The 55,280-nt window shown below is 58.6% G+C and carries 60 protein-coding genes and 1 other RNA gene (1 of these 61 running past the window's edge); 44 read left to right on the top strand and 17 right to left on the bottom strand.

Annotation, left to right across the window (positions count from 1 at the left end; genetic code table 11):
• A protein-coding gene (locus G5179_RS18270; protein ID WP_421258857.1) for a dicarboxylate/amino acid:cation symporter crosses the window boundary here: on the bottom strand, nt 1-881 show its 5' portion. Its footprint begins 403 nt before the window's first position; only the first 881 of its 1,284 coding nucleotides appear in the window; the start codon lies at nt 879-881; the stop codon falls past the left edge of the window.
• A 209-nt stretch (nt 882-1,090) separates the two neighbouring features.
• On the opposite strand from G5179_RS18270, the gene G5179_RS18265 reads away from it, so the two are divergent.
• Both G5179_RS18265 and G5179_RS18260 read left to right on the top strand, forming a co-directional pair.
• Nucleotides 1,091-1,336, top strand: coding sequence for a YecH family metal-binding protein (locus G5179_RS18265; RefSeq protein ID WP_005357633.1), 246 nt, complete (start codon nt 1,091-1,093; stop codon nt 1,334-1,336).
• Nucleotides 1,337-1,435: 99 nt separating this feature from the next.
• The gene (locus G5179_RS18260) at nt 1,436-2,035 is read left to right on the top strand and encodes a YhgN family NAAT transporter (RefSeq protein ID WP_040069536.1); all 600 of its coding nucleotides are present in this window, start codon (nt 1,436-1,438) and stop codon (nt 2,033-2,035) included.
• A gap of 77 nt (nt 2,036-2,112) precedes the next feature.
• Here the strand turns inward: G5179_RS18260 and G5179_RS18255 are convergent, their stop codons facing one another.
• Nucleotides 2,113-3,081 (bottom strand): LysR substrate-binding domain-containing protein, encoded by a 969-nt coding sequence (locus G5179_RS18255; RefSeq protein WP_421258856.1) that lies wholly within the window; start codon nt 3,079-3,081, stop codon nt 2,113-2,115.
• Between the two features lie 276 nt (nt 3,082-3,357).
• Between G5179_RS18255 and tatA the strand changes: the two genes are divergently transcribed.
• The 3 genes from tatA to G5179_RS18240 all read left to right on the top strand — a co-directional run bounded on the left by tatA (nt 3,358) and on the right by G5179_RS18240 (nt 5,488).
• Nucleotides 3,358-3,519 (top strand): twin-arginine translocase TatA/TatE family subunit, encoded by a 162-nt coding sequence (gene tatA, locus G5179_RS18250; protein WP_005339944.1) that lies wholly within the window; start codon nt 3,358-3,360, stop codon nt 3,517-3,519.
• 16 nt (nt 3,520-3,535) lie between these two features.
• Complete coding sequence (locus G5179_RS18245) at nt 3,536-3,838, top strand: YfcZ/YiiS family protein (RefSeq protein WP_101531245.1); 303 nt, start codon at nt 3,536-3,538, stop codon at nt 3,836-3,838.
• Nucleotides 3,839-4,066: 228 nt separating this feature from the next.
• A complete protein-coding gene (locus G5179_RS18240) occupies nt 4,067-5,488 on the top strand; it encodes a lytic transglycosylase F (protein ID WP_216952226.1) in 1,422 nt (473 codons plus the stop codon).
• On the opposite strand, the gene G5179_RS18235 is transcribed toward G5179_RS18240, so the two are convergent.
• Nucleotides 5,466-5,642: a hypothetical protein gene (locus tag G5179_RS18235; protein ID WP_216952225.1), complete on the bottom strand. Its 177-nt coding sequence runs from the start codon at nt 5,640-5,642 to the stop codon at nt 5,466-5,468. The genes G5179_RS18240 and G5179_RS18235 overlap by 23 nt on opposite strands.
• Before the next feature lie 73 nt (nt 5,643-5,715).
• Here G5179_RS18235 and G5179_RS18230 point away from each other — a divergent pair, with 73 nt between their 5' ends.
• Nucleotides 5,716-6,969, top strand: coding sequence for a phospholipase D-like domain-containing protein (locus G5179_RS18230; protein WP_421258855.1), 1,254 nt, complete (start codon nt 5,716-5,718; stop codon nt 6,967-6,969).
• A gap of 578 nt (nt 6,970-7,547) precedes the next feature.
• Here the strand turns inward: G5179_RS18230 and murA are convergent.
• From murA to mlaF, 7 genes are read right to left on the bottom strand one after another with little or no spacing between them, the layout of a single operon-like run.
• Nucleotides 7,548-8,804 (bottom strand): UDP-N-acetylglucosamine 1-carboxyvinyltransferase, encoded by a 1,257-nt coding sequence (gene murA, locus G5179_RS18225; RefSeq protein ID WP_216979958.1) that lies wholly within the window; start codon nt 8,802-8,804, stop codon nt 7,548-7,550.
• 19 nt (nt 8,805-8,823) lie between these two features.
• On the bottom strand, nt 8,824-9,081 hold the full coding sequence (gene ibaG / locus G5179_RS18220; RefSeq protein WP_005306001.1) for a BolA family iron metabolism protein IbaG: 258 nt from the start codon (nt 9,079-9,081) through the stop codon (nt 8,824-8,826).
• Nucleotides 9,081-9,353 carry an STAS domain-containing protein gene (locus tag G5179_RS18215; protein WP_421258854.1) on the bottom strand — a complete coding sequence of 91 codons (273 nt, stop codon included), beginning with the start codon at nt 9,351-9,353 and terminating at the stop codon, nt 9,081-9,083. Before G5179_RS18215 ends, ibaG begins: the two co-directional genes overlap by 1 nt.
• On the bottom strand, nt 9,350-9,982 hold the full coding sequence (locus G5179_RS18210) for an MlaC/ttg2D family ABC transporter substrate-binding protein (RefSeq protein WP_005336350.1): 633 nt from the start codon (nt 9,980-9,982) through the stop codon (nt 9,350-9,352). The genes G5179_RS18215 and G5179_RS18210 overlap by 4 nt, the downstream gene beginning before the upstream one ends.
• Before the next feature lie 2 nt (nt 9,983-9,984).
• Entirely contained in the window at nt 9,985-10,482 is a 498-nt protein-coding gene (gene mlaD, locus G5179_RS18205) for an outer membrane lipid asymmetry maintenance protein MlaD (protein ID WP_019444849.1), read from the bottom strand.
• A gap of 7 nt (nt 10,483-10,489) precedes the next feature.
• Entirely contained in the window at nt 10,490-11,269 is a 780-nt protein-coding gene (gene mlaE / locus G5179_RS18200; RefSeq protein ID WP_005336345.1) for a lipid asymmetry maintenance ABC transporter permease subunit MlaE, read from the bottom strand.
• Nucleotides 11,269-12,069 carry a phospholipid ABC transporter ATP-binding protein MlaF gene (gene mlaF, locus G5179_RS18195; RefSeq protein WP_005336343.1) on the bottom strand — a complete coding sequence of 267 codons (801 nt, stop codon included), beginning with the start codon at nt 12,067-12,069 and terminating at the stop codon, nt 11,269-11,271. Before mlaF ends, mlaE begins: the two co-directional genes overlap by 1 nt.
• A 207-nt stretch (nt 12,070-12,276) precedes the next feature.
• On the opposite strand from mlaF, the gene G5179_RS18190 reads away from it, so the two are divergent.
• The 10 genes from G5179_RS18190 (at nt 12,277) to npr (ending at nt 19,093) form a co-directional block, all read left to right on the top strand.
• Complete coding sequence (locus G5179_RS18190) at nt 12,277-13,272, top strand: KpsF/GutQ family sugar-phosphate isomerase (RefSeq protein WP_421172518.1); 996 nt, start codon at nt 12,277-12,279, stop codon at nt 13,270-13,272.
• Complete coding sequence (gene kdsC, locus G5179_RS18185; RefSeq protein WP_199415645.1) at nt 13,272-13,826, top strand: 3-deoxy-manno-octulosonate-8-phosphatase KdsC; 555 nt, start codon at nt 13,272-13,274, stop codon at nt 13,824-13,826. Before G5179_RS18190 ends, kdsC begins: the two co-directional genes overlap by 1 nt.
• Nucleotides 13,823-14,383: an LPS export ABC transporter periplasmic protein LptC gene (gene lptC, locus G5179_RS18180; protein ID WP_005336338.1), complete on the top strand. Its 561-nt coding sequence runs from the start codon at nt 13,823-13,825 to the stop codon at nt 14,381-14,383. The genes kdsC and lptC overlap by 4 nt, the downstream gene beginning before the upstream one ends.
• Entirely contained in the window at nt 14,370-14,897 is a 528-nt protein-coding gene (lptA, locus tag G5179_RS18175; protein ID WP_040068817.1) for a lipopolysaccharide transport periplasmic protein LptA, read from the top strand. The genes lptC and lptA overlap by 14 nt, the downstream gene beginning before the upstream one ends.
• 3 nt (nt 14,898-14,900) lie before the next feature.
• Complete coding sequence (gene lptB, locus G5179_RS18170) at nt 14,901-15,626, top strand: LPS export ABC transporter ATP-binding protein (protein WP_005336333.1); 726 nt, start codon at nt 14,901-14,903, stop codon at nt 15,624-15,626.
• 65 nt (nt 15,627-15,691) lie between these two features.
• Nucleotides 15,692-17,131, top strand: coding sequence for an RNA polymerase factor sigma-54 (locus G5179_RS18165; protein ID WP_005336331.1), 1,440 nt, complete (start codon nt 15,692-15,694; stop codon nt 17,129-17,131).
• A gap of 20 nt (nt 17,132-17,151) precedes the next feature.
• Nucleotides 17,152-17,439 (top strand): ribosome hibernation promoting factor, encoded by a 288-nt coding sequence (gene hpf / locus G5179_RS18160; protein WP_005336323.1) that lies wholly within the window; start codon nt 17,152-17,154, stop codon nt 17,437-17,439.
• Nucleotides 17,440-17,441: 2 nt separating this feature from the next.
• Nucleotides 17,442-17,888, top strand: coding sequence for a PTS IIA-like nitrogen regulatory protein PtsN (ptsN, locus tag G5179_RS18155; protein ID WP_005336322.1), 447 nt, complete (start codon nt 17,442-17,444; stop codon nt 17,886-17,888).
• Between the two features lie 45 nt (nt 17,889-17,933).
• Complete coding sequence (rapZ, locus tag G5179_RS18150; RefSeq protein ID WP_421258853.1) at nt 17,934-18,800, top strand: RNase adapter RapZ; 867 nt, start codon at nt 17,934-17,936, stop codon at nt 18,798-18,800.
• Nucleotides 18,801-18,820: 20 nt separating this feature from the next.
• Nucleotides 18,821-19,093, top strand: a complete 273-nt coding sequence (npr, locus tag G5179_RS18145; protein WP_005336318.1) for a PTS phosphocarrier protein NPr — start codon at nt 18,821-18,823, stop codon at nt 19,091-19,093.
• A gap of 146 nt (nt 19,094-19,239) precedes the next feature.
• On the opposite strand, the gene degS is transcribed toward npr, so the two are convergent.
• The 3 genes from degS to G5179_RS18130 form a co-directional block, all read right to left on the bottom strand.
• On the bottom strand, nt 19,240-20,364 hold the full coding sequence (gene degS / locus G5179_RS18140) for an outer membrane-stress sensor serine endopeptidase DegS (RefSeq protein WP_421206659.1): 1,125 nt from the start codon (nt 20,362-20,364) through the stop codon (nt 19,240-19,242).
• Nucleotides 20,365-20,473: 109 nt separating this feature from the next.
• On the bottom strand, nt 20,474-21,835 hold the full coding sequence (locus G5179_RS18135; protein WP_005336295.1) for a Do family serine endopeptidase: 1,362 nt from the start codon (nt 21,833-21,835) through the stop codon (nt 20,474-20,476).
• 81 nt (nt 21,836-21,916) lie between these two features.
• The gene (locus G5179_RS18130) at nt 21,917-22,297 is read right to left on the bottom strand and encodes a YhcB family protein (protein ID WP_216952219.1); all 381 of its coding nucleotides are present in this window, start codon (nt 22,295-22,297) and stop codon (nt 21,917-21,919) included.
• A gap of 140 nt (nt 22,298-22,437) precedes the next feature.
• On the opposite strand from G5179_RS18130, the gene zapE reads away from it, so the two are divergent.
• The 8 genes from zapE (at nt 22,438) to G5179_RS18090 (ending at nt 28,611) form a co-directional block, all read left to right on the top strand.
• Nucleotides 22,438-23,532 carry a cell division protein ZapE gene (gene zapE / locus G5179_RS18125; RefSeq protein ID WP_421258852.1) on the top strand — a complete coding sequence of 365 codons (1,095 nt, stop codon included), beginning with the start codon at nt 22,438-22,440 and terminating at the stop codon, nt 23,530-23,532.
• A gap of 266 nt (nt 23,533-23,798) precedes the next feature.
• Nucleotides 23,799-24,227 (top strand): 50S ribosomal protein L13, encoded by a 429-nt coding sequence (gene rplM, locus G5179_RS18120; RefSeq protein ID WP_005341737.1) that lies wholly within the window; start codon nt 23,799-23,801, stop codon nt 24,225-24,227.
• A 15-nt stretch (nt 24,228-24,242) separates the two neighbouring features.
• Nucleotides 24,243-24,635: a 30S ribosomal protein S9 gene (gene rpsI, locus G5179_RS18115; protein WP_005336286.1), complete on the top strand. Its 393-nt coding sequence runs from the start codon at nt 24,243-24,245 to the stop codon at nt 24,633-24,635.
• Between the two features lie 295 nt (nt 24,636-24,930).
• Complete coding sequence (gene petA / locus G5179_RS18110) at nt 24,931-25,521, top strand: ubiquinol-cytochrome c reductase iron-sulfur subunit (protein ID WP_216952217.1); 591 nt, start codon at nt 24,931-24,933, stop codon at nt 25,519-25,521.
• A gap of 2 nt (nt 25,522-25,523) precedes the next feature.
• On the top strand, nt 25,524-26,741 hold the full coding sequence (locus G5179_RS18105) for a cytochrome b (protein WP_005341735.1): 1,218 nt from the start codon (nt 25,524-25,526) through the stop codon (nt 26,739-26,741).
• Nucleotides 26,738-27,472, top strand: a complete 735-nt coding sequence (locus tag G5179_RS18100; protein WP_201938939.1) for a cytochrome c1 — start codon at nt 26,738-26,740, stop codon at nt 27,470-27,472. The genes G5179_RS18105 and G5179_RS18100 overlap by 4 nt, the downstream gene beginning before the upstream one ends.
• Before the next feature lie 87 nt (nt 27,473-27,559).
• Entirely contained in the window at nt 27,560-28,189 is a 630-nt protein-coding gene (gene sspA / locus G5179_RS18095; RefSeq protein WP_005336279.1) for a stringent starvation protein SspA, read from the top strand.
• Entirely contained in the window at nt 28,186-28,611 is a 426-nt protein-coding gene (locus G5179_RS18090; protein ID WP_041234002.1) for a ClpXP protease specificity-enhancing factor, read from the top strand. Before sspA ends, G5179_RS18090 begins: the two co-directional genes overlap by 4 nt.
• Before the next feature lie 42 nt (nt 28,612-28,653).
• On the opposite strand, the gene dolP is transcribed toward G5179_RS18090, so the two are convergent.
• Genes dolP through G5179_RS18070 form a run of 4 tightly spaced genes read right to left on the bottom strand, consistent with a single transcriptional unit; the run spans nt 28,654 to nt 31,937 of the window.
• Nucleotides 28,654-29,232 (bottom strand): division/outer membrane stress-associated lipid-binding lipoprotein, encoded by a 579-nt coding sequence (gene dolP, locus G5179_RS18085; RefSeq protein ID WP_227341815.1) that lies wholly within the window; start codon nt 29,230-29,232, stop codon nt 28,654-28,656.
• Between the two features lie 4 nt (nt 29,233-29,236).
• Entirely contained in the window at nt 29,237-29,827 is a 591-nt protein-coding gene (locus G5179_RS18080) for a D-sedoheptulose-7-phosphate isomerase (protein WP_005341724.1), read from the bottom strand.
• 9 nt (nt 29,828-29,836) lie between these two features.
• Nucleotides 29,837-30,208, bottom strand: a complete 372-nt coding sequence (locus G5179_RS18075; protein WP_421258862.1) for a YraN family protein — start codon at nt 30,206-30,208, stop codon at nt 29,837-29,839.
• Nucleotides 30,150-31,937 carry a penicillin-binding protein activator gene (locus G5179_RS18070; protein WP_005356641.1) on the bottom strand — a complete coding sequence of 596 codons (1,788 nt, stop codon included), beginning with the start codon at nt 31,935-31,937 and terminating at the stop codon, nt 30,150-30,152. Before G5179_RS18070 ends, G5179_RS18075 begins: the two co-directional genes overlap by 59 nt.
• A 199-nt stretch (nt 31,938-32,136) precedes the next feature.
• Here G5179_RS18070 and rsmI point away from each other — a divergent pair, with 199 nt between their 5' ends.
• The 20 genes from rsmI to mutT all read left to right on the top strand — a co-directional run bounded on the left by rsmI (nt 32,137) and on the right by mutT (nt 55,148).
• Nucleotides 32,137-32,970 carry a 16S rRNA (cytidine(1402)-2'-O)-methyltransferase gene (gene rsmI / locus G5179_RS18065; protein WP_047438714.1) on the top strand — a complete coding sequence of 278 codons (834 nt, stop codon included), beginning with the start codon at nt 32,137-32,139 and terminating at the stop codon, nt 32,968-32,970.
• A 155-nt stretch (nt 32,971-33,125) separates the two neighbouring features.
• Nucleotides 33,126-33,512, top strand: an RNA gene (gene rnpB, locus G5179_RS18060) — RNase P RNA component class A.
• A 442-nt stretch (nt 33,513-33,954) separates the two neighbouring features.
• Nucleotides 33,955-34,413: a division/cell wall cluster transcriptional repressor MraZ gene (mraZ, locus tag G5179_RS18055; protein ID WP_013723406.1), complete on the top strand. Its 459-nt coding sequence runs from the start codon at nt 33,955-33,957 to the stop codon at nt 34,411-34,413.
• Nucleotides 34,414-35,352 (top strand): 16S rRNA (cytosine(1402)-N(4))-methyltransferase RsmH, encoded by a 939-nt coding sequence (gene rsmH / locus G5179_RS18050; protein ID WP_421206666.1) that lies wholly within the window; start codon nt 34,414-34,416, stop codon nt 35,350-35,352.
• A gap of 3 nt (nt 35,353-35,355) precedes the next feature.
• Complete coding sequence (gene ftsL, locus G5179_RS18045) at nt 35,356-35,670, top strand: cell division protein FtsL (RefSeq protein WP_216952213.1); 315 nt, start codon at nt 35,356-35,358, stop codon at nt 35,668-35,670.
• Complete coding sequence (locus tag G5179_RS18040; protein ID WP_216952212.1) at nt 35,667-37,421, top strand: penicillin-binding transpeptidase domain-containing protein; 1,755 nt, start codon at nt 35,667-35,669, stop codon at nt 37,419-37,421. Before ftsL ends, G5179_RS18040 begins: the two co-directional genes overlap by 4 nt.
• Complete coding sequence (gene murE, locus G5179_RS18035; RefSeq protein WP_421258851.1) at nt 37,354-38,886, top strand: UDP-N-acetylmuramoyl-L-alanyl-D-glutamate--2,6-diaminopimelate ligase; 1,533 nt, start codon at nt 37,354-37,356, stop codon at nt 38,884-38,886. Before G5179_RS18040 ends, murE begins: the two co-directional genes overlap by 68 nt.
• Entirely contained in the window at nt 38,883-40,238 is a 1,356-nt protein-coding gene (locus G5179_RS18030) for a UDP-N-acetylmuramoyl-tripeptide--D-alanyl-D-alanine ligase (RefSeq protein ID WP_421258850.1), read from the top strand. The genes murE and G5179_RS18030 overlap by 4 nt, the downstream gene beginning before the upstream one ends.
• Complete coding sequence (mraY, locus tag G5179_RS18025; RefSeq protein ID WP_421258849.1) at nt 40,232-41,314, top strand: phospho-N-acetylmuramoyl-pentapeptide-transferase; 1,083 nt, start codon at nt 40,232-40,234, stop codon at nt 41,312-41,314. Before G5179_RS18030 ends, mraY begins: the two co-directional genes overlap by 7 nt.
• A 4-nt stretch (nt 41,315-41,318) precedes the next feature.
• Complete coding sequence (gene murD / locus G5179_RS18020) at nt 41,319-42,602, top strand: UDP-N-acetylmuramoyl-L-alanine--D-glutamate ligase (RefSeq protein ID WP_421258848.1); 1,284 nt, start codon at nt 41,319-41,321, stop codon at nt 42,600-42,602.
• On the top strand, nt 42,599-43,780 hold the full coding sequence (gene ftsW, locus G5179_RS18015) for a cell division protein FtsW (protein WP_005341699.1): 1,182 nt from the start codon (nt 42,599-42,601) through the stop codon (nt 43,778-43,780). The genes murD and ftsW overlap by 4 nt, the downstream gene beginning before the upstream one ends.
• Entirely contained in the window at nt 43,780-44,862 is a 1,083-nt protein-coding gene (gene murG, locus G5179_RS18010; protein WP_421172508.1) for an undecaprenyldiphospho-muramoylpentapeptide beta-N-acetylglucosaminyltransferase, read from the top strand. The genes ftsW and murG overlap by 1 nt, the downstream gene beginning before the upstream one ends.
• Nucleotides 44,863-44,973: 111 nt before the next feature.
• A complete protein-coding gene (gene murC, locus G5179_RS18005; RefSeq protein ID WP_421258847.1) occupies nt 44,974-46,428 on the top strand; it encodes a UDP-N-acetylmuramate--L-alanine ligase in 1,455 nt (484 codons plus the stop codon).
• Between the two features lie 97 nt (nt 46,429-46,525).
• On the top strand, nt 46,526-47,278 hold the full coding sequence (locus G5179_RS18000; RefSeq protein ID WP_005336149.1) for a cell division protein FtsQ/DivIB: 753 nt from the start codon (nt 46,526-46,528) through the stop codon (nt 47,276-47,278).
• Nucleotides 47,259-48,518 (top strand): cell division protein FtsA, encoded by a 1,260-nt coding sequence (gene ftsA, locus G5179_RS17995; protein ID WP_005336148.1) that lies wholly within the window; start codon nt 47,259-47,261, stop codon nt 48,516-48,518. Before G5179_RS18000 ends, ftsA begins: the two co-directional genes overlap by 20 nt.
• Before the next feature lie 39 nt (nt 48,519-48,557).
• A complete protein-coding gene (gene ftsZ / locus G5179_RS17990) occupies nt 48,558-49,709 on the top strand; it encodes a cell division protein FtsZ (protein ID WP_005336147.1) in 1,152 nt (383 codons plus the stop codon).
• A 99-nt stretch (nt 49,710-49,808) separates the two neighbouring features.
• On the top strand, nt 49,809-50,732 hold the full coding sequence (gene lpxC, locus G5179_RS17985) for a UDP-3-O-acyl-N-acetylglucosamine deacetylase (RefSeq protein WP_005336146.1): 924 nt from the start codon (nt 49,809-49,811) through the stop codon (nt 50,730-50,732).
• Nucleotides 50,733-50,872: 140 nt separating this feature from the next.
• The gene (locus G5179_RS17980; protein ID WP_005355107.1) at nt 50,873-51,778 is read left to right on the top strand and encodes a M23 family metallopeptidase; all 906 of its coding nucleotides are present in this window, start codon (nt 50,873-50,875) and stop codon (nt 51,776-51,778) included.
• Between the two features lie 59 nt (nt 51,779-51,837).
• Nucleotides 51,838-54,558 (top strand): preprotein translocase subunit SecA, encoded by a 2,721-nt coding sequence (gene secA, locus G5179_RS17975; protein ID WP_421258846.1) that lies wholly within the window; start codon nt 51,838-51,840, stop codon nt 54,556-54,558.
• Nucleotides 54,559-54,743: 185 nt separating this feature from the next.
• Complete coding sequence (mutT, locus tag G5179_RS17970) at nt 54,744-55,148, top strand: 8-oxo-dGTP diphosphatase MutT (RefSeq protein WP_197927995.1); 405 nt, start codon at nt 54,744-54,746, stop codon at nt 55,146-55,148.
• Nucleotides 55,149-55,280 lie beyond the last annotated feature (132 nt).

The raw sequence follows: 55,280 nt of genomic DNA, 5'->3' as shown, positions 1-55,280 counted from the left end.
GTGATGGCGGGGGAGACTCCCAGCCGCTTCTCGGCGCAGGCCAGACTGATGGGCAGGGTGGAGTTGCTGGAGCTGCTGGTAAACGCAACCGCCTGGGCGTCAACGATGCTCTTGAAGTAGTGCAGCGGATTGAGCCGTGCCAGCAGGAGCAGCAGGGTGCTGTAGACCCCGAGCACGTGCAGCAGGCAGCCGAGGTAGACGGCGCCGATCACCTTGAGCAGTGGTAGCAGCAGGTCGAGGCCGTACTTGCCGGTCATCCAGGCCATCAGGGCGCAGACACCATAAGGGGCGAGAGCCATCACCATCTGGGTCAGCTTGAACATCCCCTCGGCCAGCGAGGTGAAGAAGAGGATGGCGGGGCGGCCACGGCGACCGCTGGCATTGAGGGCGACCGCCAGCGCCACCGCAAAGACGATCACTTGCAGGATCTTGCCATCCACCATCGCCTGTACCGGGTTACTCGGCACCAGATGGCTCAGCACGCTGGCCAGGGTGGGTGGTTCCGACATGCCGATCCGCTCATAGGGGCCCATGTCGGCGCCCATGCCGGGTTCCAGCAGCCAGCCCATCATCAGGCCGATGCAGATGGCGATGGCGGTGGAGCAGAAGTAGAGGCAGATCGCCTTGCTGCCGATGCGATCGAGGGCCTTGCCCTTGAGCAGCGAGGTGAGACCGGCGATGACCGAGCAGAAAATGAGGGGCACCATCAGCATCTGGATGGTGTTGACGAACAGGACGCCAAGGGGCTTGAGCAGCAGGGCTTGCTCTTCAAAGCCGACGCCCAGACCCACCCCTGTCAGCATGCCGATCAGGGTCTTGAGCCAGAGTGGTCGGCGGGTCCAGATCTGCCAGGGCTTGAGAGCCTCTCCATGGAACAGCATGACGCCAATATCCTTATACATTGTCTGCGATGGCCAAAAAGGGGCGCCAGTGTAGCGATCCCTGACGCGGGTTGCCACATTATCGACAAAGCAGTGGCGGTGACCACTCCCCTGACCAGGAAATGCGCAATTTATTGGCCTATATCAAGATCCCTCCGGGCGGGGAGATATTTAATTGGCATTAAATATGTTCATTATTGAGGTGAGAGATGTCGCAATCGGTTCATGGTCACGAAGTGATGGAGATGATGCTGGCGCAAGGGGGGCAATTTACCCGTGCCAGCCTGAAGCAGGCGATGGCCGAGCGGTTCGGTGCCGAGGCCCGTTTTCATACCTGCAGCGCCAGCGAGATGGATGCGGAAGCGCTGATCGACTTTCTGGCTGCCCGCGGCAAATTCATCGACTCGGCTGAGGGTTTCCAGACCCGCGCCGACAAGATCTGCAACCACGGTTAATCCCGCTGCGAGCGCATCATGGCGCTCGCTCAATTCTTCGCCCTTTGCTATATTTCGCCCCCTCTCTTTTCCCTATTCAGGGCGTAGCCCGGGCGTTGTATGGATACTTTCTCTGCCGCAGTCATGCTGTTTCTGATCATGGACCCGCTGGGCAACCTGCCGGTCTTCCTCTCTATCCTGCGTCATATCGATCCCAAGCGACGTCGCAAGGTGATGGTGCGCGAGCTGCTCTTCTCGCTGGCCATCATGATGCTGTTCCTGTTCGTCGGTCAGCAGATCCTCGGTTTCCTCAACCTGCGGCAGGAGGCGGTCAGCATTGCGGGGGGTATCATCCTGTTCCTGATCGCCATCAAGATGATCTTCCCGAGTGAGGGGGGCGTGACCGGGCTGGCGGCGGGCGAGGAGCCCTTCCTGGTGCCGATGGCGATCCCGATGATCGCCGGTCCCTCGATCCTCGCCTCCTTGATGCTGCTGGCCAATCAGGAGCCCAGCCGGATGGTGGACTGGTCGCTGGCGCTCTTTATGGCCTGGGCCGCCAGCGCGGTGATCCTGATGTTCTACGAGGTATTCAACAAGCTGCTGGGTGAGCGGGGACTCACTGCGGTGGAGCGGTTGATGGGTATGCTGTTGGTGATGATCTCGGTCCAGATGCTGCTGGACGGGGTACATCACTATCTGGCAGTGACCGGCCAAGGCTGAGCGGTTTACTTCTTGAAGTGAATGAAACGGGGCTACGCAGAGCCCCGTTCTTTTCTTCCTGCCGAGAGGGCGTGTCGTCACTCGTGAGTGGTCGCTGCGGGTTCCAGTTTGCTCATGATGAGGGAGAGCAGCAATTCCCGCAGCCAGCGGTGGCCCGGATCCTCGCTGTGACGCTGATGCCAGATGAGCAGATGGGAGATGCTGTCCAACCCGATGGGCAGCGGCAGCTGCAACAGCGGATAGACCTGGGTAGCGTGGCGAGCGTAGAGCCTGGAGAGGGTCACTATCATGTCGGAGTGCATCCCCATCCGCAGCGCCGCCTCGAAGGAGGGCACGGTTGCCTCGATACGCCGGTAGAGATCCTGCTCTGCCAGCTTGTGATCCAGCATCCAGCGGTCCCGTCCCTCGCAGTAAGTCTGCACATGGGGATAACTGAGGTAGTGTTCCAGATTCCAGTTGGGCTCTCGCAGCGCGGGGTGGTGCTGCTGCACCAGACAGGTGAGGTCATCGACCGCCAGCACTCGCTGACAGATGCTGTCGGGCAGGGTATCGAGCCGATAATCGGAGCTGATGCAGTTCTCCCGCACCGCGAAGGCGATGTCCACCTGTCCCTGACTCATCTCAGTCAGACTGTTCTCGGTCCACTCCTCGTAACGCAAGCGGATCCTTGGTGCCTGCCGCTTCAGCTCGCTCAGGTAGAGCGGGGCAAACAGGGTAAAGGCGCTGTCCATGCTGGCGATGACGAACTCTCGCTCCGATCTGGCGGGGTCGAACTCGGGCGGCTGGATCAGGTTATCCAGCGACAGCAGGATGGGTTGCAACTGCTGCTGCAGTGCAAGGGCACGGCCGGTGGGTTCCAGCCCGTAGGCAGATCGGATGAAGAGGGGATCATTGAAGGTATCGCGCAGACGGCCGAGGGCTTTACTGACCGCGGACTGGCTCAGATGAAGGCGGCGTGCCGCCTTGCTGCCGTTGCGCTCTTCCAGCAATACCTGCAGGATAATCAGCAAATTGAGGTCGATGCGACCCAGTTGTTCCAGCAGCATGATATGAATCCTCTTCAATTCTAAGATGAATTTATACCATTTGTTTTCATATCTTGGCGATCTTATCCTCGAATGGTCTCAGGTTCGCATGAACCACTGGTACAGGATGTAGCGGTTGAGGGGACATGTAGCACAATCAATATGGCGACCTTTGGGTCGCCCTATTTTTTGGCTATGATTTATTTGCTCACTTGCACCTGCCTTGATTTTGCCCAACAATCCCTGCGCTCTATTTTGATACAAGTAACAGATATCTCTTTGTGAGGGAGTATCCCTATGGGACTCGGTGGAATTCATATCTGGCATATGCTGATCCTCTTGCTGGTCGTTGTGCTGGTCTTCGGCAGCAAGCGTCTTGCCAGTGCAGGTGAGGATCTGGGTACCGCCATCAAAGATTTTCGCAAGGCGATGCGTGACGACGCAAATCATCCGAAATAAGCAGTAGGAGTAGAAAATGTCTGTAGACGAGAAAGTTGAACTGAACGAAACCTGTGACAGCTGTGGCTGTTTTGCCGAGATCGGCACCATCATCGGCGAAGGCGACGATGTGATGGAGCTGGTTATTGAAGCCGCGGCCGAGGCGGATGCCCGCGCCAAGCTGGCTGCCTATGAAGCACTGGCCAAACAGGTCACCGCCGAAGCTCAAGTGAGCAGCGAACTGACCCAGGGCGCCAACGGCGTGATCCTGAAAGCCCGCCTGCAATTCACCTGCACCGCCGAAAAACTGATTTTCGAAATGCGGGCCCGCTCTATCTGAGTTGTCTGATAACGCGGCAGGTTTGCCTGCCGTGTTGACCCTTCTGCTGTGGGTCGGCGTTCTATAGTTACTCTATCCCACAGACGTTTTGCCCGGCGCGAGTCGGCCAACAGAAGGCGTAAATATCATGACGCAGCGATGGATCTCTGCCCCCAATCCCACCCTCTATCGTGATCCGTGCTGCCAACAGGCAGCAGGCGTGACCTCAGCACAGGGGCAGCCATCGTGATGCGACGCTGGATTTGGGCTCTGCTGGCCCTCTGCTGTTTTTCCCTGCTGGCGGCTGAGCTCAAGCCGGTGCGTTTGCCCCAACCCGGGGACCTCGAAAGCATTCTGCAAAAGCGCGAACTCAGGGCTCTGGTGGTCTATGAGCGCGGTTTCTATTTTCTCGATCGCGGCACCCAGTACGGCATTCTGGTCAATCAGCTGCAAGGATTCGAGCGCTGGCTGAACAACACCTATCTCGCTAAAGAGAAGGTCAAACTCAAGGTGGTCTACATCCCGGTGCGGCAGGACAAGCTGCTGGACTATCTGACCGAGGGGCGTGGGGATCTGGTGGCGGCGACCATGACGGTGACCCCGACCCGGCGTGAACAGGTGGCCTTCTCCCGGCCGCTCATCTCTTCCATCGAGGAGTGGGTGGTTAGCCAGAACAGCCTGCCCGCCTTCAGCCGCATTACCCAGCTCTCTGGCAGGCGGGTCTGGGTGCGGGCCAGCTCCAGCTACTACGAGAGCTTGCGCCAGCTCAACTGGTTGTTTCGCGAGTTGGGGCTGCCCCCCGTCTATATCGAGACGGTGCCCGAATATCTACAGGATGGCGATCTGCTGGAGATGGTGGCCGCCGGCATTATTCCCCTGACGGTGACCGACAGCTACAAGGGGCGGATCTGGCTGAGTGGCATGATCTCCGGTCTCAAGGCTCACAAGTTGATCCCCCTGCGCAGCAACGGCACCAGTGGCTGGGCGCTGCGCAAGAACAGCCCCGAGCTGCTGAAAGCGGTCAATGGCTATCTGGCGAGCGTCAGCCGCAACAGCCTCTACAGCGACATGACCCTGCGCCGGTTGCTGGTTCACAGCGAGCAGATGAGCAATATCCTGGCGCCAGATCCCATGGGGCGCCTTGCGACCATTCGCAAAGTGCTGGAGAAGTACGCCAATCAATACGATCTCGACTGGCTGATGCTGGCGGCGCTCGGCTACAAGGAGTCCGGCCTCAATCCCAAGGCGCGTTCGCACAAGGGGGCCGTGGGCATCATGCAACTGCTGCCCAGCACGGGGCGGGAGGTCGGCATCAACGGCGCCAGACTCACCACGCTGGAGGGCAATGTGGAGGCCGCCTGCCGCTACATGCGGTTGATCCTCGATACCTACTTCAATGATCCCAAGCTGGATCGGCTCAACCGCCACCTGTTTGCCCTCGCCGCCTACAACGCCGGGCCAAACCGGGTGCAGGCGCTGCGAGGCAAGGCGGAGAAACTGGGGCTCGATCCCAACGTCTGGTTCGGCAACGTAGATCAGCTGGTGGCCAACGAAGTCGGACAGGGGCCGATCAACTATGTCGGCACCATCTACAAGTACTACGTAGCCTATCGTTTCAGCTTGCCCCAGATCGAGGGTAAGGCTGCCGCTATCGAAGCGGCTCAGCCCTGAGCCGGTTGACCGGCAGGGTCGCCTGCACGGTCGGCAATTGCCAGCCACCGTCCCTGTGTTGCAGGAACCAGTGGGTGGGGCCGGTGGCCGGGATGAGATCTGGCTGGCTGAGCTGGCCCAGATAGCGCAACATCGGGGTATCATGCAGTTCCATCAGCAACTCCTTTTGAATATGTGAAGAGGCTCGCCAGCGTTATGACACCCGGCCATGACAGCAGGATGACACCATGATCCCCGGATCCTTTGCCCTGATCGACGATCCCCAGCTGGCGCTCAAGGTGCGTTGTCACTGGATCCGCCATGCCCGCGAGCGGATCCAGGCGCAGTACTACAGCTGGGAAGAGGACAGCAGCGGCAAGCTGCTGCTGAGCGAGCTGCTCCACGCCGCTCGACGCGGCGTCAAGGTGCAGCTGCTGGTGGATGATCTCTATGCCGGTGACAACCGCTTTCTGGAGATGGTGGCTCACTACCCCGGGATCGAAGTGCGGCTGTTCAACCCCTTCTGGCTGCGGGGCTGGCGCCCGCTGGCACTGCTGCTGGAGGGGCTGCTCAGCTTTCGCCGCATCAACCACCGGATGCATAACAAACTGCTGCTGGTGGATGGCAAGCTGGCGCTGATCGGCGGGCGCAACATAGGCGATCGCTACTTCGGTCTGGATCCGCAAGCCCCCTTCGTGGATCTCGATCTCGCCTGTCAGGGGGGGCTGTGCCAGCAGATGGCGCAGGGGTTCGAGCAGTTCTGGCACAGCCGCTGGAGTCACCCCATCCGCCATCTGCTGCGCCGCGAGCTGCTGCCCGCCGAAATAGAGGTGGTCAACGACTTCCTGTTCACCATGACGGATCCGGCGGTGGCGACGGTCTATGATCTGCCCGCGGCGCTGTTTGACGAGAGCGATGTACCGCTGCAGTGGCACGAGGGGCGGGCAGAGGTGTGGTTCGACCGTCCCGGCAAGGGGCTCATCTCCCGTCCCACCACCGCCCGTCAGCTCTGGCGCCAGCTGGCTGACAATCCCGGCTCGCTGGGGTTGGTGACCCCTTACCTCATCCTTACTCGCGGGTCTCGGCACCGTCTGGCGCGGCTACGCCAGCAGGGGGTCGCCATCGACATTCTCACCAACTCGCTGGCCAGCACCGATGTGCCGCTGGTCTATGGCGCCTACCAACGTTACCTAGGCTGGTTGCTTCGGCGCGGGATCCGGGTCGCCGAGTTTGATCATGGTCACGGCAGCCTGCACGCCAAGCTGATCCTGCTGGGGGAGGAGCGGGCGCTGTTTGGCAGCCTCAACCTCGATCCCCGCTCGCTGTTTCTCAATACCGAGCTGATGCTGCATCTGCACTGTCCGCCGATCTGCGAGGCGCTGCGAATGTGGCTGGCTCGCTGGCAGGAGCAGGCGGGTGGATTGCCGCGCAAACCCGAAGGGTGGTCAAGGCGACTGATAGCCCGCCTGAGCGACTGGTTGCCACTGCGCCGTTGGCTGTGAGGCGGCCATTTTTTGTGCGAGATCTCGCAAAGGCGTGTAGGCCTTTGCCGATGCACATCGCGGGTGAATAGCCATGATAGAGTCTATCTAACTGTTTTATAACCAGTTAATGGTGGTGACAAGGCTGTTTTTTGTACTCCAATGTGAATGGAATTGGCATAAAAACGTTTTTTATTTTGTTTTTATGCGTAATATTTCAGTTGCAAGGACAAACACGGCGGCTTGTCTGCCGTGTGGACGAAGGTTGTAACGGGTAGCTGGTCGGTTGCATCGCTGCAATTGGCGCGCACTTCAGATGGGTCGCGAACTATCGGAAAGTGAAACAGAGACCCGGTGTGGCCGGACTCCAATATGGAACATGCTATTTGCGAGGGGGTGACATGGACATGTCACCCCACTTTTTTGGTTCTTTGGCGAGTCTCGAGCCAATGAACGTTGGCCGCTAGGGGGCTGGTAAATAGCCTGACACGATATGGACCACTCTCGACCGCATTGAATCTCGGCAGCCCAGGTTAATGTAAAAAGGCCCCCTTGCATTAGCGAGGGGGCCTTTTTATCGGCCAGCGATCAGGGAAATATCAGCCCTTGATGCGCTCGATGCGGCCACCCAGACCCTGCAGCTTCTGCTCGATGTTCTCGTAGCCACGGTCGATGTGGTAGATGCGGTCGACGATGGTGGAGCCTTCGGCGACGAAGCCGGCTAGCACCAGGCTGGCAGAGGCGCGCAGATCGGTCGCCATCACCTGAGCCCCCTTGAGCTGAGCAGTGTCGCGGCAGATGGCCACATTACCCTGCAACTCGATGTCTGCGCCCATCCGTACCAGCTCGGGAACGTGCATGAAGCGGTTCTCGAAGATGGTTTCGGTGATCATGCCGGTACCTTGTGCCACCGCGTTCAGTACGGTGAACTGTGCCTGCATGTCGGTCGGGAAGGCCGGGTAGGGGGCGGTCTTGATGGTGACCGGCTTGAGGGTGCGGCCAGTCATGTCGAGGGTGATCCAGTCTTCACCCTTCTCAATCAGTGCGCCAGCCTCTTCCAGCTTGACCAGTACCGCTTCCAGCAGGGTCGGGTCGGTCTTGCGGCAGGTGATCTTGCCGCCGGTGACCGCCGCGCCCACCAGGAAGGTTCCGGTTTCGATGCGGTCAGGCTGCACGCTGTAGTTGCCGCCGTGCAGGCGCTCGACACCATCGATGGTCAGGGTGTCGGTACCCGCCCCCTGGATCTTGGCACCCAGGGTATTGAGGAAGTTGGCCAGATCGACCACTTCCGGCTCGCGCGCGGCGTTTTCGATCACGGTGCGGCCATCAGCCAGGGTCGCAGCCATCATCAGGTTTTCGGTACCGGTCACGGAGACCATATCCATCAGGATGTGAGCGCCTTTCAGGCGGCCATCGACACGGGCCTTGATGTAACCATCTTCGATGGTGATCTTGGCACCCATCAGCTGCAGGCCGTGGACGTGCAGGTTGACCGGACGGGCACCGATGGCGCAACCGCCGGGCAGGGAGACATCAGCGGCGCCGAAACGGGCAGCCAGCGGGCCCAGCGCCAGAATGGAGGCGCGCATGGTCTTCACCAGCTCGTAGGGGGCGACGTGGTTGTTGACCGCACCGGTCAGCACGGTGACGTTGCCGTTGACTTTGGTGGTGGCGCCCAGCATCTCCAGCAGCTTGATGGTGGTGCCCACATCTTTCAGGCGCGGCACGTTGGAGAGGTGTACCTCTTCATCACAGAGCAGGGTTGCGAACAGGATCGGCAGCGCGGCGTTTTTGGCGCCGGAGATGGTCACTTCGCCGTTGAGAGTACAACGACCATCGATTTTGAATTTGTCCATTTTTTACTTCGTTACCAAATCAGGAGGGCAATAGGAATTTACGTTCGCGTTTCCACTCGGCGTCGGTGAACGCCTTGATGGAGAGGGCGTGAATGGCGTTGCTGGCGATCTTGTCCATCAGCGGGGCATAGATGGCCTGCTGCTTCTTGACCCGGCTCATGCCGTCAAACATGTCACCGACGGCGATCACTTGGTAGTGACTACCGTCCCCTTTGACATGGACTTCGGACAATGGCAGAGCCTCAAGGAGTATCGCTTCAATTTCAGAGACTTGCATTATGCGTCCTCAGTTGTGAGCGGGGTTGACTGAAACAGCCCGGCCACCCCGTAGAGGTTGGCCAGGGTATAGAAATCACTGGAGGCGCCCACCAGTTGCGGTGTGGAGCCTCGCGCTAATACGGCTTTGGCCCATTTGACCAGCAGGGCCAGTCCGGCAGAGTCGAGGGTGGTGACGCCGCCGAGCTCAAGCTGGTCGTCCTGCCACCATTCGGCGCGGCGTTGCCACAGGTCATTGACCTGTGGCGCCTGCAGATCACCGCTGAGGGTCATGGTTTGAGTACCAGCGGCTTGGCGTTGTGTTCGCGCAACTGGGCGATCACCGCATCGATGCCATTCTGGCGAATGAGGCCGCCCAGCTCGCTCTGTTTGGCGGAGAGCAGGCTGATCCCCTCGGCCACCATGTCGAAGGCTTTCCACTCGCCGGTCTTGTTGTTCTTGCGCAGTTTGAACTCGAGGAAGATGTCCGGCTTGCCGGCCTCTTTCACGCTGACGTTGACGGCGGTGATGTTGCCGCTGGGAGCTTTGCCCGGCTCGACCTTGACGGTCTGCTTGTCAAAATGGGCCAGCGCATCGGCGTAGGAGCTCACCATGTACTCGGTGAACACCTCGACGAAGGCATTGCGCTGCGCTTCGGTGGTCTCTTTAATCTGGTTGCCAAGCACCTTGTAGGCGGCGAAGCGGTTGTCCACATAGGGCAGCAGCTCTTCGCGGATGATCACCCGCAGGTGATCCGGATTGCTTTTCACCTGGGCCTGATCGGCCTTCAGGCGGGCAAAGGTCTGCTTGGCAGCCTGATCCACCAGCGCGTTGGGGTCGGTGGCATCGACTGCGGCCTGGGCAGACAGGGAAAAGAGCATGCTGGTCATCAGGCCCAGCAGCAGGGCGATTTTCTTGAACATGATTACTCCTTCTTGCTGTCTGATTTGCTGTCGGAGGATTGGCTGTAGAGGAACTTGCCAATCAGATCTTCCAGCACGATGGCGGATTTGGTGTCTTCAATCAGGTCGCCATCCTTGAGCATCTCGGTGCCCATCTCCTCATCGCTGAAGCCGGGGGCCAGACCGATGTACTGCTCGCCGAGCAGACCGGAGGTGAGGATGGAGAGGGAGCTGGTATCGGCAAACTGGCCAGCGCTCTTTTGCATCATCAGGGTCACTTCGGGCACCTGGGTTTTCGGGTCCAGTACGATGTCGCTGACCCGACCAACCACCACGCCGCCGACCTTGACCGGCGAACGGACTTTCAGGCCGCCGATATTATCGAAATGCGCGCGCAGGGTATAGGTTTCTCCTTCCGGTTTGAAGCTCAAACCGGCCACTTGCAGGGCCAGTGCCAGAATGGCACCGATGCCAGCCAGCATGAAGGTGCCGACCAGGAATTCTACTTTGCTGAACTTCATCTTTACCTTATCCAAACATGACTGCAGTGAGTATAAAATCCAGGCCGAGCACGGCGAGGGATGAGTGGACCACAGTTCGGGTCGTGGCCTGACTGATCCCGGCCGAGGTCGGCTTGGCATCATAGCCGTTAAAGAGCGCAATCCAGGTGACCACCAGGGCGAAAATCAGGCTCTTGATGGCGCCCTGCATGATGTCTTCATGCCAGTCGACGGAGGCCTGCATGGCAGACCAGAAGCCCCCTTCGTCGACGCCTAGCCAGTCCACGCCGACCAGCTTGCCGCCGAAGATGCCGATCAGGCTGAACATAAAGGCCAGCAGCGGCATGCTGATGACGCCAGCCCAGAAGCGGGGGGCGACCACCCGGCGTAGCGGGTCGACCGCCATCATTTCGAGGCTTGAAAGCTGCTCGGTGGCTTTCATCAGGCCAATTTCAGCGGTCAGGGCCGAACCGGCACGGCCGGCAAACAGTAGCGCCGTGACCACAGGACCCAGCTCCCGCAGCAGGGAGAGGGAGACCAGCGGTCCCAGACTCTGCTCGGCGCCGAAATCCTTCAATACGTTGTAACCCTGCAGCGAGAGCACCATGCCGATGAACAGGCCGGAGACCAGAATGATGGCCACCGACTGTACGCCCACCACATACAACTGTTGGACAAGCAGCGGGAAGTGCTTGCGCGGTTCGGGTTTGCCCGCCAGCGCATGGAACAACATGATGGTGGCGCGACCGACGGAGCTGATAAACCGCACCCCGACCCGCCCCAGTTTGCTTATTTGACTTATCAACATCAGAGATCCTGTAGCAGATCGCCTGCCGGAAAATGAAACGGAACAGGACCATCGGGCAACCCTTTGAGGAACTGCTCGACTTCGGGATTGTGCTCCTCGCGCAGCTGGTCCGGCGTGCCGTGCGCCACCACCTTGCGATTGGCAATGATGTAGGCGTAATCGGCGATGCTCAGCACCTCTTTCACGTCGTGGGTGACGATGACGGAGGTGATACCGAGAGCATCGTTCAGCTCCTTGATCAGCTTGACCAGCACCGCCATGGTGATGGGGTCCTGCCCGACGAACGGCTCGTCATACATGATGAGGTCAGGATCGAGCGCAATTGCCCGTGCCAGCGCCGCCCGGCGTGCCATGCCGCCGGAGAGCTCGGAGGGCATCAGTTTCGCCGCGCCGCGCAAGCCCACCGCCTGCAGCTTCATCATGACGATGGTGTGGATCAGCTCCTCCGGCAGGCCGGAGTGCTCTCGCAGCGGGAAGGCCACGTTGTCGTAGACCGTCATGCCGGTAAACAGGGCGCCGCTCTGGAACAGCATGCTCATCCGCTTGCGCACTTCATAGAGGCGCGAACGGGAGAGGGTGGGGATGTCTTCCCCGTCAAACAGAATGTGACCGGACTCCGGCTTGAGCTGGCCACCGATCAGCCGCAGCAGGGTGGTTTTACCGATGCCGCTCGGGCCCATGACGGCGGTCACCTTGCCACGAGGAATGGTCAGGTTGATCCCGTCATACAACAGCCGATCTCCGTGACTGAAGGTCAGGTCGGAGATGGTGATCAGGTCATTGTTCAAACAATTGTCCATCCGGTGTAAATGAGGTGCGAATTTTATGGGGTAGTCTAGGTCTAAGCAACAGCAAGGAACAACTATTGAACAGGCTGCAAGCCCATTTGCACGACAGTTTTCTGTAACAAAGTGCGTCATCGAGAGCGGGACTTGCCATCCGATTCGCTTATCCGGGCAGACTTTTTTATAATCCCGCAGCTAATTTCGGCCCGGAGCTGTGTCTTTATGTCTGTAAAGCCTGAGAAAGTGTCTGAACTGTTCGATTTTCGTCGCAGTGCCCGCGCGGTGCTGGACACAGAAAAGCAAGCCATTGATGGACTCTATCAGTATCTGAACGACGCCTTCGACAAGGCGTGCGAAATGGTGCTGCGCTGCGGTGGCAAGATAGTGGTCACCGGCATGGGCAAATCGGGCCATATCGGCAGCAAGATCGCCGCCACCCTCGCCAGCACCGGCACACCGGCCTTCTTCCTTCACCCGGGAGAAGCGAGTCACGGCGATCTGGGGATGATCTCCAGTGGCGACCTTATCATCGCTATCTCCAACTCCGGCGAGAGCGACGAAATCCTGGCTCTGCTGCCTGTGCTCAAGCGCCGCGGCATTCCGCTCATCTGTATGACCGGTAATCCCGCCTCTACCATGGCCAAAGAGGCCAATGTGCACCTGTGCATCAAGGTGGAGAAAGAGGCCTGCCCGCTGGGTCTGGCGCCCACCTCCAGCACCACGGCAACCCTGGTGATGGGCGATGCCCTGGCGGTCGCCCTGCTGGAAGCGCGCGGTTTTACCGCCGATGACTTCGCGCTTTCGCACCCGGGCGGTTCCCTTGGCAAGCGTCTGTTGCTGCGGGTTGGCGACCTGATGCACAGCGGTGAGCTGTTGCCCCGGGTAGGGATAGATGCCACCATCAGCCAGGCGCTGCTGGAAGTGAGCCGCAAAGGACTCGGTATGACGGCTGTGGTCGATGGCAATGGCCTGCTGGCCGGGCTCTTTACCGATGGCGACCTGCGCCGCATTCTTGACCAGCAGATCGATATCCATCACACCCCCATCAGCCGTGTGATGACGGGCAACTGTGTTACCGTAGGTCCAGAGATGATGGCTGCAGAAGCCGTCAAGCTGATGGAAACGAGAAAAATCAACGGATTACTGGTCGTGGATGAAGAGAAACGCCCGCTCGGCGCCTTCAACATGCACGACCTGCTGAAAGCCGGAGTAATTTGATGCAAAACGTACCGACCCTCTATGGTCCGGTGACGCGCAGCCAGTTCGACAAGGCGGCGCAAATCCGCCTGCTGGTGTGCGATGTGGACGGGGTGCTCTCCAACGGCCTCATCTACATGGGAAACAACGGCGAAGAGCTGAAAACCTTCTGTACCCGCGATGGTGCGGGCATGCGAGCACTGCTCAATGCCGGGATCGAGATCGCCATCATCACCGGGCGCAACTCCCGTATCGTCAGCGATCGGATGAAAAGCCTGGGGGTGGCTCATGTGGTGCAGGGGGCTGATAAAAAGCTGCCTCACTTCGAAGCGCTGCTGGCTAAGCTGGGGCTGACTGCTGAACAGGCCGCCTATATGGGCGATGACACCATCGATCTGCCGGTGATGGCCGCCTGCGGCCTGGGTATCGCGGTGGCCGATGCCCATCCGCTGGTGCTGAATCGTGCCGATATGGTGACCCGGCTTGGCGGTGGCATGGGCGCGGTGCGCGAGGTGTGTGACCTCATTTTGCAGGCGCAGGGCCACGACGATTATCAGCCCGAGGCCTCGGTATGAGCAGACAGACCCTGTTGTTTGCCCTGCTGTTTCTGGTCGCGCTGGTTGCCTGGCAGTTGGGCAAGGTTGAGCTGGTGCCTGAGAGCGCCGTCAAAATCGAAAACTATCAGCCGGATTTTGTCGCCAAAGATCTGGTGACCACCCGTTTTGATATCAACGGCAAGCGCACCGAGCGGCTGGAGTCGACCTACGCCGAGTATTATCAAATCCTCGAGCAGGCCACTTTCGACAAGCCGGTGGTCTACATGTATGACGATCAGGGTGCCGCCGAGTGGAAGGTGACCGCCGAAACCGGCGTGCTCAACACCGGCGACAACGTCATCCTGCGGGACAAAGTGCATCTGGATGGTCTGCTGCCCACCTCTTTCATCTCCACACTGGATACCCCCTATCTGGAGCTGGATCTGGTGACACAGGATGTGCGCAGCAACCGAGAAGTGAACATTCTGGGTCGGGATTTCCAGACCCAAGGGGTTGGCCTCAAGGGCCATCTGGACCGCAAATATTTTGAGTTACTGGATCAAGGCCATGCCATCTATTTCAATGAAAAACGCTAATCTGGCCCTCGCAGCCCTGTTGTTGTGTGGTGCGGTGACTGCCAAAGAGTCCGACTTTGCCGAGAAGGTCTACGTCGATGCCGTCAAACAGGTGGCCGAGATGCAGGACAACCGCATCACCTTCGAAGAGGATGTGACCATCAATCAGGGCACCATCCGGATCAAGGCTGACAAGGTGGTAGTGACCCGTTCCGGCGAGAAAGGGGCCGAGGTGATGACTGCCTACGGCAAGCCCGCCACCTTCTTCCAGATCCTGGATAACGGCAAGCCGGTCAATGCCCACGGCAATACCATCCGCTACGAGCTGAAGAACCGTCTGGTGACCATCACCGGCAACGGTCAGCTCAAGCAGGAAGATAGCCAGGTCAATGGCGATCTGATCCGCTACGACATCGTCAAACAGAAGATGATTGCCGAGAGCAAGAGCCCGAGCCAGCGGGTCAAAACTGTATTCCTGCCGGATCAGGTAGAGAATTTCGATAAGCCCGCCGACCAGAAGAAGCAGGGAAAATAAGCCATGGCAGTGTTAAAAGCAGTGGGTCTGCAGAAGAGCTACAAGCGCCGCATGGTGGTGAGTGACGTCAGCCTGGAAGTGGGCACCGGCCAGATTGTCGGCCTGCTCGGCCCCAACGGGGCGGGCAAGACCACCTCCTTCTACATGATCGTGGGGCTGGTGCAGCGCGATGCCGGTCTCATCACCATCGACGATCAGGACATCAGCCTGCAGCCCATGCATGTGCGGGCGCGTAACGGCATCGGTTACCTGCCGCAGGAGGCCTCCATCTTCCGTCGCCTGTCGGTGTTCGACAACCTGATGGGCGTGATGCAGACCCGCAAGGGGTTGAGCCGTGAAGAGCGTGAAGACAAGGTTCAGCAACTGCTGGAAGAGTTCAATATCACCCACATTCGCGACAACCTGGGGCAGAGCCTCTCCGGCGGTGAGCGCCGTCGGGTCGAGATCGCCCGTGCGCTGGCGGCCGAGCCGCGTTTTATTCTGCTGGATGAACCCTTTGCAGGGGTTGACCCGATTTCTGTGATAGACATCAAGAAGATCATTCAGCATCTGAAAGATAGAGGCCTTGGCGTCTTGATTACCGACCACAACGTCAGAGAGACTCTGGACGTATGTGAGAAGGCCTATATCGTCAGCCACGGCAAGATGATTGCCGAAGGTGCACCGGCTGACATCCTTGCCGATGAGCAGGTCAAGCGCGTCTATTTGGGCGATCAATTCAGTCTATAGTAAGGGGGCATGCCTTCATTTCCTTTGACGAGTGCCTCGCTGAACATAAGGATATCCCGACGTAGATGAAGCCGACATTACAGTTGCGTCTCGGTCAGTCCCTGACCATGACGCCGCAATTACAACAAGCGATTCGTCTGCTCCAGCTCTCCACTCTGGAACTTCAGCAGGAAATTCAGCAAGCGCTCGAAAACAACCCTCTGCTGGAGCAGGAAGAGAGCGAGGCGCAAGAGACCAGTCCGGAAGCGCCGGTCGATGCCAGCCAGCTGGATTCCAGCGATGCCATGGCTCAGGAGCAGATGCCGGATGAGTTGCCGGTGGATACCACCTGGGACGAGGTTTACTCTGCCGGCACCGCCCAGAGCGCGGGCCCCATCCACGATGGGGAAGATAGCGTCTATCAGGGTGAAACCACCGAAAACCTGCAGGATTATCTGCTGTGGCAGATGCGACTCACACCGTTTAGCGATGTGGATGCCGCCATCGCGCTCGCCATCATCGATGCCATCGACGAATCAGGTTATCTGACCGTTGCGCTGGAGGATATCCAGGCTGCCGTCACCAGCGATGACGTAGAGGTGGAGCTCGATGAGGTCGAGGCGGTACTCAAGCGGGTGCAGCACTTCGATCCGGTCGGTATTGCTGCCCGTTCTGTGCAGGAGTGTTTGCTGATCCAGCTGGATCAGTATGACCCGCAGACCCCCTGGCTCAACGAGGCCAAGGAGGTGATCCTCGAGCACATGGAGCTGCTCGGCAACCGGGATTACCGCACCCTCGCCCGCAAGACAAAACTCAAGGAGAGCGACCTCAAGGAGGTGCTGGATTTGATCCAGCTGCTGGAGCCGCGCCCCGGCAATGGCATCATCCAGAGCGACTCCCAGTACGTGATCCCCGACGTCTCCGTGGTCAAGAAGGGCAGCAAGTGGGTGGTCGAGCTCAATCCCGACTCTGCCCCCCGCATCCGGGTCAACGAGACCTATGCCGCCATGGCCCGCAACGCCCGCAGCAGCACCGACACCCAGTTTATCCGCTCCCATTTGCAGGAAGCCAAGTGGTTCATCAAGAGCCTGGAAAGTCGCAATGACACCCTGCTGAAAGTGGCCAGTTGCATTGTCGAGCAGCAACAGGGCTTTTTCGAGTATGGTGAAGAGGCGATGAAGCCGATGGTGCTCAATGACATCGCCGAAGCGGTAGAGATGCATGAGTCGACCATCTCCCGGGTGACGACCCAGAAGTACATGCATACCCCCCGTGGTATCTTCGAATTGAAGTTTTTTTTCTCCAGCCATGTGAACACCGAAGGAGGAGGAGAGTGCTCATCGACCGCAATTCGCGCGCTCATCAAGAAGCTGGTCACGGCAGAGAATCCTGCCAAGCCGTTAAGTGATAGCAAGATCGCGGATTTGCTGGCCGAACAGGGTATTATGGTGGCGAGACGCACGATCGCTAAGTATCGCGAATCCTTGTTTATCCCACCTTCCAATCAGCGCAAACGCCTGGTTTAGGCAAACAAAAGGATGATGTTATGCAAATTAACCTGACCGGACACCATGTCGAGATCACCGAAGCTCTGCGTGATTATGTGAATAACAAATTTGCCAAACTCGAGCGTCACTTCGACCACATCAACAATGTTCATGTGGTGCTTAGCGTGGAAAAACTGAACCAGATAGCGGAAGCCAAATTGCACGTCAGCGGTGGCGAAGTGTTTGCCAACTCTGAACATGCCGATATGTATGCTGCGATAGACACCTTGCTCGACAAGCTGGACAGGCAGATCATCAAGCACAAAGATAAGTTAAACAAAAAATAACCATGCAACTTGAACACATACTGAGTCGGGACTGCACCAAGAGTGCAGTCCCTTGTACCAGCAAGAAACGCGCCCTCGAAATCATCAGCGAGCTGGCCGCCGAACGCCTTGGCACCTCCCGTCAGGCGCTGTTTGAATGCTTGCTGGCCCGCGAAAAGATGGGTAGTACCGGGATCGGTGCCGGTATTGCGATCCCCCACGGTCGCATTGACGATGAGTTCCCGCCAACCGCGATCCTGATGACCTTTGCCGACCCTATTCCTTTCGACTCCATCGACAATCAACCGGTTGACCTGCTGTTTGCCTTGCTGGTGCCGGAAAGCGAGTGCAAGCAGCATCTCAAGACCCTTTCTCTGATGGCTTCCAAGCTGGGTGACAAGGCGGTTTGCCGCCAGTTGCGTCAGGCAACCAGCGACGAAGAGCTCTATCAGATCATGACCTCGGCCTGACAGCAGGCCAAGGATGAGACACCCGTTTTGGCGTGAGGGAACAAGATGCAGTTAATCGTGGTAAGTGGACGTTCGGGCTCCGGTAAAACGGTAGCCCTGCGAGTGCTGGAAGATCTGGGTTACTACTGTGTGGATAACCTGCCGGTCAATTTGCTGCCCCAGCTGATTGTCTCGGTGGAGAGCCAGTACGACAAGCTGGCGGTCAGTATCGATGTGCGCAACCTGCCGAGCGATCCGGAGAAACTGGAAAATCTGCTGGCTCAGGTGCGCAATGAGGGGCGGGTTGAGTTCTCCAGCTTCTTCTTCGACGCTGACAACGGCACCCTGCTCAAGCGCTATGGCGAGAGCCGCCGTTTGCACCCCCTCTCACGCAATAAGCTGTCGCTGGATGAGGCGATTCGGGAGGAGACCCACCTGCTGGCGCCACTCTCCTCGACCGCTGACCTGCGCATCGACACCACCAGTCTCAGCATTCATGACCTGAGCGAGCTTATCAAGACCCGGGTACTCGGCAAGAAAGAGAACGAGCTGGTGCTGGTGTTCGAGTCGTTCGGCTTCAAGTACGGCATTCCCAAGGATGCCGACTTCGTGTTCGATGCCCGCTTCCTGCCTAACCCGCACTGGATCCCCGAGCTCAAGCCCTTCACCGGCAAGGATGAGCCGGTCGCCAACTACCTCTCGGCGCAGGCCGATGTGATGCTGTTTACTCAGCAGATCGAGAACATGCTGGCGACCTGGTTGCCCCATCTGGAGCGCAACAATCGTAGCTACCTCACGGTCGGCATCGGTTGCACCGGCGGTCAGCACCGCTCGGTCTTTATTGCAGAACGGCTGGCCAGTGCATTCCGTTTGCTTGGCAAGAACGTGCAGATCCGCCACCGCACTCTTGACAAGAGTGCCCCCCAATCCTGACGGACCAATAGGACGACCCGATGACTGTTTCCGCCTCGGTTGAAGTGAAAAACAAGCTGGGTATTCATGCCAGACCTGCCATGATGCTGTTCGAGCTGGTGCAGGGTTTCGATGCTCACGTGCTGCTGCGCAATGAAGATGGTGTGGAGGCCGATGCTGACAGCATCATCGGCCTGCTGATGCTGGATTCCGCGCAAGGGCGGCAGGTGGAAGTACAGGTTGAGGGCCCCGAAGAGGTCGAGGCCCTGGCCGCCGTGGTGGAGCTGTTCACCTCTGGCTTTAATGAGGAGTAGTCACTCCTCGTTCTTCTTCTATTCCTTTCACTTGTATTCGGTCGCGCTATTGCGGCATGACATGGCTGACTATGTAGTTCCATGGAGAAATGAGAGTTAGGCGCAGCCTAACAGGCTGCAGGCTGATGCAATAGACCTTTGCCGCGTTAGCTGGCCGATGAGACATTGCTGACTCCAGCCCGGTTCTGATAGCGCACATCCTCTTCAATGGTGACCACCACTTCCAGCGGCTTGCCGGAGCGTAACACCGATATGGTCAGCTTGGTGCCGGGGCGGCTCTCGGCGATCTTGTCCAAGGCGGCTCTGGGACCGCTGATGGCTTCGCCGTTGATCTTGAGCAGCACATCCCCTCGTTGCAGACCGCCTTTGGCTGCTGGACCGTAGGGATCCAGACTCTTCACTACCAGACCACGCAGATCGCCGAGATTCATCATCCGCGCGATTATCGGGTTGATCTCGACGCTGGATATCCCAAGGTAGCCTCGAATGACCCTGCCGTTGGTGATCAGCTCATCCATGATCCGCTTCGCCAGCCGGTAGGGGATGGCAAAGCTGATGCCGTAGCTCTCCTGATTGCCGTTGAGGTGATAAGTGGCGGTGTTGATGCCCACCAGATCGCCACGGCCGTTGACCAGCGCGCCACCCGAGTTGCCCTCGTTGATGGCGGCATCGGTCTGCAGCAGATCCTGCCGGCCATTGCTGTCCGGCCCCATGCTGGAGAGACCGGTGCGGCCGGTCGCGCTGATGATGCCCTGGGTGATGGTCTGGCCGACGTTGTAGGGATTGCCGATGGCGAGTACTACATCGCCCACTTCTGGCAACCGCTCCGGATCTTGCGGGATTACCGGCAGGTTATCTGACTCGATATAGAGCACGGCAAGGTCGGTAAGCGGGTCTGTGCCGACCAGCTCGGCACTGAAAACCCGGCCATCCTGCAGGGCTACGATGATCTGGTCGGCGTCAGCGATGACGTGGTAGTTGGTCAGCACGTAGCCGCGCTGGGTCATGATGACGCCGGAGCCCAGTCCTTGTGGACGCAGTTCTCCCTGATTGCCCTGGTTAGGAGCAAAGCTGCGGGTGTAGATGTTGACGACGGCGGGGCCGGCCCGATGAGCGGCATAGGAGAAACTCAGTTCTCGGGCATTGGTGATGAGCCCCGGGAGTTGGGCGCCACCGCGAAAATTGGGAAACAGCAGCAACAGCAGCGCCGCGACGGTCAAACCGAAACCGACAGACTTGCCCAAGTAACTGACTAAAGGGGAAATTTTCATGTCATTCTCATCCGTACAGGCTGCGCGCAGAGAATAACACTATCGATGGATAAAAATCACCCGCGGTGAAGGCCGCGGGTGATAGAGGGGTTGGCGAACAACTTGAGCGTTAGCGGATCACCAGATAGAGCGAGGAGTCGCCGCGCTGGATGTTGAGTGCCAGCACGTCAGGCTTGTTCTTGAGCGCCTTGGTCAGCTCGCCCAGGGTGTTGATGCGCAGGCGGTTGACCCCGATGATGATGTCACCCTTCTGCAGGCCGGAAGCGGCTGCCGGAGAGCGAGGATCAATGTCGGCCACCGCAACACCGGAGACCGGGTCGGTAGTGGTGCTCAGCTTGGCCCCTTCCAGTGCTGGATGCAGCGCGCTGGCGCGTACTTCGCTGTCATCGGCCTGCTTCAGGGTCACTTTGGCAGTTTGTGACTTGCCATCGCGGATCAGCCCCAGTTCGACCTGCTTGCCAGCGCCCATGGTGGCTATCTTGGCGCGCAGCTCGCCGAAGGAGCGAACCGGTTTGCCATCGATGCTGACGATGATATCGCCAGCCTTGATGCCCGCTTTGTCTGCGGCGGAGTCAGGCATGACCTGGTTGACGAAGGCGCCATCCTTCTTGTTGTAGCCGAAGGTCTTGGCGATGTCTGAGGTGAGTTCGGTACCGGTAATGCCCAGCTGGCCGCGACGCACTTCACCGTACTTGACGATCTGCTCGGTCAGATCCCGCACCATGTTGGAGGGGATGGCAAAGCCGATGCCGATGTTGCCGCCGTTCGGGCCCAGAATCGCGGTGTTGATACCGATCAGCTCGCCACGCAGATTGAGCAGGGCACCGCCCGAGTTACCTGAGTTGATGGCCGCATCGGTCTGGATGAAGTTCTCCAGATTCTCGATGTTGAGGCCGCTGCGACCCAGCGCACTGACAATACCGGAGGTGACGGTCTGACCCAGACCAAACGGGTTGCCGATGGCCAGCGCATAGTCACCTACCCGCAGCTCGTCGGAGTCGGCGAACTTGATCTGCACCAGATCCTCGGCCTTGATTTGCAGCAGGGCAATGTCGGACTGCTTGTCTTCACCGATCTTCTTGGCCGCATATTCACGACCATCCTTCAGGTTGACCTTGATCTCGTCCGCCTCGTGCACCACGTGGGCGTTGGTGATGACGTAACCCTTCTTGGCATCGACGATGACACCGGAGCCGAGCGCCTGGAACGGCTGCTCGCTCACCTGTTCATCGGGCATGTTGGGGCCGAAGAAGAACTTGAACTGTTCCGGCAGACGCTGACGGGTAATTTTTTTGCCAGAAACCGAGATATTGACCACCGCCGGGGTGACCTGTTCGAGAACAGGCGCCAGGCTTGGCATCTCCTGATTTGAACCTAACAGGGAAGGCAGTGCAGCCTGAGCAGGGGCCGCAGACATGGCGATACCGACACTGAGGGCTAGCACACTGAGCATGGAAAGAGGTTTACGCATATGAAAAACAGCTCCCAGAAAAAGTTGCATTGCAATCGTCAAGGTCAGACCACGGGACTGGCCAATTAGTTCCGCGAGGAACTAGTTTGGTTGTTTGAGCAGTCCGGAAGAGGCGCCGGCATAGTCGCGAGGCGGTACGCCCGGCTCATCTGCTTCTTTGGTTGGGGCTTCTTCTACCAATGATTCACGGAACAGCGGTTCCTGTGCCTTGGCCAGGAATTTGCTCTGCTCGGCCATGTGGCGATAGAGGGTCTGATACTGCTCGGCCAGTTGCTCCATCAGCGCGGCGCTGTCGGCGAAGTGGGTATTGATTTGGCCCTGATAGCTTTCAAGCTCCTTGTGGGCCTTCTTCAGTTCCTGTTCCAGACGGCCGGCATCGCGGCTGCGTACCGAAAAACGGCCGAGAACGATACCGATAATCAGGGCCGCGACAGCCAGCAGGATCCCAGTTAACAGACTCATAGATGCTCCTTGTTACAGCTAAAACAGAGTGGGTTTATGCGGTCGTCATAACCGCCATGCCTTGATGGCACTATACCGTGCGTCCTGAGGCCGTGATACCATTTTGTCCTCGATTCAGGGACTTGGAGAGGCGCTCAAGGATGACACCGCAGCAAAAATACCAGCAGGATCTGCTGCGCCCCGGCTTTGTGGCCGACCCCGCGCAGGGGATGGCCATTAGCAGGCTGGAGCGACTGTATCAGGATTTGCTACGGCGCCCGACTCCGACCAGATCTCGAGGGTTGCTGGGTTGGCTGCAAAAGCCCAAGCAGCCGGAGCCCGTCCTCGGTATCTATATGTGGGGCGGAGTGGGCCGAGGCAAGACCTGGCTGATGGATACCTTTTTCGACAGCCTGCCTGGGACGCGCAAGATGCGCAGCCATTTCCACCGTTTCATGCACCGCATTCACGATGAATTGCAGGGGTTGAGCGGGCAGTCCGATCCCCTCAAACTGGTGGCCAGCAAGCTTGCCAGCGAGACAGACATCATCTGTTTCGACGAATTTTTTGTCTCCGACATCACCGATGCCATGTTGCTGGGCACGCTGTTTCAGGAGCTGTTTGGTCACGGTGTTGTGCTGGTCGCCACTTCAAATATTCCGCCAAAGGATCTTTATCGCAACGGGCTGCAGCGAGCCCGTTTCCTGCCAGCTATCGAGCTGATCGAGCGTCATTGCGAGGTACTTAACGTAGATGGCGGTATCGACTATCGCCTGCGTACGCTGGAACAAGCCGAGATTTATCACTGCCCGCTGGATTTGCAGGCAAAAGCCAATCTTGACCGCTATTTTCAGCAATTAACCGGTGGGCATACGGCTTGCGAGGGGGCGTTCGAGGTCAATCATCGTCAGCTGACGTCGCTCGGAATGGGGGAAGGGGTGCTCTATATGGAATTTGAGCAACTTTGCTGTACTCCCCGCTCCCAGAACGACTATATCGAGCTGGCCAGGCTATTCCATACTGTTCTGCTGGCCAATGTGCAGCCAATGGGCACAGGCACGGATGACGCGGCTCGCCGCTTCATTGCCATGGTCGATGAGTTTTATGAACGGCACGTCAAGCTCATCATGTCGGCGGCGGTTCCTATGACAGAACTCTACGGCGAAGGGCTGCTGAATTTCGAATTCCAACGCTGTCTTTCACGGCTTCAGGAAATGCAATCGCACGAATACCTTGCCAGAGTGCACCTTCCTTAGTCACAATACCGCGCCTGCCAGTCGGATGGGCATCTGCGGCAGGTAGGGCCGGGCGACATTTGCTGGTTTCATGGCAGTGAAATTAGCAGGTGATATTTAAGGCAACTTCACTTATAATCGCCCGGCCCACGTTACAGCTGTCGATAAGACAGCAACACTTTAAGCTTTACTTGTATTCGAAGGGGTACAGGTAGGCCATCGTTTGTTGTTTGTGGGAGAGCCCCCATAAACAATTGGGTCTGTAACAGGTAATTGGGTTTAACTTAATGAAAACTTTCGTTGCCAAGCCAGAAACCGTAAAACGTGACTGGTACATTGTGGACGCAGAAGGTAAAACTCTGGGTCGTATCGCAACCGAGATCGCTGCTCGTCTGCGTGGTAAGCACAAAGCTGAATACACTCCGCACGTTGACACCGGTGATTACATCATCGTTGTAAACGCTGAGAAGGTACGTGTTACCGGTAAGAAAACTACCGACAAAATGTACCACGCTCACTCCGGTTTCCCGGGTGGTATCAAGTCAATCAGCTTCGACAAGCTGATTCAGCGTAAACCGGAAATGGTAATCGAAGCTGCTGTTAAAGGCATGCTGCCGAAAGGTCCTCTGGGCCGTGCCATGTTCCGTAAACTGAAAGTTTACGCAGGCGCCGAGCACGCTCACGCTGCTCAGCAACCTCAAGTACTGGATATCTAATCGGGAACTGGCAACATGGCAGAAAATCAATACTACGGTACCGGCCGTCGCAAAAGCTCCACTGCTCGCGTATTTATCAAAGCGGGTAGCGGTAAGATCGTAATCAACCAGCGCTCCCTGGAGCAGTACTTCGGTCGTCCGACTGCCCGCATGGTAGTTCGTCAGCCGCTGGAACTGGTTGAGATGACCGAGAAACTGGATCTGTACATCACCGTTAACGGTGGTGGCATCTCCGGTCAAGCTGGTGCGATCCGCCACGGTATCACTCGTGCTCTGATGCAGTACGATGAAACCCTGCGTTCCGAACTGCGTAAAGCAGGCTTTGTTACTCGCGATGCCCGTAAGGTTGAGCGTAAGAAAGTCGGTCTGCACAAAGCTCGTAAGCGTCCGCAGTACTCCAAGCGTTAATTCGCTTTCGGTGCTCACTCTTTCGAGTGTCAAAAAAGCCTGGCAGCCGCCAGGCTTTTTTTATTAGTAATATTACCGACATCAATGCTAACCACGCGTCACAAAAGACAAAAAATTGTTTCTTTATTGTTTTTATTGCTCACCGCTCTTTCTTGTCAAGTTGTTATCTTTTCTTTAAAATTTCCCCTGTTTTCTGTGGCAATTGTAAATCCAGCTTCCGCCGCTGTTGTCACGGGAAAAATGGGGAACAGGGACACTATAAGAATGTGCGGAGTCCACATGGGAGAGTTTTTGGATGAGCAATGCGCCAGTTGATACCGGTCGCCGCAGATTTCTTACCTGGTCAACGGTTGCCGTTGGTGGGGTAGGAGCTGCGTTTACCGCAGTGCCGTTTATAAAGTCATGGAATCCGAGTGCCAAGGCCAAAGCAGCCGGTGCACCGGTTGAAGTCGATATCAGCAAGTTGGAACCGGGTCAGCTCATCCGTGTCGAGTGGCGTGGCAAACCCGTCTGGGTGGTGAAACGCACCAAGCAGACGCTGGATGCCCTTGCAGCACATGATGACAAGTTGCGGGATCCCTCATCAGAAGAGCCGCAGCAGCCTGACTATGCCCATAACGGGTACAGATCGATCAAGCCCGAAATTTTTGTCGCGGTCGGTATCTGCACCCATCTCGGGTGTTCACCTTCTTATCTGCCTGACAGTTTTGGTGAGCAGGTGCAGGGGGTTGCGTCCGGCTTCTTCTGCCCGTGTCATGGCTCCAAGTTCGATATGGCTGGCCGTGTGTTCCAGGGGGTGCCTGCACCACTGAACCTGGTTATTCCGCCGTATCAATTCATTAACGACACCACCATTCTGGTCGGTGCCGATGGCAAGGAGGCCTGATCATGTTGAGCAAACTGATGGGCTGGATTGACGATCGCTTTCCGCTTACGGCCATGTACAACGACCACATGGCCAAGTATCCGGCTCCGAAGAACCTGAACTTCTGGTATTTCTTCGGTTCGCTGGCCATGTTGGTGCTGGTTAACCAGATCATCACCGGCATCTGGCTGACCATGAACTACAACCCCTCTGCGGAAGGTGCGTTTGCCTCCGTCGAGTACATCATGCGGGATGTGGAGTATGGCTGGCTGCTACGTTACATGCACTCTACCGGTGCCTCTGCCTTCTTCGTGGTGGTCTACCTGCACATGTTCCGAGGTATGATTTACGGCTCTTACCAGAAGCCGCGCGAGCTGCTGTGGATTTTCGGCATGCTGATCTTCCTGGTGCTGATGGCGGAAGCCTTTATGGGCTACTTGCTGCCCTGGGGACAGATGTCATTCTGGGGGGCCCAGGTCATCATCTCGCTGTTTGGTGCCATTCCGGTCATCGGTGACGATCTTACCCTGTGGATCCGTGGTGACTACGTTATCTCTGGTGCGACCCTGAACCGCTTCTTCGCGCTGCACGTCATCGCGTTGCCGCTGGTTTTGGTGATGCTGGTTGCCATGCATATCCTGGCGCTGCACGAAGTCGGCTCCAACAACCCGGATGGCATCGATATCAAGAAGCACAAGGACGAGAACGGCTGGCCGCTGGATGCGGTGGCGTTCCACCCTTACTTCACCGTCAAGGATATGATCGGTGTGGCCGGCTTCCTGTTCTTCTTCTGCGCCATCATCTTCTTCAAGCCGGATATGTGGGGTTACTTCCTCGAGAAGCCGAACTTTGAAGTGGCCAACGGCCTGAAGACTCCGGCTCACATCGCGCCTGTGTGGTACTTCACCCCCTTCTACGCGATTCTGCGTGCGGTACCGGACAAGCTGCTTGGCGTCATCATGATGGGCCTCTCTATTGTGGTGTTGTTCCTGCTGCCCTGGCTGGATCGCTGCAAGGTGCGTTCAGTACGCTATCGCAGCAAGCTGCACAAGCTGAACATCGCCCAGTTTGTGGTCTGCTTCATCATTCTGGGGGTGCTGGGTGTACTGCCGTCGACGCCGACTCTGACGCTGGTTGCCCAGATCTGTACCTTGGGTTATTTCGGTTTCTTCGTGCTGTTGTTCTTCTACAGCAAAAACGAACGCACCAAGCCGCTGCCGGAGAGGGTGACATTTAAATGAAAAAAATAATATTTGCAGTGCTGACCCTGCTGCCCTCTCTGGTGTTTGCCGCTGGAGGTGCGGTTGCACTGGACAAGGCCAATTACGATCTGAGTGACAAGGCATCCCTGCAACGCGGAGCGGCCACCTTCATGAATTATTGTGCCGGCTGCCACTCTACCCAGTACCAACGTTACAACCGGGTTGCTGCCGATCTGGAGATCCCTGAGGATCTGATGAAGGAGAACCTCATTTTCACCGACGCCAAAGTGGGTGATCTGATGAAGAGTGCCATGTCCGAGAAGGATGCCGCCAAGTGGTTTGGTGCGCCGCCTCCCGACCTGACTCTGGTAGCCCGAGTACGTGGTGCGGACTGGATTTACACTTATCTGCGTTCTTTTTACGTGGATCCGACCCGTCCGTTTGGTGTGAATAACGTGGTGTTCCCGTCAGTGGGCATGCCCCATGTGCTGGAGCCGCTGCAGGGGACTCCCCGTGCCGAGTTCGCGACTCACATGGTCGATGGCGTCGAGACCCAGCAGGTTGTCAGCATCAAATCTGACGGCAACGGTGAAATGGATGACGAAGAGTATGATAAGACGGTACTGGATCTGGTAAACTTCTTGGTCTACTCGGCTGAACCGGTACAACAGGAGCGTGAACGCATGGGCTTCTGGGTGCTTGGTTTCATCGTGATCTTCTTCATCTTCACTGTGCTGTTGAAGAAGGAATTCTGGCGCGACGTTCACTAAGCGACCAGATCCGGGTAATATAATGCACGGCAATGAAGACCAAGATGCTTCATTGCCGTTTCTGCTTTTTTATGACGGGAGGGTTCAATGGCTGTAGCTGCCAATAAGCGTTCGGTAATGACGCTGTTTTCCGGTGCCAACGATATGTTCAGCCATCAGGTGCGTATTGTCCTGGCGGAGAAGGGTGTTAGTGTGGATATCTGTCAGGTTGACCCAGCCAATCTGCCGGATGAGCTGGCCGAGCTGAACCCGTACAACTCTGTACCGACCCTGGTTGATCGTGAGCTGGCACTCTACACCTCACGCATCATCATGGAGTATCTGGACGAACGCTTCCCGCATCCACCCCTGATGCCTGTTTATCCGGTTGCGCGTGGTAACAGCCGCCTGATGATGCACCGCATCGAGCTGGACTGGTATTCCCTGGCTGACAAGATCATGGCCGGTACCGATGCAGAAGCAGCACGCAACGAACTGCGTGACAACTTGCTCGCCATTGCACCGATCTTCGGTGAAATGCCCTATTTCATGAGCGAAGAGTTTGGTCTGGTAGATTGCTATATGGCTCCGTTGTTGTGGCGTCTGCCGAGCCTGGGTATCGACTTGACCGGTCGTGGCGCCAAAGAGCTGAAGGCCTACATGGTTCGTCTGTTCGAGCGTGAGTCCTTCCAGGCATCCCTGACCGAAGCCGAACGCGAGATCCGTGCTGGCGTATGAGCATGGAACCGACAATGACGCCGAGTCGCCCGTACCTGTTACGGGCGTTCTTTGACTGGTTGCTGGATAACGATCTGACTCCCCATCTGGTGGTCAACGTCAACATTCCCCATGTGATGGTGCCGATGCAGTTTGCTCAGGACGGGCAGATTGTGCTGAATATCGCGCCCCGTGCCGTGATGCAATTTCACATGGATAATGAGGCAATCAGCTTCAGCGCCCGCTTTGGCGGGGTATCCCAACAGGTCTATATCCCGATGGCGGCCGTGCTGGCTATCCATGCTAGGGAGAACGGCGTGGGAACCCTGTTCCCCCCCGAGCCTGGTTACGATATCTGGCTGGAGCAGGCCGAAGCACCGGTGGAGCCAGAGCCGGAACCGCCGCGTCCAAGCGGTCGTCCGACCCTGAAAGTCATCAAATAAAAAAACGCAGCCAATTGGCTGCGTTTTTCATATCCGTAATTATCAGTTCTGGGCGTATTCGAATGCCTTGATGACTCGCTTCACACCGCTAACGTGGCGAGCGATGTTGACCGCCTGCTCTCCCTCCTGACGGGTGACAAGACCAATCAGGAATACTTCGCCGTTTTCGGTGACCACCTTGACCTTGGCGCTATCGAAGTTTTTGGTGCCGAACATGTCGGCTTTCACCTTGGAGGTGAGCCAGGTGTCATTGCTGCGTGTGGTCAGGCTGACTGGCTGACCAAGGCGTAACTCGTTGTAGACGTGGCGGACCCCCTCGATGCGGCCAACAATCTTGCCTGCTTCCAGCTTGTAAACGTCAGAAGGTGTCTGACCGACCAGCAGCACGCGGCCATTGTTGCTGTAGACGCTGATCTTGCTGGCTGCGCTGAGCGGTTTGTTGTCGGCCAGCAGATTGGCTGCTTTCAGCTCGATGCTCTGGTCATCCCACTGGGCGCTCATGGTACGGCGGTCGCCAGAAACCTTGGCGGTACCAGCTGCTCCGCCAACCACCACGGCAGCACAGCCCTGCAATAGCAAGGCGCTGGCTAGCAGGCCAAGGATGAGTATCTGCTTGTTCATGGTTTCAATCTTCCTGTTGCGGGAAAAGAGTCTGGTCGATGAGATCACACAGACAGTGCAGGGTCAACAGGTTGACCTCAAGAATACGGGGGCGGCGGGCAGAGGGTACTCGGATCTCCACATCGTTTGGCCCCAGCAAGCCAGCCATTTCGCCACCGTCGCCGCCGCTCAGCACCACTATGGTCATGTCGCGGGAGAGAGCTGCCTCGGCCGCCTTGATCAGGCTTCGGCTGTTGCCCGTGGTGGTGATGACCACCAGAATGTCGCCAGGCTGGCCCAGCGCGCGGATCTGCTTGGCGTAGACCTCTTCAAAACCATGGTCGGTGGCGATGGCGCTGATGGTCGCCATGTCCGGGGTCAGAGCCATGCCGGGAAGAGAGGGGCGCTGGGTCTCGTAGCAGTTGACCAGCTCGGAGATGAACAGTTGCGCCAGTGCGGCAGAAGGACCGTTACCGCATGCCAGCACCTTGTGGCCATTGAGCAGGCAGATGGTGATCATCTGGGCTGCAGTATGGATGGCATCCGGCAGCGCCTCGGCGGCGGCTATTTTGGTCTGGATGCTTTCGGTGTAGTTCTCTTTGATGCGGTCAGTCATAGGGTCCTCTTAAAATGCGTTCTGGATCCAGGCTGGCTGGTCACCCTCGAACGCAATCACATCGAATCGGCAGGCCTGATTGGCCTCGTTGATGGCATGTTGCTTCAAATAGTGGCGCGCTGCCAGCATGATCTTGCGCTGTTTGCTATGGGTGACCGAGCTGGCGGCCCCGCCATGGTTGCCGGTGGCCCGGTAGCGCACCTCAACAAACACCAGGGTCTTGCCCTGGTGCATGATGAGATCTATTTCACCGCCACGACAGCGGTAGTTGCGAGCTACCGGTTGCAGGCCCTGGGCCTGCAACCAGCGTTCAGCGACTTGTTCAAAGTGCTGTCCCTTGCTCGTTGGTGAGGGGAACAGGCTCGGCAACTGCTGGCGCATCCGTTTCCATAGTTCCTTCATTGGAGGGCTCCTCCAGTTGCTGAACGGCGTTCTCGTCGACCAGTTTGCCGTTCTGGTAAGTACCCCAGCTCAGCATCCGCACGATATTGCCCTGGGCATCCACGCTCAGCTGACCACTCATGCCGGCCTGCTGCATGCCACCCACCTTGCGCATCTGCTGCAGGTTCTCAGCCAGGCTGACGGCATCGTAGCCCATGGCAAACAGGCGCAGCAGGTCACCCTGGGTCTGCGGCCAGAGCAGGGCGATCTGCTCGCGCTGTTTCTCGTAGCCGCCCAGCAGCAGCGGCATATCGGCGATATGCATGCCGTTGAGCTCGGAGGCGACCTCGGTGGCTGCGCTGTCGTAGCCGCGGGAGCTGGTGTAGATGGGCAGGCTGCCCATCGGATTGACCGAGACATCCACGTAGGGCTTGATCATCCGGGTTTCCAGGCTGTTGGCCACCACATAAACGGCATCGATGCTGCGCGGTGCGGCATCAGAGAGTTGCACTACTTCGCCAGCACGGGCGGTAGAGCGGCCGCTCAGGGCATTCTTGACCATCCCCTGTACTTCGTTGCGGGCACCGAAGGTGGCAACCACCGGCTTATCCTGGCTCAGGGTGGCCCAGCTCTGCTCGAACGCCTTGATACTGCTGTAACCGATCCGCCCCTGAGCGGCGATCAGCAGCGGTTTGCGGTAGCCCTGGGTGTAGAGGTACTGGGCTGCCTGCGCGGCATCTGCGGCGGCAGAGAGGGAGAAGTAGTAGGTGGTGTCGTTGACGATCGGCTTGTCCAGCTCGTTGAGCGCCAGTACCGGCACGGTCGGATTTGCCTTTAGCAGCTCCTCGACCCGGTCTTTCAGCAGCGGGCCGATGATCATGTCTGCCCCTTCCTGAATCGCCTGCTTATAAAGGTCGCCGGTCGACTTGCTCTGGGTGTCGTAGAAGTTCAGGGTGAATTGCCCCTGATTTTCCTTATAAGACATCAGCATACCGTTACGGATGGCGGCGCCCTGCGGCTCCAGATTGCCGGAGAGGGGCAGCAGCACGGCGATCTGTTGCACCGAGGTGCTGGCAGTGGCCGCCAGATCGCCCAATCCTGCCGGCATATCCTTCTGGGCTGGATGGTTGGGGAAGTCGCGCTTCCAGCCTGCCAGCTGGCGGGCCAGCAGGTTCGGTTGGGCGCCAAACTCGTTGACCAGTGCCGCCAGTCGCAACCAGCCGGTGGTCACATCAGGGGCCGGAGCCTCTTCCAGCGCTTGCAGGGTGGAGGGGGTCATGCTTTTGAGCAACGACCAGATTTGCTGATGGTTGGTCGCCTGCTCGCTCTGATTGAGGTAGGGCTCCAGTGCAATCAACGACTTGGCTGCGCCAAATTTGTTGTTGATGTCGAGCTGCAGCACCACGCGCTGGCGATACCAATCCTTCTGGGTATCGGCATCCAGCACCACCTCGGGTTTGCCTTCCAGCAGGATCAGCGCCTGATTGGCATGGCCTTGCGCCAGCAACAGATGGGCTTGCAGCAGTTGCAACTGCGCCTTCTGAACGGGATCCTTGGCCTGCTTCTGCAATTGCTGGAACAGCGCCGAGGCCGGTTTGGCCTGGCCCAGCGCCAGATAGCTGCGTGCCGCCAGCATCTGCCAGGTAAAGGCCTCGGCCGGCTTGGCGGGGTCCACCTGCTCAAGATACCACTGGGCATTCTTGGTCAGATTGGAGAACGCAGAGGGCATGCCTGACTGCCCTGACGGTTGATTGGGCTCCGACGCACAGGCGGCGAGCAGTACTGCCGCGAGTATGATGCCGAAGAGTCGTGATACACTTAGCTGCTTTGTAACCCGGTTCAAGTTCATTCCCCGACCAGTGTTGAAGTTCCCCATAGTGTAAACGGGCCAATATGGCGACACAATTGTCGGGGCACTCGGAGATCCCATGAGTGACATCCCAACCCTGTATATAGTTCCCACTCCGATCGGCAATCTGGCGGACATCACCCAGCGTGCATTGGATATTTTACGCAGTGTCGATCTGGTGGCCGCCGAAGATACCCGTCATACCGGTATCCTGCTCAGCCACTACCAAATATCGGTGCCGACCTTCGCCCTGCACGATCACAACGAGCAGCAGAAGGCCGATGTGCTGATCGGCCGGATCAAAGAGGGCAAGAGTGTTGCGCTGGTCTCCGATGCCGGCACCCCGCTTATTAGCGACCCCGGTTATCACTTGGTCACCCGCTGTCGTGAAGCCGGGGTCAAGGTGGTGCCGCTGCCCGGTCCCTGTGCTGCCATCACCGCTCTGAGCGCGGCCGGTCTGCCCACCGATCGCTTTGCCTTTGAGGGCTTCCTGCCCGCCAAGAGCAAGGGACGTGACGATCGCCTGCAAGCCGTTATTGAAGACACCCGCTCGCTGGTGTTCTACGAATCCCCGCGCCGTGTGCAGGATACAGTGGAAGCGATTGCTCGCATTCTCGGTGAGCGTCAGGTGGTGGTGTGCCGCGAGCTGACCAAGACCTTCGAGTCGATCCACGGTCTGCCAGCCTCTGAAATGCTGACCTGGCTTGGTGAGGATGACAACCGCTGCCGCGGCGAGATCGTGCTGGTCGTGGCTGGCGCCTCCAAAGAAGAAGAGGATCTGCCCGCCGAGGCGATCCGTACTCTGGGTCTGCTGGTGACCGAACTGCCACTGAAAAAAGCGGCCGCCCTGACCGCCGAGATCCACGGCGTGAAGAAGAATGCCCTCTATAAATACGGTCTCGAGCACTATTGAGTCGGTCAATAGGTCATCAGACTGTTTTTTGACCTGCGCAATCCCCTGTATCGACAATCAGTCAGCCTGTAAACGGGGGCCAAGCGCGATAAATGGCTGTAAACGGGAATTGCCGGTTTACCCCGTGCGTATCGCAAGGGTATAATCCGCGCCTCGGAGTTGGCTGGGCAATCGCTGCTTCGTCGTTGTGTCCCTCGGGACAGACGGGCGGAGGGGAGGAAAGTCCGGGCTTCACAGGGCAGGGTGCCAGGTAACGCCTGGGGGGCGCGAGCCTACGACCAGTGCAACAGAGAGCAGACCGCCGATGGCCCGCAAGGGATCAGGTAAGGGTGAAAGGGTGCGGTAAGAGCGCACCGCGCGACTGGCAACAGTTCGTGGCACGGTAAACTCCACCCGAAGCAAGACCAAATAGGCCCCTATTGGCGCGGCCCGCGTTGGGGGCGGGTAGGTTGCTTGAGCCAGCGAGCGATTGCTGGCCTAGAGGAATGATTGCTACCCGGGGCAACCCGGTACAGAACCCGGCTTACAGGCCGACTCCGACCTCATTCCGAAGAGCCCCGCGATTTATCGCGGGGCTCTTTTTTATGCATGAGAAAATATGGCTTCGTTGGCAGGATATTTTCGGCCTTGTCATTTTGAATGAAATTATATGTTTTAAATCAATCGAATAGTTTCGTATTTGGCACGATGGCAGCGATAGATGGTGATAGAACCCAGGATGATTGTTCGCACCCGCATATTGCGTGTGTTCTCAGTTCATTCACTTATTTCAATTAATCACCAGAGCCTAAAGCCAAATAACTTGTGGAAAATCAACCCACTCAATCTGCAGCATGCAAATGCTGCGTCAATATGTTCCCTCTGCCCCATCTCCTTGCTTGAAAAGCCCCCTGCACGTCCTTAAACTTCAAGGTGGGGAAAAGTGGATCAAAGTGGTTTTTAGAGGGGCAATCAGCCTCCTCATTCACCTTCAGGGACAGCAATTTGTTGCGTGGCGCTCATGCCATCAGCCTGGACAGTAAAGGGCGGCTGGCAATTCCGACCAAATTCCGTGATTGGCTGCGCGATGAAAGCGACGGCCAGCTGGTCTGCACCATCGATATTGCCCATCCCTGTCTGCTGCTTTATCCCCTTAATGAATGGGAAGAGGTCGAGCGCAAGCTCAAGACTCTCTCCAGCATGAATCCGCAAGAGCGCCGTTTGCAGCGCCTGCTGCTGGGACATGCAACCGAATGCGAGCTGGATGGCAATGGCCGTCTGCTGCTCAGTCAGCCACTGCGCAACCATGCGGGGCTGGACAAGAAAATCATGCTGGTGGGCCAGCTCAACAAGTTTGAGTTGTGGGATGAAGCCCGCTGGCAACAACAGGTCAATGACGACATCTTGGGTCTGCCCGGGGACGATTGGGCAAGCTCACCACGACTACAGGATTTCTCTTTATAAATGACCCAAGCCGCTGAACACATCACAGTGCTGCTGCACGAAGCCGTTGAAGGTCTGGCCATCAAGCCGGATGGTGTCTACGTCGACGGTACTTTTGGCCGTGGTGGTCATTCTCGTCTGATCCTGCAGCACCTTGGCCCCAATGGCCGCCTGATCGCCATCGACCGCGATCCCCAGGCTATCGCCGAAGCGGCCAAGATCCAGGATCCCCGTTTCGAAATCGTGCACGGCCCCTTCTCCGGCATCGCCTCCTATCTGGATGAGCGCGGTTTGCTGGGCAAGGTGGATGGCTTCCTGCTGGATCTGGGGGTCTCTTCACCCCAGTTGGATGATGCCGAGCGCGGCTTCAGCTTTATGAAAGATGGTCCGCTCGATATGCGGATGGACCCCACCTCCGGTCAGAGCGCCGCCGAGTGGCTGGCCAAGGCCGATGTGGATGACATCGCCTGGGTGCTGAAGACCTTCGGTGAGGAGCGTTTTGCCAAGAAGATCGCCCGTGCCATCGTGCACGACCGTGTGACCGAGCCTTATGTGCGTACCCGCCAACTGGCGGAGATGATTGCCCGGGTCAATCCGAGCAAGGAGAAGGGCAAGCATGCGGCAACCCGCAGTTTCCAGGCCATTCGCATCTATATCAACAGCGAGCTGGACGAGATCGAAACCGCGCTCAACGGTGCATTGGACGTGCTGGCACCACATGGCCGTCTGTCTGTGATCAGCTTCCACTCGCTGGAAGACCGGCTGGTGAAACACTTCATTCGCAAGCACGAGAAGGGGCCTGAAGTGCCCTACGGCATTCCCTTGACCGAGGCCCAGCTGGCTGGCGGTCGCAAATTGAAGTCGGTCGGCAAGGCGCTCAAGCCTTCTGATCATGAGGTCTCTGAAAACACCCGTTCGCGCAGCTCGGTGCTGCGGGTCGCCGAGCGGCTGGCGGAGTAAGCGATGAGCGAAGTACGTGTCCACCTAGCCAAGGAGATCGTTGCCGATCTCTGGCGGCACAAGCTGCAGATTTTTCTGTCGGTTGCCGTACTGGTGACCGCGTTTGCCGTGATCCTCGTGACCAACATGACCCGTGGCCTCACCGCCAAACAGAATGACCTGATGGCGGAAGAGGATCGCCTCAATATCGAATGGCGCCACCTCTTGCTGGAGCAGGGCACTCTGGCGGAACACTCCCGGGTCGCCACGCTGGCCATGGACAAGTTGCAAATGGGTCGCCCTCTGGTGACCACCGAGAAGGTAATTACTCTGCCATGAAACGGAAGGCTACAGCCAAAACCGCTAAAGCGAACGTTAAAGCGCCATCTATCTATCCGTGGCGCTTCCGCACGCTGGTCGTATTCATCGGCATCGCCTTTGTCGGGCTGATCCTCCGTCTGGCCTGGATCCAGGTGATCAATCCGGATCGTCTGCGTCAGGAGGGGGACATGCGCTCTCTGCGAACAACCTCCACCCAAGCGGTGCGCGGCATGATCACCGATCGCAATGGTGAACAGTTGGCTGTTTCCGTTCCGGTCGAGGCGGTCTGGGCCGATCCCAAGACAGTGCACGAGTCCGGCGCTATCCACAATGAGCGGGCCTGGATGGCGCTCTCAGCAGTCCTCAAAATCGATATCAATACTCTCAAGCAACGTATCGCCAACCCCAGCAAGCGCTTCGTCTATCTGCAGCGTCAGGTAACGCCCGCTGTCTCTGAATACATCAAGGGGCTCAAGCTGGGTGGTGTCTATCTGCGTCCCGAGTCGCGCCGCTTCTATCCGACTGGCGAAATCAGTGCCCACTTGGTGGGGGTAACCAACATCGATGGCAACGGGATCGAGGGGATCGAGCGCAGCTACAACGAGTGGCTGACGGCGACACCGGGCGAGATGCGGGTGCGCAAGGACCGGCAGGGCAGGGTCATCGAGCGTCTTGGTATCGTCAAAGAGGGCAAGAACGCCAACGATCTGCAGCTCAGCATCGATCAGCGGGTGCAAGCATTGGCCTACCGTGCCCTCAAGCGGGCAACCGACGAGAACAAGGCAACGTCCGGCTCCATGGTGATGCTGGATATCAAGACCGGCGAAGTGCTCGCCATGGTCAATACCCCCTCCTATAACCCGAACAACCGCGGCCAGTATCAGAGTTTCCGGGTACGCAACCGGGTGGTGACCGATACCTACGAGCCGGGCTCCACAGTCAAGCCGCTGATTTTGCTAAGTGCCTTGCAGGCGGGTGTCACCAGCTGGAAGGATTTCATTCCCGGTGGTCCGCTCTTTATCGGTGCCAAGCAGATCAAGGACGTCAGTATTCACAAGGCGACCAACCTTTACGATATCCTGCGCTACTCCTCCAACATCGGCATGTCGCGCATTGCCCTGCGGATGCCGGCCCAAGAGATGATCAACACCCTCAGTATGTTCGGTTTCGGTATGGATACCGGTAGCGGACTGATGGGCGAGAGCGGTGGTATGTTGCCTCAGCGTCGGCGCTGGTCCGATATCGAGCGGGCGACCCTTTCGTTTGGTTATGGTCTGCGGGTTACCCCGCTGCAACTGGCTTCCGCCTACGCCACCCTGGCCAACAAGGGCAAGCGAGTGCCCATCTCCATCGTCAAGGTGACCACGCCGCCCAAGGGTGAGCAGGTGATCGATCACAATAACGCCTCCGCCATGCTGCAGGCGCTGGAGTACGTAGTCGACAACGCTATTCCCAAGGCCAAGATTCCGGGTTATCGGGTCGGTGGCAAGAGTGGTACCGCCAAGGTCGCCGTTGCCGGAGGCTACGGCAAGGATTACATGGCCTGGTTTGCCGGTTTTGCCCCTGCCAGTAATCCCCGTTTCGTCATGGTGGTGGTGATTAACGAGCCAAAAGGTAGTGCCTACTATGGCGGTGCCGTGGCGACCCCGCCGTTTGCAGAGGCCATGGGCGGGGTACTGCAACTCTTCAATATTCGTCCTGATGCGGTGCCCACAGCGGTGCCCGCCAAACTTGCCCGTACGGAGGCTCCTCTTGTCCCGCGCACTTGATGCATTACTGCGCCCCTTCGGTATTCAGGCGCCGGCGCTCACTCTGACCGATATCCAGCTGGATAGTCGGCGGGTCAGGCCCGGCACGCTCTTCGTGGCCATTTGCGGTCATCAGGTGGATGGCAGACGTTTCATCGAACAGGCGGTGGCTCAGGGAGCGACCGCTGTTGTGTTTGAGGAGGATGGTGAATTTATCCCACCATCGACTCCGGTTCCCTGTATCGGGATGCGGGATCTGCCCGCTCATCTCTCTGCGCTTGCCGGGTATTTCTACGACCAGCCCGCCAAAAAACTGGCGCTGGTCGGGATCACCGGTACCAACGGCAAGAGCACCACTGCACTGCTGGTCGCCAACTGGCGCACCCTGCTGGGTGGCAAGGCCGGGGTGATGGGCACCATCGGCAACGGCCTGTTTGGCCATCTGATCGAAGCGGAAAATACCACTGGCAGCGCCGTGCAGGTACAAGCCAATCTGGCTGCGCTGCAAGAGCAGGGGGCGGATCTGGTGGCGATGGAGGTCTCCAGCCATGGTCTGGTGCAGCACCGTGTCGCCGCGCTGCCCTTTTCCGCCGCTGTCTTTACCAACCTGAGCCGGGATCACCTCGACTACCACGGCACCATGGAAGCCTATGGCGCGGCCAAGGAGCAGCTGCTGCAGCTGGTCGATGAGTCGAATGCGGTGATTAACCGGGATGACGAATTGGGTGCCAAGTGGCTCGAAAAATACCCGGCAGCAGTGGCTTTCAGTGTGAATGGCCCGATTGAACACCATTTTGGCCGTCAATTAACGGCGCAGCAGCTCGATTTTCACCAGCAAGGTTTTCGCGCGCAGATTAACTCCAGTTGGGGGAATGGTGTATTATCCGCCCCCTTGCTCGGGCGCTTCAACGTCAGCAATGTGCTGGCGGCGATGGGCGTAATGCTGGTGCTCGGTTACGACTTCCATGAGCTACTGGCAACTGCCCCGAAATTGCAGCCGGTGACCGGTCGCATGGAGTGTTTCGGCGGTGGTGATACGCCGCTGGCGGTGGTCGATTACGCCCACACTCCTGATGCGCTGGAAAAGGCATTGCAGGCCCTGCGGGTGCACTGCACCGGCCAGCTTTGGTGTCTGATTGGCTGTGGTGGCGACCGCGATCGCGGCAAGCGTCCCATGATGGCCGCCATGGCCGAGCAGTATGCGGATCGCGTGATCCTGACCGACGACAATCCCCGTACCGAGGAGCCGGCCCGGATCATGGCCGACATGGTGGCGGGTCTTCGCGATCCTGCTGCGGTGCAGGTGGAGCACGACCGGGTCAAGGCGATTGCGCTGGCCATCGGTCAGGCGAGCAAGCAGGACATCATCCTGGTGGCCGGTAAGGGCCATGAGGATTATCAGATCATTGGAACCGACAAGCGGCACTACAGCGACCGGGAAACCGTCGCGGCCGCCTTGCACACATTATTGGAGTCATTCAAATGATGACCCTCAGGCTTGCCGAGCTGGCGCAGGTACTCGATGCCCGTCTGATTGGTGACGACGGCGAGATCACCGTCGTCAGTACCGACACCCGCACTTTGGGCGCGGGTGCCCTGTTCGTTGCCCTGCGCGGCGAGCGTTTCGATGCCCACGATTTTTGCGAGCAGGCTGTTCAGGCAGGGGCCTCTGCCTTGCTGGTCGAGCGTGAGCTGCCGCTGGCTATTCCCCAGCTGGTGGTGGCGGACAGCCTCAAGGGGCTGGGCCGACTCGGCAAGTTGGTGCGCGAGCGCATCAATCCGAAAGTGCTGGCCATTACCGGCAGCTGCGGCAAGACCACAGTGAAGGAGATGGCAACTGCCATCCTGCGCAACGAAGGGGAAGTGCTGGCCACCGCTGGCAACTTCAACAATGAGGTGGGCGTGCCGCTCACCCTGCTGCGCCTCGAGCCGCAACACCAGTTTGCGGTGATGGAGCTGGGAGCAAACCACAAGGGCGAAATCGCTTGGACTACCTCGCTGGCCAAGCCCGATGCCGCCATCATCAACAACGTCGCAGCTGCCCATCTTGAGGGCTTCGGCTCTCTTGAGGGGATCTACCACGCCAAGAGCGAAATTTTTGAGGGCTTGAGCGAAGGCGGCACCGCCATCGTCAACGCCGACAACGAATTCTGGCCGAAGTGGCGCGAGCGTGGCATTCGCTGCGCCTTCTCCATCGAGGATCAGAGCCAGCCGTTCCATGCTCGCGATGTGGTTCTCAACGCTCAGGGTTGTGCCGAGTTCGTCATGGTAACCCCGCAGGGTGAGGTGAGCCTGACTCTGGCGATCCCCGGCCGCCATAACGTGGCCAATGCGCTGGCTGCCGCCGCGGGCTGTCTGGCCCTCGGCGCATCCCTCGCCTGTGTCAAGGTGGGGCTGGAGCAGATGGCACCGGTCAAGGGACGCTTCTGCGTCCAGCGCTGGGGCGGTCTGACTCTGGTGGATGATACCTACAATGCCAGCGTGGAGTCCGTGCTGGCGGGCATCGATGCCTTGACCGCCATGAGCGGCTTTAAGGTGCTGGTGTTTGGCGACATGCGGGAACTGGGTGAGGAGTCTGCCGAGCAACATGCCCGGGTTGGCCATCATGCCCGCGAGTGCGGTCTGGATGCCGTGCTGACAGTAGGGGAACATAGTCGCTATACCGCAGATGCCGCGGCTGGCCGACATTTCGATAACAAGGCGTCGTTGTTTGAAGTGCTTGCGCAAATGATAAATACACATCAGGAAATTTCGATTCTGGTCAAGGGTGCCCGTGGCTCCCGCATGGAAGATATCGTCGAGATGGTCAAAGGCCATCAGGAGTCAGCCACATGCTAGTCTGGCTGGCCGAACTGCTCACCCCGCACTTCACCTTCTTTAACGTCTTCTCCTACCTGACGTTTCGCGCCATCCTGTCGATCATTACCGGTCTGGGAGTTGCCCTCTGGATGGGGCCACGACTGATCCGTCGCCTGCAGATCCTGAAGTTTGGTCAAGTGATCCGCAACGACGGTCCCGAGTCCCACCTCAGCAAGCGGGGCACCCCGACCATGGGTGGCCTGATGATCATTGCTGCGATTTTCACGTCTGTGCTGCTCTGGTGCCGCCTCGACAACCCTTATGTCTGGCTGGTGCTGTTTGTGCTGGGTGCCTACGGTGCCATCGGCTTTGCCGACGACTACCTCAAGGTGGTGCGCAAGAATACCGACGGCCTGATCGCACGCTGGAAGTACTTCTGGCAATCCGCGGTAGCGCTGGCGGTGGCTGTGTTCCTCTATGCGACCGCAACCCATGATGGCCAGACCCAGCTGGTGGTGCCTTTCCTCAAGGATGTGATGCCGCAGCTTGGTCTGATGTTTATCGTGCTGACCTACTTTGTCATCGTCGGTACCTCCAACGCGGTCAACCTGACCGATGGTCTGGATGGCTTGGCCATCATGCCGACCGTGATGGTGGCGGGCGGCTTTGCGTTTATCGCCTGGGCAACCGGCAACGTCAACTTCGCCAGTTACCTGCATATTCCCTATGTTCCCTATACCTCCGAGCTGGTGATCGTCTGTACCGCCATCGTCGGTGCGGGTCTGGGCTTCCTCTGGTTCAATACCTATCCGGCACAGGTCTTCATGGGCGACGTCGGCTCTCTGGCGCTGGGCGGCGCGCTCGGTACCATCGCCGTACTGGTGCGTCAGGAATTTCTGCTGGTGATCATGGGCGGTGTCTTCGTGATGGAGACCGTCTCGGTGATCCTGCAGGTGGGGTCATACAAGCTGCGCGGCGTGCGGATCTTCCGCATGGCGCCGATCCATCACCACTACGAGAAGAAGGGCTGGCCGGAGCCGCGCGTTATCGTGCGATTCTGGATCATCACCCTCGTGCTGGTGCTGCTGGGTCTTGCCACCCTGAAGGTGAGGTAAGGCCATGGTCATCATCATCGGATTGGGTAAAACCGGACTCTCCTGCGTCGACTACTTCCTCGGCCGTGGCGTTACGCCGCTGGTGATGGATACCCGTGCCAACCCGCCTGGCAAGGATCAGCTGCCGCCAGAAGTGGAGCTTATCCACGGGCTGGATGAAGAGCTGCTCAAGCAGGCGCATATGATCGTAGCGAGTCCGGGTATTGCCCTGGCTACCCCTGAATTGAAAGCGGCTGCCGAATGTGGTGTGCAGATCGTCGGCGATATCGAGTTGTTCGTTCGCGAGACCGAGACACCGGTCATTGCCATCACAGGTTCCAATGGCAAGAGCACTGTCACTACGCTGGTGGGTGAGATGATTGCCGAAGCCGGGCTCAAGGTGGGCGTGGGCGGCAATATCGGTACGCCTGCGCTGGAGCTGCTCAAGCAGCCGATGGATCTCTGCGTACTGGAGCTCTCCAGCTTCCAGCTGGAGACCACTCACAGTTTGCGTGCTGCAGCCTCTGTGGTGCTGAACCTCTCTGAAGATCACATGGATCGCTATCAGGGTATGGCCGACTACCGCGCCGCCAAGATGGAGATCCATCAGCATTCCAAACACATTCTGGTTAATCGCGACGATCCCCAGACTTTGCCCGATGTGGGTCAGGTGTGGCAGAGCTTCGGTCTTGACTGCAATGGCTATGGCCGCTGCCTGCTGGATGGCCGCTACTGGTTGACCCTGCACGGCGAGCCGCTGCTGGCGGTGGACGAGATGAAGATCGTCGGTGCCCACAATCAGGCCAACGCGCTGGCCGCCATGGCGCTGTGCGATGCGGTCGGCATTCCCCGCGCTGCCCAGCTCACCGTGCTGCGCCGCTTTGAAGGCTTGCCCCACCGTGCCCGTTTCGTGCGCGAAGTGAACGGGGTGCGCTGGATCAACGACTCCAAAGCCACCAACGTGGGAGCTACGCTAGCTGCCGTTGCCGGTGTGCGCGAGTCGGTCAAGGGGCGCCTGTTGCTGCTGGCCGGTGGTCAGGGCAAGGGGCAGGATTTTGGCCCGATCCAGGCGCTGCTGGGCAACCAGATCGATCACATGTACTGCTTCGGTCAGGATGCCGAGGTGCTGCTGGCGCTGGGCGAGCAGACCGAACGGGTGGCCGACCTGGCCACTGCGGTTGCCAAGGCGGCTGCCGATGCCAAGCCCGGTGACTGGGTGCTGCTGGCGCCAGCCTGTGCCAGCCTCGATCAGTTCAAGTCGTTCGAGGTGCGTGGCGATCGCTTTACCGAGATGGTGATGGCGCTATGAATGCCCTTCGCGCAGCCGCAGGTCTGTTCCAGCGCTGGCTATTGCCGGCGCGCCCTGCCGGCCTCTATGACCGGCAGTTGGTGTTGCTGGCGCTCTCCCTGATGGCGGTCGGGGTGGTGATCGTGGCATCAGCCTCGATCCCGGAGGGGATCTCCCTGGGGGATGATCCCTTCATGTTTGTGAAGCGTCACGCCATGTTTCTGGTGATGGCGCTCGGTATCTCCTGGTTTGTGTTGCAGGTGCCGATGGCGCGCTGGCAGGAGTACAACGGACCCATGCTGTTGCTGGCCATTCTGCTGCTGGTACTGGTGCTGGTGGTCGGGCGCAATGTCAACGGTGCGGTGCGCTGGCTGCCACTGGGCCCCTTCAACCTGCAGCCGGCCGAGTTTGGCAAGCTGGCCCTATTCGTCTATCTGGCCGGTTATCTGGTGCGGCGTCAGAACGAGGTGCGTGAAGCCTGGCTTGGCTTCCTGAAGCCCTTGGCAGTATTCGGGGTGTTGGCGATCCTGTTGCTGCTGCAACCGGATCTGGGGTCGACCGTGGTGATGTTCGTCACCTCGTTCGGCATGCTGTTTCTGGCTGGCGCCAAACTGTGGCAGTTCATGATCCTTATCGGTGGCGGTCTTGGTGGGGTGATCATGCTGATCATCGTCGAGCCATACCGGATGCGTCGGGTGACCTCTTTTATGGATCCCTGGGCCGATCCGTTTGGCAGTGGCTACCAGTTGACCCAGTCGCTGATGGCGTTTGGCCGTGGCAGCTGGTTTGGCGAAGGGCTCGGCAACTCCATCCAGAAGATGGAGTACCTGCCGGAAGCGCATACCGACTTCGTGTTTGCGATCCTCGGCGAAGAGCTGGGTTACGTCGGGGTACTGGGCGCCCTGTGTCTCATCTTTGCGTTGGCGATCAAGGCGTTGAAGCTGGGGCATCGCGCCCTGCAAGCCGACCGCCTCTATGATGGCTATCTGGCTATCGGTATCGGCATCTGGTTCAGTTTCCAGACTTTCGTCAACGTTGGCGCAGCCAGCGGCATGATGCCGACCAAGGGGTTGACCCTGCCGCTGGTCAGTTACGGTGGCTCGAGTCTCATCATCATGACAGTGGCGGTGAGCATGTTGATTCGAATCGATTTTGAGTTGCGTCAGGCGACTGCCCAGGCGCGCGTGCGGGAGGTTTAGTGAGCAAGACTCTGTTGGTGATGGCAGGTGGTACCGGGGGGCATGTCTTTCCCGGTCTGGCCGTGGCCGATCGCCTGAAGGCCCAGGGCTGGACTGTCCACTGGCTCGGCACTGCCGACCGGATGGAGGCGGAACTGGTGCCAGCCCACGGTTATCCCATCTCCTTCATCGATATTCAGGGGGTGCGTGGCAACGGCATCAAGCGACTGCTGGTGGCGCCCTATCGCATCGTCAAATCGATCCTGCAGGCGCGTCAGGTACTCAAGACCGTTCGTCCTGATGTGGTGCTCGGCATGGGCGGTTTTGCTTCCGGCCCGGGTGGCGTGGCTGCCTGGTTCTCCGGCATCCCGCTGCTGCTCCATGAGCAGAATGCCGCTGCCGGCATGACCAACAAGCTGCTGGCCCGTATCGCCAGGCGGGTGTTGATGGCATTTCCGGGCGCCTTCGCGCCGAGCCGCCGTACCGCCGTGGTAGGCAATCCGGTGCGTCCCGAAGTGGTCGCCCTGCCGGATCCGCAGCTTCGCAGCGAAGCCGAGCCGCTGCATCTGCTGATCGTCGGTGGCAGCCTGGGTGCCCGGGTGCTCAACCAGCAGGTACCCGCTGCGGTGGCGGCGGCTGGTGTGCCTATCGAGGTGCGTCACCAGTGTGGCAAGGGCAATGCCGAGACGGTGTCTGCTGCCTATGCCCAGCACGGCATCAATGCCGAGGTGAGTGAATTTATCAAGGATATGGCCAGCGCCTACGCCTGGGCCGACCTGGTGGTCTGCCGTGCCGGTGCCCTGACCGTTTCCGAAGTGGCTGCCGCCGGTGTGGCCGCCATTTTCGTGCCATTGCCCCATGCGGTGGATGATCACCAGACCCGTAACGCCTTGACCCTGGTCGACGGCGGTGCAGCCGAGTTTCTGCCCCAGTCCGAGCTGAATACCGCATCGCTGGCGGCGCGCCTGACCTGGTTGGCTGGTCGCCGGGAGACCCTGTTTAACATGGCGAAAGCGGCTCGCCGCGTCGCTATCACCGATGCGGCCGAGCGGGTTGCAGATGAGTGCAAACAGCTCGCAACCGGGCAGCGTGGTAAAGATTAATGAGCAAGGTTGCAGCGGTGACACCGGGCAGCCTTGTACCTGTATGTATTGATGCCGCCGTGCAGCCGCGCTTTGACGGCACATGGCCTGCGGCAGACTAAAGAGACGATTATGACCAAGGTTGAACTGGCAAAACTACGTACTGTGATCCCCGAAATGCGCCGCGTGCGTCGCATCCACTTTATCGGCATCGGTGGTGCCGGTATGGGCGGGATCGCTGAAGTGCTTGCCAACGAAGGGTATCAGGTAACGGGTTCTGATCTGGCTCGCAACGCCGTGACCGAGCGGTTGGCCGGACTGGGCGCCCACATCTTCGTCGGCCACAGTGCCGAACACGTTGAGGGTGCCAGCGTGGTGGTGGTCTCTACCGCCATCAAGCAGGACAACCCGGAGCTGCTGGCTGCCCGCGAACTGCGGATCCCGGTGGTTCGCCGCGCCGAGATGCTGGCCGAGCTGATGCGTTTCCGTCACGGTATCGCCATTGCCGGTACCCACGGCAAGACCACCACCACCAGTCTGGTGGCGAGCATCTATGCCGAAGCCGACCGCGACCCGACCTTCGTCATCGGTGGCCTGCTCAACAGTGCCGGCACCAATGCCCGCCTGGGCAGCAGCCGCTACCTGATTGCCGAGGCGGATGAGAGCGACGCATCTTTCCTGCATCTGCAGCCGATGGTCTCTATCGTGACCAACATCGAAGCGGATCACATGGATACCTACGGCGGTGATTTCTCCAAGCTGAAGGCCACCTTCATCGAGTTTCTGCACAACCTCCCCTTCTACGGACTGGCGGTGGTCTGCATCGATGATCCGGTGATCCGTGGCATGTTGCCCGAGATTGCCCGTCCGACCTTGACCTACGGTCTCTCTGACGATGCCGATGTACAGGTGCTGGATTTTGTCCAGACCACCAACCACAGCAGCTTCCGTGTTCGCCGCAAAGAGGCGGGTGAGCTGCAGGTGACCCTCAATTTGCCGGGTATTCACAACGCATTGAACGCCGCAGCGGCGATAGCTGTCGCGACAGAGGACGGTGTCAGCGATGAGGCCATCATCTCTGCACTGGCCAAATTTGAAGGGGTCGGTCGTCGCTTCCAGCAGTATGGCGAGTTTGAAACCGGTCGCGGCAAGGCGATGCTGGTGGACGATTATGGACACCACCCGAGCGAAGTGAAGGTCACTATCAATGCCGCCCGTGCCGGTTGGCCCGAGAAGCGTCTGGTGATGGTGTTCCAGCCGCACCGTTATACCCGCACCCGCGACCTCTATGAGGACTTCGCCGATGTGCTCTCCAAGGTAGACGTGCTGGTGATGCTGGAGGTTTATGCTGCCGGCGAGGATCCGATCCCGGGGGCTGACGGTCGTGCGCTGTGCCGCTCCATCCGCTCGCGCGGCAACCTGGAACCCGTCTTCGTCGCTACACCGGATGACGTGCCAGCCGTGCTGGCCGACCTGATTGGCGAGGGGGATTTGGTTCTGACTCAAGGCGCCGGGAACGTCGGGGCACTGGCCCGTCGTCTCGGCGAGATGAAATTGAGCATAGATAGCATGAAATCTGGCGCCTGAGGGCCCAATGAGTATTTTGACCGCCAAGCCGGGGCCTATATAATGGCGAACCGGTCTGTCAAAGGCCGGTTTAGCGCGTTACACGGGGATCGATCGGGTGGAGGCAAGGGCACAGGGGCGCACCAAGGGTGGCTTCATCGCAGGGGTAGCATTTTTCCTGCTGGTGATATGGGGCTGCTACCGGACGGCGCTGGATGTTAAAGGTTGGCTGACAGATGCCAACCGGTTGCCCATGAGCGAGCTGTTGCTGCAGGGGCAACACCAGTATTTGCAAACCGAAGAGCTGCGGATGGCCGTGCTGGATGGCGCCGAGCTGCGCAACTTCTTCGAATTGGACGTCAACGAATTGCAGGCAAGGCTCAATGCCCTGCCATGGGTGGCCTCGGTCTCGGTACGAAAGAAGTGGCCGAACAAGATCAAGATCTACCTCACGGAACAAGATGTGGCGGCGCGCTGGAATGGCAACCGCTTCGTCAACACCAAGGGCAAGGTATTCAGTGCCCCGGATCGGGTCAAGACGCCGCTGTTGCAGCTGTCAGGGCCGGATGACCAGGCTGCCCGGGTGTTGAAAGAGAGTCGGCAGTACGAGTCGCAACTGGCTGCCAAGGGATACAAGTTGCTGGGGGTGAATCTGACCCCCCGCCATGCCTGGGAACTGACCCTGGATGGCAATATCAAGCTGTTTCTGGGTCGCAACGACATTGCGCTCCGGCTGCAGCGGTTTATCGATGCCTTCCCGGTTATCGAACCCCGTGCGCAAGTTGCCTACGTGGATCTTCGATACGACACCGGAATGGCAGTTGGCTGGAAGAAGAGCGAAGAGAAAGTGCATGACCAACACCGCAGATAGGAATTTGATTGTCGGACTGGATATCGGCACAACCAAGGTGGCGGTTCTGGTCGGGGAAGTATTGCCGGACGGTGAGCTGAACGTCATCGGTATGGGCAGTCACGCCTCCCGCGGGATGGAGAAGGGCGGGGTCAACGATCTCGACTCCGTGGTCAAGTCATTGCGCCGTGCGGTGGAAGAGGCCGAGATGATGGCCGACTGCCAGATCAGCTCGGTTTATCTGGGTTTGTCCGGCAAGCATATCGACTGCCGCAACGAGACCGGCATGGTGCCCATCTCCGATGAGGAGGTGACCCAGGAGGATGTGGACAACGTGATCCACACCGCCAAGTCGGTTCGCCTCTCCGACGAGCTGCGTGTGCTGCACGTGCTGCCCCAGGAGTTTGCGATCGACTATCAGGAAGGGATCAAGAATCCGGTCGGCCTCTCCGGCGTGCGGATGGCGGCCAAGGTTCACCTGATCACCTGCCACAACGACATGGCTCGCAACATCGAGAAGTGTGTGGAGAAGGTCGGTTTGCGCGTGGATCAACTGATCTTCTCCGCGCTGGCCTCCAGCTATGCCGTATTGACCGAAGACGAGAAAGAGCTGGGTGTCTGCGTGGTGGATATCGGTGGCGGTACCATGGATATGTCGCTGTTTACCGGCGGTGCCCTGCGCCACACCAAGGTGATCCCGTATGCTGGCAGCACTGTGACCAGCGACATCGCCTACGCCTTCGGCACGCCGCCGCTCGACGCGGAAGCGATCAAGGTGCGTTACGGTTGCGCCCTCGGTCGTCTGGTCAGCAAGGAAGACAATATTGAAGTACCCAGTGTCGGTGGTCGCCCGGCGCGCAGCCTGCAACGGCAGACACTGGCTGAAGTGATTGAGCCCCGTTACACCGAGTTGCTCTCCATGGTGAATGATGAGCTGGTGCGGGTACAAAGCGAGTTGAAAGCGCAGGGGGTCAAGCATCAGCTGGCAGCCGGTGTGGTCTTGACCGGCGGCGCTGCCCAGATTGAAGGTATTGTGGAGTGTGCAGAGCAGATCTTCCAGAGCCAGGTCCGGGTGGGAGAGCCCATGAACATACGTGGTTTGAGTGATTACGTGCAGGCACCGGTGTACTCGACTGCGGTCGGGTTGCTGCAATATGGCCGCACCCATCAAGCCACAGGTAGCAACAAAGAATATGCCGCCAAGGCAAGCGTCGGTGGCCTGGTCAAACGGGTTAGCAACTGGCTGCGTGGCGAGTTCTAAGAATTTTGCTGAGTCAGGCAAATAAAGCGGAGAGACAACATGTTTGAATTTATGGATAGCCACACTGACGAAGCCGTCATTAAAGTGATCGGTGTAGGTGGCGGCGGCGGTAACGCTGTCGAACACATGGTTCGTCAAAATATTGAGGGTGTTGAGTTTATTACCGTCAACACCGACGCCCAGGCACTGCGTAACTCCAGCGCCAACACTACCCTGCAGATCGGCGGTGGCATCACCAAGGGTCTGGGTGCCGGCGCCAATCCGGAAGTGGGTCGTGATGCGGCCATGGAAGATCGCGAAGCGCTGCGTGAGCTGCTGACCGGTTCCGACATGGTGTTCATCGCCGCCGGTATGGGCGGTGGTACCGGTACCGGTGCTGCGCCGATCGTGGCCGAAGTGGCCCGCGAGATGGGCATCCTGACCGTTGCTGTGGTGACCAAGCCGTTCTCCTTTGAAGGGAAGAAGCGGATGGGCTTCGCTGCGCACGGTATCGAAGAGCTCTCCAAAAATGTTGACTCCCTGATCACCATCCCCAACGACAAGTTGCTGAAGGTGCTGGGTCGCGGTATCTCCCTGCTGGACGCCTTCAAGGCTGCCAACGATGTACTGCTTGGTGCGGTACAGGGCATTGCCGAGCTGATCACCCGTCCGGGCTTGATCAACGTCGACTTCGCGGACGTGCGTACCGTAATGCGCGAAATGGGTACCGCCATGATGGGTACCGGTTCCGCCTCCGGTGATGACCGTGCCGAAGAAGCGGCCGAGAAAGCCATCTCCAGCCCGCTGCTGGAAGACGTGGATCTGGCCGGTGCCCGTGGCATCCTGGTCAACATCACCGCCGGTATGGACATGACCATCGAAGAGTTCGAAACCGTGGGTAACGCGGTCAAGGCCTTCGCTTCCGAGAACGCCACTGTAGTTGTGGGTACCGTAATCGATCCGGAAATGCACGACGAGCTGCGTGTGACCGTGGTTGCTACCGGTATCGGTGCCGAGCGCAAGCCGGACATCACTCTGGTTAAGAGCAGCCAGGTGCAAGAGCGTCCGGTGCGTCAGCCGCTGGTTAGCGACATGATGCAAGGCCGCGTGATGGACGAAGCCCCGGCCAAGGTGGTCAACGCCGAACCGCAAGCCCGTCGTGAACCGGATTACCTGGATATTCCGGCGTTCCTGCGCAAGCAGGCAGACTAAGCCTCTTATGGCTCTTGTTTGTTTGTTGTTCAAGGAATGTGCTAAGATGGCCTGCCAACGACCATCTGGTCCGGATTTTAAGCTGTTTAGGGTACACCCATGATTAGACAAAGAACCTTGAAAACGAGTGTACAGGCGACTGGTGTCGGCCTGCATTCGGGCCGGAAAGTCACCATGACGTTCCGTCCGGCGCCTGTGAACACAGGAATCGTTTACTTGCGTACCGACCTGAATCCTGTGGTGGAGCTGCCAGCCAATGCCGATCAGGTGCGCGATACCGTGCTCTGTACCGCTCTGGTCAACGAAGCCGGTGTCCGTGTCTCTACCATTGAGCACCTCTCCGCCGCGCTGGCCGGGATGGGGATCGACAACCTCTATGTCGAGGTTGACGCGCCCGAGATCCCGGTGATGGACGGCAGTGCGCATCCCTTTATCTACCTGCTGCAGGAAGTCGGGATCCGTGAGCAGAATGCTGCCAAGCAGTTTGTGCGGATCAAGAAGAGCATCCGGGTTGAAGACGGCGACAAGTGGGCGGAATTCCACCCCTATCGCAACGGCTTCAAGATGGATCTCGAGATCGATTTCCAGCATCCGGTCTTTGAAGGTCGCAATCAGCGTTGCGTACTGGATTTCTCCGGTGCCTCCTTCGTGAAAGAGATCAGCCGTGCCCGTACCTTCGGGTTCATGCGTGATATCGAGTACCTGCGTTCCCAGAACCTGGCGCTGGGCGGAAGCCTGGAAAACGCCGTGGTACTGGACGACTATCGGGTGCTGAACGAAGACGGTTTGCGTTATGAGGACGAGTTCGTCAAGCACAAGATGCTGGACGCGATCGGTGACCTCTACATGTGTAACCGCAGCATCATCGGTGAGTTCCGTGCCTACAAGACCGGACATGCCCTGAACAACAAGCTGCTGCGTGCCTTGCTGGCCGAGCAGGAGGCTTGGGAACTGGTGACCTTCGAGGGTGAGGGCGACAAAGCGCCTATCGCTTACTACGATAACGGTCTGGTTCTGGCCTGATAGCTGTGCAACGGAACGTCGGTCCTCTCTCCGCACCGACGTTCCGTCATTTGTTTACTCCATCCTTTAATACCGATTATCTCCCGGTTTTATTTCCCGTGCAGGCTCCTGGCCGCACCTGACCGAGCAGACTGATTTCTATGAGCATTACCCTGATCCTCCACGGCAAGCAGCGACGCAAGTTGCACCTGCCCAAACAACGTCTGGCCTGGGTCGGCGGTATTCTCTTCTCCCTGTTGGCCCTTGGTGGTGGTTGGCTCTGGCAGAGCTGGCACCAGAAAATGGAGGCGCTGGAAGTGGCGCTTGCCGTTGCCGAGCAACAGTCCGTTGACCAGAGTGGTGACGAAGCCCGTGAACAGTTGGCAATGCTGGCAGCTCAGGTGGGCACCATGCAGGGTCAGCTCGGCCGTCTCAATGCCCTCGGCGAACGATTGACCGAGCAGGCCGATCTCGATCCCGACGAGTTCAATTTCAAAGAGCTGCCCCCCATGGGCGGCCCTTCTTATGATGAAGAGCTGGAAGTGAGCCTCAACGAGCTGCAAGCCTCGATGAAGCACCTCAGCCAGCAGCTCAGCAGCCGTGAAGAGCAGCTGTCGGTACTTGAATCTTTCATCATGAATCACCATATCACCGATGCCGGTTTTATTTCCGGCACGCCAGTCAAACAGGAGCGAGTTTGGGTCTCGTCCGGGTTTGGTGGACGGGTCGATCCGTTCAACGGGCGTGCCAAGATGCACAAAGGGGTCGATTTCCGTGGCAAACCCGGAACCCCGATTCTGGCCACCGGGCCCGGCATTGTCAGCTGGGCGGGCCGTCATCCGGAATTTGGCAATATGGTGGAGATTAATCACGGCAATGGCCTGGTCACCCGCTATGCCCACAACTCCAAGTTGCTGGTCGAGGTGGGCACCCTGGTTGATCAGGGTCAGAAGATTGCCTTGATGGGACGCACCGGTCGCGCGACTGGGGTCCATTTGCATTACGAAGTGTTGAAAGATGGTCGTCAGGTCAACCCCGCACGCTTTCTCAGTGCCAGACGGGGTTAGGTTTTTTTCTTCAGGTTCCAGTGACGGAACGCTTTTATAACCAGAAATAGTTGGTACCCATGATTAGCACACTGCTTACCAAGATTATCGGCAGCCGGAACGACAGAACGCTCAAGGCTTTGCGCAAAATTGTAAAACAGATCAATGCCATGGAGCCGCAGTTCGAGGCTCTGTCCGATGCCGAGTTGCAGGCCAAAACGGCCGAGTATCGTCAGCGTATCGAGCAGGGTGAGACCCTGGAGCAGTTGCTGCCGGAAGCGTTCGCGACCGTGCGTGAAGCCTCCAAGCGGGTGTTCGGCATGCGTCACTTCGACGTTCAGCTGATCGGCGGCATGGTGCTGAACTCCAACCGTATCGCGGAAATGAAAACCGGTGAAGGTAAGACTCTTACTGCGACTCTGCCAGCTTACCTGAACGCCCTGAGTGGCCGTGGTGTGCACGTGGTGACGGTGAACGACTACCTGGCCAAGCGTGATGCGGAAGCTAACCGTCCGCTGTTCGCCTTCCTCGGCATGACCGTAGACTGCAACGTGCCCGGTATGGATGCGTCCCAGAAGCGTGACGCCTACGCCGCCGACATCACCTACGGTACCAACAACGAATTCGGTTTTGACTACCTGCGCGACAACATGGCGTTCTCGCCGGAGCAGCGGGTACAGCGCCCGCTCAACTACGCGCTGGTGGATGAGGTGGACTCGGTGCTTATCGATGAAGCCCGGACTCCGCTCATCATCTCCGGTCCGGCCGAAGACAGCTCCGAGCTCTATATTCGCGTCAACAAGCTGATCCCGCTGCTGGTCAAGCAGGACAAGGAAGACACCGAAGAGTACACCGGCGACGGTCACTACACGGTGGACGAGAAGAACCGTCAGGCCCTGCTGACCGAAAACGGTCAGATCTTCGTGGAAGAGCTGCTCAAGAAAGAGGGGCTGCTGGACGAGAACGACTCCCTGTTCTCCGCCTCCAACATCAGCCTGCTGCACCACGTCAATGCCGGTCTGCGTGCTCACACCCTGTTCGAGCGCAACGTGGACTACATCGTCCAGAAAGATGAGATCGTCATCGTTGACGAGCACACCGGTCGTACCATGCCGGGTCGTCGCTGGTCAGATGGTCTGCATCAGGCCGTTGAAGCGAAGGAAGGGGTGAAGATCCAGAACGAGAACCAGACGCTGGCATCCATCACCTTCCAGAACTACTTCCGTCTCTACAACAAGCTGGCGGGGATGACCGGTACTGCAGATACCGAAGCCTTTGAATTCCAGCAGATTTATGGCCTGGATACCGTGGTTATCCCGACCAACAAGCCGATGGTGCGCAAGGACATGGGCGATCTGGTCTACCTGACCGCCAATGAGAAGTATGCTGCCATCGTCAAGGATATTCGCGAGTGTGTGGAGCGCGGCCAGCCGGTGCTGGTGGGTACCGTCTCTATCGAGAACTCCGAGCTGCTCTCCGGCATCCTGACCAAAGAGAAGATCCCGCACAAGGTGCTGAACGCCAAGTTCCACGCCATGGAAGCGGAGATCGTCGCCCAGGCCGGTCAGACTGGCGCTGTCACTATCGCGACCAACATGGCCGGTCGTGGTACCGACATCGTGTTGGGCGGTAACTGGCAGGCAGAGATTGCCAAGCTGGAGAACCCGACCAGCGAGCAGATTGCCGAGCTGAAAGCCGCCTGGCAGGTGCGTCACGATGCGGTGCTGGCCGCCGGTGGTCTGCACATTATCGGTACCGAGCGTCACGAATCCCGTCGTATCGATAACCAGCTGCGCGGCCGTTCCGGTCGTCAGGGCGACCCGGGTTCCTCCCGCTTCTACCTCTCCATGGAAGATACTCTGATGCGGATCTTCGCCTCCGATCGCGTCACCGGCATGATGAAGAAGCTGGGTATGGAAGAGGGCGAAGCCATCGAACACCCCTGGGTCACCAAGGCGATCGAAAATGCCCAGCGCAAGGTGGAAGGTCGCAACTTCGACATCCGCAAGAGCTTGCTGGAGTTTGACGATGTGGCCAACGACCAGCGCAAGGTAGTGTACGAGCAGCGTAACGAGTTGCTGGATACCAACGATATCTCTGAGACCATCCACGTTATCCGTGATGATGTCTACGGCAGCGTGATTGACGAGTACATCCCGCCCCAGTCTCTGGAAGAGATGTGGGATGTGCCGGGTCTGGAAGCGCGCCTGAAGGCAGACTTCGCGCTGGATCTGCCGCTGCAGCAGTGGCTGGCGGAAGATGACAAGCTGTATGAAGAGAAGCTGCGCGAGCGCATTCTGGACGAAGCCACCAAGCTCTATGCCCACAAGGAGGAGCTGGTTGGCAAAGAGGTGCTACGCAACTTCGAGAAGGCAGTGATGCTGCAAACTCTGGATGGTCTGTGGAAAGAGCATCTGGCGGCCATGGATCACCTGCGTCAGGGCATCCATCTGCGCGGTTACGCCCAGAAGAACCCCAAGCAGGAGTACAAGCGCGAATCCTTCGATCTGTTCACCCAGATGCTGGAAACCCTCAAGCGCGACGTGGTCAGCATCCTGAGCCGTGTTCAGGTGCAGGAGCGCGATGTGGAAGCGATGGAAGAGCAGCAGCGCCAGCAGGCGGAAGCCGCTCCCCGTACCTACACCCATGCCGCGGCTGAGAGCCAGCTGGCCGATGAACAGGCCGCAGGTGAAGAGGGCCACACCACCTTCGTGCGCGATGAGCAGAAGGTTGGTCGCAACGATCCCTGCCCGTGCGGTTCAGGCAAGAAATACAAGCATTGCCACGGTCAGTTGACCTGATCGATGCAGTGCTATGACAAGGCGGGCCCGGTGCCCGCCTTGTTTTTGTCAGAGGGTGGCGACGTCACTGTGGTGGCGCCATCTGACCAAGGGTTATCGGATATCAGGCATCATCGGCCGTTCATCCAGCCGGAGGTTGGGCACATTGAACGGCCTGGTCAGCCATAGCGTACAAAGGTAACAAGATGGAACAGAAAAAGCGGATCTGGGTAGCGGTTGGCGTCATCGAGAATGAACAGGGCGATATCTTTATCGCCAGACGCTCCTCCGATCGCCATCAGGGGGATCGCTGGGAGTTTCCAGGTGGCAAGGTCGAGTCGGGCGAGGATCTTCTCACCGCACTGGATCGGGAGCTGTGGGAAGAGATCGGCATCCGGGTGCAGGATTGTGCCCCTTTCATGGAGCTGCAGCACGACTACCCCGAGAAGCAGGTGTTGCTGGATATCTGGAAGGTGACCCGTTTCAGCGGCGAGCCGTTCGGCAAAGAGGGGCAGGAGTGTCTATGGGTGCCGGTGGCCGAGCTGCACAACTACCACTTTCCCGATGCCAACGGTCCGATTGTCGCGCGGCTTCAAGGCCTGCTGGCTTGAACCGGTTGCAACAACAAGCATCAAAAAAGGGCCCATCGGCCCTTTTTTATTTTATAGTGTCTAGTCCTGAAATAGGTTTACACATTTTCAACTAGCATTTTTCTACTCAGAACCCTCTATGTACCGCATCGG

Source organism: Aeromonas sp. 600886 (genome assembly GCF_049174935.1).
In the GTDB taxonomy this organism is placed as follows: Bacteria; Pseudomonadota; Gammaproteobacteria; order Enterobacterales; family Aeromonadaceae; genus Aeromonas; species Aeromonas veronii_A.
Note: the sequence above shows the minus strand (reverse complement) of the source record. Positions and strands in the feature narration are given on the sequence as shown.

Bases quoted from the DNA above. Each gene is read 5' to 3' on its own strand.
- G5179_RS18265 (WP_005357633.1), top strand. From the start codon at position 1,091: ATGTCGCAATCGGTTCATGGTCACGAAGTGATGGAGATGATGCTGGCG.
- G5179_RS18260 (WP_040069536.1), top strand. From the start codon at position 1,436: ATGGATACTTTCTCTGCCGCAGTCATGCTGTTTCTGATCATGGACCCG.
- G5179_RS18255 (WP_421258856.1), bottom strand. From the start codon at position 3,081: ATGCTGCTGGAACAACTGGGTCGCATCGACCTCAATTTGCTGATTATC.
- tatA (WP_005339944.1), top strand. From the start codon at position 3,358: ATGGGACTCGGTGGAATTCATATCTGGCATATGCTGATCCTCTTGCTG.
- G5179_RS18245 (WP_101531245.1), top strand. From the start codon at position 3,536: ATGTCTGTAGACGAGAAAGTTGAACTGAACGAAACCTGTGACAGCTGT.
- G5179_RS18240 (WP_216952226.1), top strand. From the start codon at position 4,067: ATGCGACGCTGGATTTGGGCTCTGCTGGCCCTCTGCTGTTTTTCCCTG.
- G5179_RS18235 (WP_216952225.1), bottom strand. From the start codon at position 5,642: ATGGAACTGCATGATACCCCGATGTTGCGCTATCTGGGCCAGCTCAGC.
- G5179_RS18230 (WP_421258855.1), top strand. From the start codon at position 5,716: ATGATCCCCGGATCCTTTGCCCTGATCGACGATCCCCAGCTGGCGCTC.
- murA (WP_216979958.1), bottom strand. From the start codon at position 8,804: ATGGACAAATTCAAAATCGATGGTCGTTGTACTCTCAACGGCGAAGTG.
- ibaG (WP_005306001.1), bottom strand. From the start codon at position 9,081: ATGCAAGTCTCTGAAATTGAAGCGATACTCCTTGAGGCTCTGCCATTG.
- G5179_RS18215 (WP_421258854.1), bottom strand. From the start codon at position 9,353: ATGACCCTCAGCGGTGATCTGCAGGCGCCACAGGTCAATGACCTGTGG.
- G5179_RS18210 (WP_005336350.1), bottom strand. From the start codon at position 9,982: ATGTTCAAGAAAATCGCCCTGCTGCTGGGCCTGATGACCAGCATGCTC.
- mlaD (WP_019444849.1), bottom strand. From the start codon at position 10,482: ATGAAGTTCAGCAAAGTAGAATTCCTGGTCGGCACCTTCATGCTGGCT.
- mlaE (WP_005336345.1), bottom strand. From the start codon at position 11,269: ATGTTGATAAGTCAAATAAGCAAACTGGGGCGGGTCGGGGTGCGGTTT.
- mlaF (WP_005336343.1), bottom strand. From the start codon at position 12,069: ATGGACAATTGTTTGAACAATGACCTGATCACCATCTCCGACCTGACC.
- G5179_RS18190 (WP_421172518.1), top strand. From the start codon at position 12,277: ATGTCTGTAAAGCCTGAGAAAGTGTCTGAACTGTTCGATTTTCGTCGC.
- kdsC (WP_199415645.1), top strand. From the start codon at position 13,272: ATGCAAAACGTACCGACCCTCTATGGTCCGGTGACGCGCAGCCAGTTC.
- lptC (WP_005336338.1), top strand. From the start codon at position 13,823: ATGAGCAGACAGACCCTGTTGTTTGCCCTGCTGTTTCTGGTCGCGCTG.
- lptA (WP_040068817.1), top strand. From the start codon at position 14,370: ATGAAAAACGCTAATCTGGCCCTCGCAGCCCTGTTGTTGTGTGGTGCG.
- lptB (WP_005336333.1), top strand. From the start codon at position 14,901: ATGGCAGTGTTAAAAGCAGTGGGTCTGCAGAAGAGCTACAAGCGCCGC.
- G5179_RS18165 (WP_005336331.1), top strand. From the start codon at position 15,692: ATGAAGCCGACATTACAGTTGCGTCTCGGTCAGTCCCTGACCATGACG.
- hpf (WP_005336323.1), top strand. From the start codon at position 17,152: ATGCAAATTAACCTGACCGGACACCATGTCGAGATCACCGAAGCTCTG.
- ptsN (WP_005336322.1), top strand. From the start codon at position 17,442: ATGCAACTTGAACACATACTGAGTCGGGACTGCACCAAGAGTGCAGTC.
- rapZ (WP_421258853.1), top strand. From the start codon at position 17,934: ATGCAGTTAATCGTGGTAAGTGGACGTTCGGGCTCCGGTAAAACGGTA.
- npr (WP_005336318.1), top strand. From the start codon at position 18,821: ATGACTGTTTCCGCCTCGGTTGAAGTGAAAAACAAGCTGGGTATTCAT.
- degS (WP_421206659.1), bottom strand. From the start codon at position 20,364: ATGAAAATTTCCCCTTTAGTCAGTTACTTGGGCAAGTCTGTCGGTTTC.
- G5179_RS18135 (WP_005336295.1), bottom strand. From the start codon at position 21,835: ATGCGTAAACCTCTTTCCATGCTCAGTGTGCTAGCCCTCAGTGTCGGT.
- G5179_RS18130 (WP_216952219.1), bottom strand. From the start codon at position 22,297: ATGAGTCTGTTAACTGGGATCCTGCTGGCTGTCGCGGCCCTGATTATC.
- zapE (WP_421258852.1), top strand. From the start codon at position 22,438: ATGACACCGCAGCAAAAATACCAGCAGGATCTGCTGCGCCCCGGCTTT.
- rplM (WP_005341737.1), top strand. From the start codon at position 23,799: ATGAAAACTTTCGTTGCCAAGCCAGAAACCGTAAAACGTGACTGGTAC.
- rpsI (WP_005336286.1), top strand. From the start codon at position 24,243: ATGGCAGAAAATCAATACTACGGTACCGGCCGTCGCAAAAGCTCCACT.
- petA (WP_216952217.1), top strand. From the start codon at position 24,931: ATGAGCAATGCGCCAGTTGATACCGGTCGCCGCAGATTTCTTACCTGG.
- G5179_RS18105 (WP_005341735.1), top strand. From the start codon at position 25,524: ATGTTGAGCAAACTGATGGGCTGGATTGACGATCGCTTTCCGCTTACG.
- G5179_RS18100 (WP_201938939.1), top strand. From the start codon at position 26,738: ATGAAAAAAATAATATTTGCAGTGCTGACCCTGCTGCCCTCTCTGGTG.
- sspA (WP_005336279.1), top strand. From the start codon at position 27,560: ATGGCTGTAGCTGCCAATAAGCGTTCGGTAATGACGCTGTTTTCCGGT.
- G5179_RS18090 (WP_041234002.1), top strand. From the start codon at position 28,186: ATGAGCATGGAACCGACAATGACGCCGAGTCGCCCGTACCTGTTACGG.
- dolP (WP_227341815.1), bottom strand. From the start codon at position 29,232: ATGAACAAGCAGATACTCATCCTTGGCCTGCTAGCCAGCGCCTTGCTA.
- G5179_RS18080 (WP_005341724.1), bottom strand. From the start codon at position 29,827: ATGACTGACCGCATCAAAGAGAACTACACCGAAAGCATCCAGACCAAA.
- G5179_RS18075 (WP_421258862.1), bottom strand. From the start codon at position 30,208: ATGCGCCAGCAGTTGCCGAGCCTGTTCCCCTCACCAACGAGCAAGGGA.
- G5179_RS18070 (WP_005356641.1), bottom strand. From the start codon at position 31,937: ATGCCCTCTGCGTTCTCCAATCTGACCAAGAATGCCCAGTGGTATCTT.
- rsmI (WP_047438714.1), top strand. From the start codon at position 32,137: ATGAGTGACATCCCAACCCTGTATATAGTTCCCACTCCGATCGGCAAT.
- rsmH (WP_421206666.1), top strand. From the start codon at position 34,414: ATGACCCAAGCCGCTGAACACATCACAGTGCTGCTGCACGAAGCCGTT.
- ftsL (WP_216952213.1), top strand. From the start codon at position 35,356: ATGAGCGAAGTACGTGTCCACCTAGCCAAGGAGATCGTTGCCGATCTC.
- G5179_RS18040 (WP_216952212.1), top strand. From the start codon at position 35,667: ATGAAACGGAAGGCTACAGCCAAAACCGCTAAAGCGAACGTTAAAGCG.
- murE (WP_421258851.1), top strand. From the start codon at position 37,354: ATGCGGTGCCCACAGCGGTGCCCGCCAAACTTGCCCGTACGGAGGCTC.
- G5179_RS18030 (WP_421258850.1), top strand. From the start codon at position 38,883: ATGATGACCCTCAGGCTTGCCGAGCTGGCGCAGGTACTCGATGCCCGT.
- mraY (WP_421258849.1), top strand. From the start codon at position 40,232: ATGCTAGTCTGGCTGGCCGAACTGCTCACCCCGCACTTCACCTTCTTT.
- murD (WP_421258848.1), top strand. From the start codon at position 41,319: ATGGTCATCATCATCGGATTGGGTAAAACCGGACTCTCCTGCGTCGAC.
- ftsW (WP_005341699.1), top strand. From the start codon at position 42,599: ATGAATGCCCTTCGCGCAGCCGCAGGTCTGTTCCAGCGCTGGCTATTG.
- murC (WP_421258847.1), top strand. From the start codon at position 44,974: ATGACCAAGGTTGAACTGGCAAAACTACGTACTGTGATCCCCGAAATG.
- ftsA (WP_005336148.1), top strand. From the start codon at position 47,259: ATGACCAACACCGCAGATAGGAATTTGATTGTCGGACTGGATATCGGC.
- ftsZ (WP_005336147.1), top strand. From the start codon at position 48,558: ATGTTTGAATTTATGGATAGCCACACTGACGAAGCCGTCATTAAAGTG.
- lpxC (WP_005336146.1), top strand. From the start codon at position 49,809: ATGATTAGACAAAGAACCTTGAAAACGAGTGTACAGGCGACTGGTGTC.
- G5179_RS17980 (WP_005355107.1), top strand. From the start codon at position 50,873: ATGAGCATTACCCTGATCCTCCACGGCAAGCAGCGACGCAAGTTGCAC.
- secA (WP_421258846.1), top strand. From the start codon at position 51,838: ATGATTAGCACACTGCTTACCAAGATTATCGGCAGCCGGAACGACAGA.
- mutT (WP_197927995.1), top strand. From the start codon at position 54,744: ATGGAACAGAAAAAGCGGATCTGGGTAGCGGTTGGCGTCATCGAGAAT.